The 55710-nt window shown below is 70.9% G+C and carries 52 protein-coding genes and 5 tRNA genes (1 of these 57 cut by a window edge); 23 read left to right on the top strand and 34 right to left on the bottom strand.

Annotation, left to right across the window (positions count from 1 at the left end):
• Window positions 1-98 carry the 5' portion of a DAK2 domain-containing protein gene (locus ACIRPU_RS23640; RefSeq protein ID WP_403870430.1) on the bottom strand. The gene continues 1624 nt to the left of window position 1, outside the view, so the window shows 98 of its 1722 coding nt (coding positions 1-98); the start codon lies at window positions 96-98; its stop codon lies off the left edge, out of view.
• 279 nt (window positions 99-377) lie between these two features.
• Between ACIRPU_RS23640 and rpmB the strand changes: the two genes are divergently transcribed.
• The 4 genes from rpmB to ACIRPU_RS23620 all read left to right on the top strand — a co-directional run bounded on the left by rpmB (window position 378) and on the right by ACIRPU_RS23620 (window position 3944).
• Window positions 378-563 (top strand): 50S ribosomal protein L28, encoded by a 186-nt coding sequence (rpmB, locus tag ACIRPU_RS23635; protein WP_328678677.1) that lies wholly within the window; start codon window positions 378-380, stop codon window positions 561-563.
• Between the two features lie 148 nt (window positions 564-711).
• A complete protein-coding gene (locus ACIRPU_RS23630; protein ID WP_403870427.1) occupies window positions 712-1326 on the top strand; it encodes a BTAD domain-containing putative transcriptional regulator in 615 nt (204 codons plus the stop codon).
• Window positions 1241-2692, top strand: coding sequence for a tetratricopeptide repeat protein (locus tag ACIRPU_RS23625; protein ID WP_403870424.1), 1452 nt, complete (start codon window positions 1241-1243; stop codon window positions 2690-2692). Before ACIRPU_RS23630 ends, ACIRPU_RS23625 begins: the two co-directional genes overlap by 86 nt.
• Window positions 2693-2738: 46 nt before the next feature.
• A complete protein-coding gene (locus ACIRPU_RS23620; protein ID WP_403870421.1) occupies window positions 2739-3944 on the top strand; it encodes an FAD-dependent monooxygenase in 1206 nt (401 codons plus the stop codon).
• Here ACIRPU_RS23620 and thiD read toward each other — a convergent pair.
• Together thiD and ACIRPU_RS23610 are read right to left on the bottom strand one after the other, a co-directional pair.
• Complete coding sequence (gene thiD / locus ACIRPU_RS23615) at window positions 3919-4734, bottom strand: bifunctional hydroxymethylpyrimidine kinase/phosphomethylpyrimidine kinase (RefSeq protein WP_403870418.1); 816 nt, start codon at window positions 4732-4734, stop codon at window positions 3919-3921. The genes ACIRPU_RS23620 and thiD overlap by 26 nt on opposite strands.
• Window positions 4731-5696 carry a thiamine-phosphate kinase gene (locus tag ACIRPU_RS23610; protein ID WP_327318098.1) on the bottom strand — a complete coding sequence of 322 codons (966 nt, stop codon included), beginning with the start codon at window positions 5694-5696 and terminating at the stop codon, window positions 4731-4733. The genes thiD and ACIRPU_RS23610 overlap by 4 nt, the downstream gene beginning before the upstream one ends.
• A 206-nt stretch (window positions 5697-5902) precedes the next feature.
• On the opposite strand from ACIRPU_RS23610, the gene ACIRPU_RS23605 reads away from it, so the two are divergent.
• Both ACIRPU_RS23605 and ACIRPU_RS23600 read left to right on the top strand, forming a co-directional pair.
• A complete protein-coding gene (locus tag ACIRPU_RS23605; protein WP_020128743.1) occupies window positions 5903-6136 on the top strand; it encodes an Lrp/AsnC family transcriptional regulator in 234 nt (77 codons plus the stop codon).
• A gap of 20 nt (window positions 6137-6156) precedes the next feature.
• Window positions 6157-6666, top strand: coding sequence for a DUF3515 domain-containing protein (locus ACIRPU_RS23600; protein WP_403870414.1), 510 nt, complete (start codon window positions 6157-6159; stop codon window positions 6664-6666).
• Between the two features lie 74 nt (window positions 6667-6740).
• Here the strand turns inward: ACIRPU_RS23600 and ACIRPU_RS23595 are convergent, their stop codons facing one another.
• Genes ACIRPU_RS23595 through ACIRPU_RS23585 form a run of 3 tightly spaced genes read right to left on the bottom strand, consistent with a single transcriptional unit; the run spans window position 6741 to window position 9926 of the window.
• Window positions 6741-7898 carry a D-alanine--D-alanine ligase family protein gene (locus ACIRPU_RS23595; protein ID WP_403870411.1) on the bottom strand — a complete coding sequence of 386 codons (1158 nt, stop codon included), beginning with the start codon at window positions 7896-7898 and terminating at the stop codon, window positions 6741-6743.
• A 58-nt stretch (window positions 7899-7956) separates the two neighbouring features.
• The gene (locus ACIRPU_RS23590; protein ID WP_355705203.1) at window positions 7957-8967 is read right to left on the bottom strand and encodes an NAD(P)H-dependent glycerol-3-phosphate dehydrogenase; all 1011 of its coding nucleotides are present in this window, start codon (window positions 8965-8967) and stop codon (window positions 7957-7959) included.
• Window positions 8964-9926 carry a lysophospholipid acyltransferase family protein gene (locus ACIRPU_RS23585; protein ID WP_403870407.1) on the bottom strand — a complete coding sequence of 321 codons (963 nt, stop codon included), beginning with the start codon at window positions 9924-9926 and terminating at the stop codon, window positions 8964-8966. The genes ACIRPU_RS23590 and ACIRPU_RS23585 overlap by 4 nt, the downstream gene beginning before the upstream one ends.
• Window positions 9927-10090: 164 nt before the next feature.
• Here ACIRPU_RS23585 and cofC point away from each other — a divergent pair, with 164 nt between their 5' ends.
• Window positions 10091-10729 carry a 2-phospho-L-lactate guanylyltransferase gene (gene cofC / locus ACIRPU_RS23580; RefSeq protein WP_403870404.1) on the top strand — a complete coding sequence of 213 codons (639 nt, stop codon included), beginning with the start codon at window positions 10091-10093 and terminating at the stop codon, window positions 10727-10729.
• Window positions 10730-10738: 9 nt separating this feature from the next.
• Window positions 10739-10942 carry a hypothetical protein gene (locus tag ACIRPU_RS23575; RefSeq protein WP_055634327.1) on the top strand — a complete coding sequence of 68 codons (204 nt, stop codon included), beginning with the start codon at window positions 10739-10741 and terminating at the stop codon, window positions 10940-10942.
• 123 nt (window positions 10943-11065) lie between these two features.
• Here the strand turns inward: ACIRPU_RS23575 and ACIRPU_RS23570 are convergent, their stop codons facing one another.
• The 4 genes from ACIRPU_RS23570 to leuC form a co-directional block, all read right to left on the bottom strand.
• Window positions 11066-11737: an HU family DNA-binding protein gene (locus tag ACIRPU_RS23570; RefSeq protein WP_384117601.1), complete on the bottom strand. Its 672-nt coding sequence runs from the start codon at window positions 11735-11737 to the stop codon at window positions 11066-11068.
• 138 nt (window positions 11738-11875) lie between these two features.
• Complete coding sequence (locus ACIRPU_RS23565; protein WP_355705207.1) at window positions 11876-12106, bottom strand: hypothetical protein; 231 nt, start codon at window positions 12104-12106, stop codon at window positions 11876-11878.
• A 286-nt stretch (window positions 12107-12392) separates the two neighbouring features.
• Window positions 12393-12986: a 3-isopropylmalate dehydratase small subunit gene (gene leuD / locus ACIRPU_RS23560; RefSeq protein ID WP_355705208.1), complete on the bottom strand. Its 594-nt coding sequence runs from the start codon at window positions 12984-12986 to the stop codon at window positions 12393-12395.
• Between the two features lie 6 nt (window positions 12987-12992).
• Window positions 12993-14423 (bottom strand): 3-isopropylmalate dehydratase large subunit, encoded by a 1431-nt coding sequence (gene leuC, locus ACIRPU_RS23555; protein WP_351763556.1) that lies wholly within the window; start codon window positions 14421-14423, stop codon window positions 12993-12995.
• A gap of 189 nt (window positions 14424-14612) precedes the next feature.
• On the opposite strand from leuC, the gene ndgR reads away from it, so the two are divergent.
• A complete protein-coding gene (gene ndgR, locus ACIRPU_RS23550; protein WP_031034192.1) occupies window positions 14613-15329 on the top strand; it encodes an IclR family transcriptional regulator NdgR in 717 nt (238 codons plus the stop codon).
• 166 nt (window positions 15330-15495) lie between these two features.
• On the opposite strand, the gene ACIRPU_RS23545 is transcribed toward ndgR, so the two are convergent.
• The gene (locus tag ACIRPU_RS23545) at window positions 15496-15990 is read right to left on the bottom strand and encodes a DUF4188 domain-containing protein (protein ID WP_403870398.1); all 495 of its coding nucleotides are present in this window, start codon (window positions 15988-15990) and stop codon (window positions 15496-15498) included.
• Between the two features lie 38 nt (window positions 15991-16028).
• On the opposite strand from ACIRPU_RS23545, the gene ACIRPU_RS23540 reads away from it, so the two are divergent.
• Window positions 16029-16673 carry a MerR family transcriptional regulator gene (locus tag ACIRPU_RS23540; protein ID WP_403870395.1) on the top strand — a complete coding sequence of 215 codons (645 nt, stop codon included), beginning with the start codon at window positions 16029-16031 and terminating at the stop codon, window positions 16671-16673.
• 66 nt (window positions 16674-16739) lie between these two features.
• Here ACIRPU_RS23540 and ACIRPU_RS23535 read toward each other — a convergent pair.
• The 9 genes from ACIRPU_RS23535 to ACIRPU_RS23495 form a co-directional block, all read right to left on the bottom strand.
• Window positions 16740-16812 (bottom strand) — tRNA-Glu (locus ACIRPU_RS23535).
• Between the two features lie 28 nt (window positions 16813-16840).
• Window positions 16841-16912, bottom strand: a tRNA-Gln gene (locus ACIRPU_RS23530).
• A gap of 20 nt (window positions 16913-16932) precedes the next feature.
• A tRNA-Glu gene (locus tag ACIRPU_RS23525) sits at window positions 16933-17005 on the bottom strand.
• A gap of 62 nt (window positions 17006-17067) precedes the next feature.
• Window positions 17068-17140 (bottom strand) — tRNA-Glu (locus ACIRPU_RS23520).
• Window positions 17141-17183: 43 nt separating this feature from the next.
• Window positions 17184-17255 (bottom strand) — tRNA-Gln (locus ACIRPU_RS23515).
• Between the two features lie 90 nt (window positions 17256-17345).
• Window positions 17346-18074: an HAD family hydrolase gene (locus ACIRPU_RS23510; RefSeq protein WP_384117613.1), complete on the bottom strand. Its 729-nt coding sequence runs from the start codon at window positions 18072-18074 to the stop codon at window positions 17346-17348.
• Window positions 18075-18171: 97 nt separating this feature from the next.
• Window positions 18172-19656, bottom strand: a complete 1485-nt coding sequence (gltX, locus tag ACIRPU_RS23505; RefSeq protein ID WP_403870391.1) for a glutamate--tRNA ligase — start codon at window positions 19654-19656, stop codon at window positions 18172-18174.
• On the bottom strand, window positions 19649-20434 hold the full coding sequence (locus tag ACIRPU_RS23500) for a fumarylacetoacetate hydrolase family protein (protein WP_355705211.1): 786 nt from the start codon (window positions 20432-20434) through the stop codon (window positions 19649-19651). The genes gltX and ACIRPU_RS23500 overlap by 8 nt, the downstream gene beginning before the upstream one ends.
• 147 nt (window positions 20435-20581) lie before the next feature.
• Window positions 20582-20770 (bottom strand): hypothetical protein, encoded by a 189-nt coding sequence (locus tag ACIRPU_RS23495; RefSeq protein WP_355705212.1) that lies wholly within the window; start codon window positions 20768-20770, stop codon window positions 20582-20584.
• A gap of 602 nt (window positions 20771-21372) precedes the next feature.
• On the opposite strand from ACIRPU_RS23495, the gene ACIRPU_RS23490 reads away from it, so the two are divergent.
• The 8 genes from ACIRPU_RS23490 to ACIRPU_RS23455 all read left to right on the top strand — a co-directional run bounded on the left by ACIRPU_RS23490 (window position 21373) and on the right by ACIRPU_RS23455 (window position 31939).
• Entirely contained in the window at window positions 21373-25104 is a 3732-nt protein-coding gene (locus ACIRPU_RS23490; RefSeq protein WP_403870387.1) for a nitrate- and nitrite sensing domain-containing protein, read from the top strand.
• Between the two features lie 9 nt (window positions 25105-25113).
• A complete protein-coding gene (locus tag ACIRPU_RS23485; protein WP_020128762.1) occupies window positions 25114-25527 on the top strand; it encodes a roadblock/LC7 domain-containing protein in 414 nt (137 codons plus the stop codon).
• A 112-nt stretch (window positions 25528-25639) separates the two neighbouring features.
• The gene (locus tag ACIRPU_RS23480) at window positions 25640-26038 is read left to right on the top strand and encodes a DUF742 domain-containing protein (RefSeq protein ID WP_009190816.1); all 399 of its coding nucleotides are present in this window, start codon (window positions 25640-25642) and stop codon (window positions 26036-26038) included.
• Entirely contained in the window at window positions 26019-26594 is a 576-nt protein-coding gene (locus ACIRPU_RS23475) for an ATP/GTP-binding protein (RefSeq protein WP_054239771.1), read from the top strand. The genes ACIRPU_RS23480 and ACIRPU_RS23475 overlap by 20 nt, the downstream gene beginning before the upstream one ends.
• A 376-nt stretch (window positions 26595-26970) precedes the next feature.
• Window positions 26971-30270 (top strand): nitrate- and nitrite sensing domain-containing protein, encoded by a 3300-nt coding sequence (locus tag ACIRPU_RS23470; RefSeq protein ID WP_403870383.1) that lies wholly within the window; start codon window positions 26971-26973, stop codon window positions 30268-30270.
• Window positions 30271-30280: 10 nt separating this feature from the next.
• A complete protein-coding gene (locus ACIRPU_RS23465) occupies window positions 30281-30694 on the top strand; it encodes a roadblock/LC7 domain-containing protein (protein ID WP_037737006.1) in 414 nt (137 codons plus the stop codon).
• Window positions 30695-30789: 95 nt separating this feature from the next.
• Complete coding sequence (locus ACIRPU_RS23460) at window positions 30790-31377, top strand: DUF742 domain-containing protein (protein WP_355705215.1); 588 nt, start codon at window positions 30790-30792, stop codon at window positions 31375-31377.
• The gene (locus ACIRPU_RS23455) at window positions 31358-31939 is read left to right on the top strand and encodes an ATP/GTP-binding protein (protein ID WP_054239772.1); all 582 of its coding nucleotides are present in this window, start codon (window positions 31358-31360) and stop codon (window positions 31937-31939) included. The genes ACIRPU_RS23460 and ACIRPU_RS23455 overlap by 20 nt, the downstream gene beginning before the upstream one ends.
• A gap of 135 nt (window positions 31940-32074) precedes the next feature.
• Here the strand turns inward: ACIRPU_RS23455 and ACIRPU_RS23450 are convergent, their stop codons facing one another.
• Window positions 32075-32266 carry an acyl-CoA carboxylase subunit epsilon gene (locus ACIRPU_RS23450; RefSeq protein WP_020131456.1) on the bottom strand — a complete coding sequence of 64 codons (192 nt, stop codon included), beginning with the start codon at window positions 32264-32266 and terminating at the stop codon, window positions 32075-32077.
• Between the two features lie 67 nt (window positions 32267-32333).
• On the bottom strand, window positions 32334-33938 hold the full coding sequence (locus tag ACIRPU_RS23445; protein WP_403870378.1) for an acyl-CoA carboxylase subunit beta: 1605 nt from the start codon (window positions 33936-33938) through the stop codon (window positions 32334-32336).
• A gap of 367 nt (window positions 33939-34305) precedes the next feature.
• Here ACIRPU_RS23445 and ACIRPU_RS23440 point away from each other — a divergent pair, with 367 nt between their 5' ends.
• From ACIRPU_RS23440 to ACIRPU_RS23430, 3 genes are all read left to right on the top strand, one after another.
• The gene (locus ACIRPU_RS23440) at window positions 34306-34911 is read left to right on the top strand and encodes a YceI family protein (RefSeq protein ID WP_403870375.1); all 606 of its coding nucleotides are present in this window, start codon (window positions 34306-34308) and stop codon (window positions 34909-34911) included.
• A 93-nt stretch (window positions 34912-35004) separates the two neighbouring features.
• The gene (locus tag ACIRPU_RS23435) at window positions 35005-35643 is read left to right on the top strand and encodes a hypothetical protein (protein ID WP_355705218.1); all 639 of its coding nucleotides are present in this window, start codon (window positions 35005-35007) and stop codon (window positions 35641-35643) included.
• Between the two features lie 280 nt (window positions 35644-35923).
• The gene (locus tag ACIRPU_RS23430; protein ID WP_403870372.1) at window positions 35924-36709 is read left to right on the top strand and encodes a S1 family peptidase; all 786 of its coding nucleotides are present in this window, start codon (window positions 35924-35926) and stop codon (window positions 36707-36709) included.
• Window positions 36710-36845: 136 nt separating this feature from the next.
• Here ACIRPU_RS23430 and ACIRPU_RS23425 read toward each other — a convergent pair whose 3' ends face one another.
• From ACIRPU_RS23425 to ACIRPU_RS23375, 11 genes are all read right to left on the bottom strand, one after another.
• Entirely contained in the window at window positions 36846-38213 is a 1368-nt protein-coding gene (locus ACIRPU_RS23425; protein WP_403870369.1) for a hypothetical protein, read from the bottom strand.
• Window positions 38214-38247: 34 nt separating this feature from the next.
• A complete protein-coding gene (locus ACIRPU_RS23420; RefSeq protein WP_403870366.1) occupies window positions 38248-41298 on the bottom strand; it encodes a glycoside hydrolase family 3 protein in 3051 nt (1016 codons plus the stop codon).
• 282 nt (window positions 41299-41580) lie between these two features.
• A complete protein-coding gene (gene cimA / locus ACIRPU_RS23415; RefSeq protein WP_403870363.1) occupies window positions 41581-43185 on the bottom strand; it encodes a citramalate synthase in 1605 nt (534 codons plus the stop codon).
• Window positions 43186-43492: 307 nt separating this feature from the next.
• On the bottom strand, window positions 43493-44107 hold the full coding sequence (locus ACIRPU_RS23410; RefSeq protein ID WP_355705223.1) for a TetR/AcrR family transcriptional regulator: 615 nt from the start codon (window positions 44105-44107) through the stop codon (window positions 43493-43495).
• A 62-nt stretch (window positions 44108-44169) separates the two neighbouring features.
• Window positions 44170-45207: an agmatine/peptidylarginine deiminase gene (locus ACIRPU_RS23405; protein ID WP_403870359.1), complete on the bottom strand. Its 1038-nt coding sequence runs from the start codon at window positions 45205-45207 to the stop codon at window positions 44170-44172.
• Between the two features lie 9 nt (window positions 45208-45216).
• A complete protein-coding gene (locus ACIRPU_RS23400; protein ID WP_403870356.1) occupies window positions 45217-46890 on the bottom strand; it encodes an urease subunit alpha in 1674 nt (557 codons plus the stop codon).
• Window positions 46887-47582 carry an urease subunit gamma gene (gene ureA / locus ACIRPU_RS23395; protein WP_403870353.1) on the bottom strand — a complete coding sequence of 232 codons (696 nt, stop codon included), beginning with the start codon at window positions 47580-47582 and terminating at the stop codon, window positions 46887-46889. The genes ACIRPU_RS23400 and ureA overlap by 4 nt, the downstream gene beginning before the upstream one ends.
• A gap of 181 nt (window positions 47583-47763) precedes the next feature.
• Complete coding sequence (locus ACIRPU_RS23390; RefSeq protein ID WP_403870350.1) at window positions 47764-48852, bottom strand: branched-chain amino acid aminotransferase; 1089 nt, start codon at window positions 48850-48852, stop codon at window positions 47764-47766.
• 250 nt (window positions 48853-49102) lie between these two features.
• Window positions 49103-50146 (bottom strand): 3-isopropylmalate dehydrogenase, encoded by a 1044-nt coding sequence (locus tag ACIRPU_RS23385; RefSeq protein WP_385569310.1) that lies wholly within the window; start codon window positions 50144-50146, stop codon window positions 49103-49105.
• A gap of 208 nt (window positions 50147-50354) precedes the next feature.
• A complete protein-coding gene (locus tag ACIRPU_RS23380; RefSeq protein ID WP_256362880.1) occupies window positions 50355-50486 on the bottom strand; it encodes a hypothetical protein in 132 nt (43 codons plus the stop codon).
• A gap of 248 nt (window positions 50487-50734) precedes the next feature.
• Entirely contained in the window at window positions 50735-51643 is a 909-nt protein-coding gene (locus tag ACIRPU_RS23375; RefSeq protein WP_403870345.1) for a LysR family transcriptional regulator, read from the bottom strand.
• 103 nt (window positions 51644-51746) lie between these two features.
• On the opposite strand from ACIRPU_RS23375, the gene ACIRPU_RS23370 reads away from it, so the two are divergent.
• Window positions 51747-52751 carry an NADP-dependent oxidoreductase gene (locus ACIRPU_RS23370; RefSeq protein ID WP_403870342.1) on the top strand — a complete coding sequence of 335 codons (1005 nt, stop codon included), beginning with the start codon at window positions 51747-51749 and terminating at the stop codon, window positions 52749-52751.
• A 43-nt stretch (window positions 52752-52794) separates the two neighbouring features.
• A complete protein-coding gene (locus ACIRPU_RS23365) occupies window positions 52795-53679 on the top strand; it encodes an alpha/beta fold hydrolase (protein ID WP_403870339.1) in 885 nt (294 codons plus the stop codon).
• A gap of 84 nt (window positions 53680-53763) precedes the next feature.
• Here the strand turns inward: ACIRPU_RS23365 and pruA are convergent, their stop codons facing one another.
• Window positions 53764-55404: an L-glutamate gamma-semialdehyde dehydrogenase gene (gene pruA, locus ACIRPU_RS23360; protein ID WP_403870336.1), complete on the bottom strand. Its 1641-nt coding sequence runs from the start codon at window positions 55402-55404 to the stop codon at window positions 53764-53766.
• Window positions 55405-55710: the final 306 nt, after the last annotated feature.

The following is a 55710-nucleotide window of genomic DNA, read 5'->3' as shown; positions in this document are numbered from 1 at the left end:
TCGATCTCCTCGCGGGCCCGGCCCAAGGCCGTGAGCGCCAGGCCGCACCAGGTGCGTACCGCGAGAGCATCGAAGAATGTCTGCGGCGCCTGCGCCACCTGCGCCTCCTTGGGCTGCTGGACTGGACGCAGCGTAGACCCCGGGCCGGTGTCCGCCGGAAAGCGGGCCGGGCAGGAGCGGGCGGGGGCCGACCGGGGCGGGGGACAGGTCGCTGAGCAGCCATGGTAGTTTCGTTGCACTGGCGCAGTCGTTGTATGCTGCTCCGGTTGCCCGATCCGCATCGGGCCATCCCCCTGGCAGCGCCACTCAGATCCTAGATCCTGATCCCGGCATGCCGGGATCATCCGTAAGTGCATCTGAAGTCTTTGGAGTGACCCGTGGCTGCCAACTGCGACGTCTGTGGCAAGGGGCCGAGCTTCGGCAACAACATCTCGCACTCGCACCGCCGTACGTCCCGTCGCTGGAACCCGAACATCCAGCGCGTCCGTACCGTGGTGAGCGGGACGCCGAAGCGCGTGAACGCTTGCACCTCGTGCATCAAGGCCGGCAAGGTCTCGCGCTGACGCACATCCCCCCACTCTCGACTCCGCTCGAGCCGGGGGGAACCCCAACGCGCGCGGCCACTGCTGGTTCGCTGCATAGAGCCGGTCCACCCAGGTGGGCCGGCTTTCTGCTGTGTCCGGGATCCCGCCGCCTGTCAGACTCCGGGGAATGCGCTTCGGCATCCTGGGCACCCTCGACCTCCGCACCGTCGACGGCACCCCCGTCGACCCCGGCGGCCCCCGTCCTCGCGCCCTGCTCAGCCTCCTGCTGCTCGAGGCCGGCCGCGGCGTCCGCGTGGAGCGCCTGACCGACGGCCTGTACGGCGCCGAGCCGCCCGCCGGAGCGGGCAACGCGCTCCAGTCCCAGGTCTCCCGGCTGCGCCGCCGCCTGGCCCCGCACGCGGAGATCGAGGCCACTCCCGCCGGCTGCCGGCTGGCCGTCCCGCCCGACGCCGTGGACCTCCACCGCTTCGAGCGGCTGGCCGGGCAGGGGCGGGCCGCTCTCGCCGCCGGGGACCCCGCCCGGGCGGCCGCCCTGCTGCGCGAGGCCCTCGCCCTCTGGCGCGGCCCGGCCCTGCCCGACCTCCCCGACGCGCACGCCGAGCGGGCCCGGCTCGACGCACTGCGGCTGAGCGGTGTGCGGGCTGCCGTACCCGGAGGACCTGCTGGCCTCACTGGTGGAGAAGTCCTTCCTGGAGGTGACCCAGAGCCCCACGGCGGCCGAGGCCCGGTACCGCATGCTGGAGACGATCCGGGTCTTCGCCGCGGAGGGATGCGCCGGTGAGCCGGCCCTGCGGGACGCGCACGCCCGGTACTTCCTGCGGCTGGCCGAGCGGGCGGAACCGTATCTGCGCGGCCGGGACCAGCTCCCCTGGCTGGCCCGGCTGGACGCCGATCGCGACGACCTGGACGCGGCCATGGGCCTCCTGACCGCCACCGATCCCGCCGCCGCGCTGCGGCTCATGGCGACGCTCACCTGGTTCCGGCGGCTGCGCGGGCTGCACGGCGAGCAGCTGCCGCAGGCCCGCGCGCTGCTCGCGGCCGTGGGCGACGAGCCGCCCGGCGGGCCGACCGAGGAGTACGCGCTCTGCCTGATGAACTCCGTCGCCGGGCGCGGCGACGACCCCGGCGAGGCGGCGCGCGTCGCACGCGCGGTGGCCTTGATGCGCTCCCTGGACCGGCCGCTGCGGCTGCCGTTCACCGTGGTCGTGTGGTCGCTCACCGGCGGTCCCCTGCTCGCCGCGGACGAGCAGGTCCGCGTCCAGGTCGGTGAGGAGCCGTGGGGTCACGCGCTGCTGGACCTCGGCCTGGCCTACCAGGAGCTCTACGCCGGCCGCGCGACCGCCGCGGAGGCTTCCTTCGCCCGTTCGCTGGAGGGCTTCCGGGCCACCGGCGACCGCTGGGGCATGGCGAACTGCCTCGATCCGCTGGCCCTGTTCGCCGACGGGCGCGGCGACCACGCGCGCGCCATTGAGCTGCTCGACGAGGGACTGGCGTATGTGCGGGAGCTGGAGGCCCCGGAGGAGATCGCGGACCTGCTGCGCTCCCGCGCGACCGTGCTGCTGCACCGGGGCGACGCCGAGGAGGCGGCCGCGCACTTCACCCGTTCCGCGGCCCTGGCCCGCACGGCGGGTGTGCCCGACAAGGTGGCCGGCGCGCGGCGGGGCCTCGGTGACGTGGCCCGGCTGTCCGGCGACACCACCCACGCGCGCGTGCACTACGAGAGCGGTCTGGAGCTGTGCACCGCCACCTGGTTCAGCACGAGCGAGACGGTGCGGCTCCTCGTCGGGCTCGGACTCACGGCCGCGACGGAAGGGCAGGTCGAGACGGCCCGCGAGTGGTTCGAGCAGGCCCGTACACCGGCGCTGGAGTCGTTCGACGTGCTGGCGCTGGCCGATCTGGCCGACGCCCTGGCCTCCGTCGCCCCGCGACCCGAGCGCGCGGCCGAGCTGCTGGGCGCCGCCGCGGGCCTGCGGGGCACGGTCCTCCTCGGTGACCCCGATGTCGTTCGCACCCTGAACGACGTCCGCGCGAGGCTGTCCGCGCAGGCGTACGACACGGCCTTCGAGCGGGGCCGCAGCCGCCGGTCGGCTGCGGTCGGCGAACCGCCGGCGGTCGGCGAGCCGCGGGGGTCGGTAGGCGGGCGGTAGGCGGCCGGTAAGGGGACGGTCAGCGGTCGCCGCGAGGCTCCTGCCCATGACGAAGACCCACAACAGCCTCGGTCACCTGTCCGTCCTGATCTCCGGCGCGAGCGTCGCCGGTCCGGCGCTCGGGCTCCACCTGGTCCGGTACGGCGCCCGCGTCACCGTCGTCGAGCGGTCCACGGATCTGCGCGCGGGCGGCTTCGCCGTCGACTTCCGGGGGCACGTCCACCGCCGGATCCTCACCTCCATGGGCATCTGGGACGAGATCCACGCCCGCCAGACCCATATGGGCCGCCAGTTCGTGGTCGCCGAGGACGGCTCGCCGCGGGTGGACCTGCCGGCCGAGATGATGAGCGGTGACGTCGAGATCCTTCGCGGCGAGCTCGCCCAGATCATGTACGAGCGCACCCGGGACCACGTCGAGTACGTCTTCGGCGACTCGATCGTCACCCTCACGGACACCGCCGCGGGCGTCGACGTGACCTTCGAGGAGAATGCCCCGCGCCGCTTCGACCTCGTGATCGGCGCCGACGGCCTGCACTCGAACACCCGCCGGCTGGTCTTCGGCGACGAGTCCCGCTACCTGCGCTTCCTCGATCACTACGTCGCCGCCTTCGAGGTCCCCAACGACCTGGGCCTGGACCGTACCGGCCGGCTGTACAGCGAGCCCGGCCGCGCGATCGCCCTGGGCAACTACGACGGCGACCCCGATCGCGCCGGTGCGCTGCTGGTCTTCCGGTCGGAGCGACTCGCCTACGACCGGCGGGACACGGCCGCGCAGAAACGGATCCTCGCCGAGCGGTTCACGGGGATGGGCTGGGAGGCGCCGAAGGTGATCCGGGCGCTCGCGGACGCCGACCAGCTGTACTTCGACGCGATCGCGCAGATCCACGTCGACCGTCTCGCCGAGGGCCGGGTGGCCCTGCTGGGGGACGCCGGGTACGGCGCGACCATGGGCGGCATGGGGACGGGCGCGGCGATCGTCGGCGCCCATGTCCTGGCCGGTGAGCTGGCCCTGGCCGGCGGCGACCACCGGACCGCGTTCGCCGAGTACGAGAGTCGGATCCGGTCCTTCGCCAGGGGCTGCCAGAAGATCTCCGGCAACGCGGGCCCGTTCTTCGCCCCGCCGACCGAGCGGCGCATCCGCAACCGGGACCGGATGTACCGGCTGCTCGGCTCACGCCCGATGGCCGGCGTCTTCAGGCGGCTCACCGAGAAGGCGGCGACCGACATCAGGCTCCGGCCGTACCCCGGGTGAGATCCCATCCGTGGTCCACGGGACCGATGCCGGCGCCGAGGGCGAACCCGGCGGCGATCGCCCCGGTGACGTAACGCTTGGCCGCCGCCACCGCCTCCGGCACGGAGCTCCCCTTCGCCAGCTGTGCCGCTATCGCGGACGCGAGGGTGCAGCCCGTGCCGTGCGTGTGCCGGTTGTCGTACCTCGGCGCCCGCAGCCAGTGCTCCTCGCGGCCGTCCGTCAGCAGGTCGACGGCGGCACCGGGGAGGTGGCCGCCCTTGATGAGCGCCCAGCGCGGCCCGTACCCCAGCACGGCGGCGGCCGCGTCCCTCAGCTGCTCCTCCGACTCGACCCGCACACCGGTCAGTTGGGCCACCTCGTCGAGGTTCGGGGTGGCGACGGTGGCGACCGGCAGCAGTTTCGTGCGCACGGAGTCCAGCGCGGAGGCGGCCAGCAGCGGATCCCCGTGCTTGGAGACGCCGACCGGGTCGACGACGACGGGAGCGCCGGTGTCCGCGAGCAACTCGGCGACTGTCTCGACGAGTTCGGCGGAGGCGAGCATGCCCGTCTTCACCGCCTGGACGCCGATGTCGTCGACGACGCTGCGGTACTGGGCGCGTACCGCCTCCACCGGCAGCTCCCAAGCTCCCTGCACGCCGCGGGAGTTCTGCGCGGTGACCGCCGTGATCACGCTCATGCCGTGCACGCCGAGCGCGAGCATCGTCTTCAGGTCGGCCTGGATCCCGGCCCCGCCGCCGGAGTCGGAGCCGGCGACGGTCAGCACCCGGGGCGGGGGCCCTGGCGCGCTCACGACTCCATGTCCCCGAAGTGGTCCCAGCCGCCCTTGCTGGTCCAGGGCGCGCCGTCGACCGTCACCTGTGGCAGGGCGGACGGGTTGAGGACCTCGCCGATCACCTTCCAGCGGGCGGGCAGCTTCACGTCCGGCGGGAAGGTCGCCACGATCGCGTGGTCCTCTCCCCCGGTGAGCACCCACTGGATCGGGTCGACGCCGACGGCCTGCCCGATGTCGTTCATCTGGGTGGGGATGTCGATGGCGCCGGAGCGGATGTCGATACGGACCTTGCTGGCCTCGGCGATGTGCCCGAGGTCGGCGATCAGCCCGTCGCTGACGTCGCACATCGCCGTCGCGCCGAGCGAGGCCGCGGCCGGACCCGCGTGGTACGGCGGTTCGGGGCGGCGGTGGGCCTCGACGAAGGCGCGGGGCGAACGGAAGCCGCGCGACAGGACCGCGTACCCGGCGGCGGACCAGCCCAGCCAGCCGGTCACCGCGACGAGGTCGCCGGGCTGGGCGCCGCCCCGGGTGACCGGCTCCTGGTTGCGCAGGTCGCCGAGCGCGGTGATCGACACCATGATCGTGTCGCCCCGTACGACGTCGCCGCCGACCACGGAGGCGCCGGCGACCTGGCACTCGTCGCGCAGGCCGTCCATCATCTCGGACGGCCAGGTGACCGGCAGTTCGGCGGGCACGACGAGGCCGAGCAGCAGGGCCGTCGGCACCGCGCCCATGGCGGCGATGTCGGCGAGGTTCTGCGCGGCGGCCTTGCGGCCGACGTCGTAGGCCGTGGACCAGTCGCGGCGGAAGTGCCGGCCCTCCAGCAGGATGTCGGTGCTGGCCACGACCCGGCGGTCGGGCGCGGCGACCACCGCGGCGTCGTCGCCGGGGCCGACCCGGACCGCGGGGGTGGTGGTGAGACGGGAGGTGAGCTCCCTGATGAGCCCGAACTCCCCGAGCTCACCAACAGTGCCCTTCATTGCCCTTTCGCCCCTTCTATACCTGTCTGTTCCCGGTCGCGCGTAACCAGTGTCCTCGATACGGTCGAGTCAGCCGTCAACTTCTGTCCTGCCCGCACCCCGGCGCGCGAGCCGTGGTTCCCGCAGGTCTCCCCGCGGCGAGCGGCGACGCGATACCGTGGCGTTCCTTTTCCCCACATGATCCTCGTGGCCGCCCTGGAGGTTCCGTGGTACAGGCGTACATCCTGATCCAGACGGAGGTCGGCAAAGCGTCGACCGTCGCCGAAGAGATCGGCAAAATCCCTGGCGTCGTCCAGGCCGAGGACGTGACGGGACCTTATGACGTGATCGTGCGGGCCCAGGCCGACACGGTGGACGACCTCGGCCGCATGGTGGTCGCCAAGGTCCAGCAGGTGGACGGGATCACCCGCACACTGACCTGCCCGGTCGTGCATCTGTAGCCCCCGTCTAACCTTGGCCGGTGAACCTTTTCCGGTACCGGCACCGCACTGTCCTCGGGCTGCCCGCTCTCGTTCTGCTGTTCGCGACCGCGGGCTGCTCCTCAGCAGACGACAGCGCGTCGACGGTGGTTCCCAGCCCCGGCGCGAACGCAACGAAGCTGTGCCGGAACCTGGACAAGGTACTGCCGTCGAAGGTGGACGGTGAGAGCCGCCACGATCCCGAGCCCGCCTCCGCGCTGACCGCGAGTTGGGGAGGCCCGGCGATCATACTGCGCTGCGGTGTCACGCGGCCGCCGAAGATGATCGACCCGAAGGTCGCCGAGGGCACCGACCCGGACGCGGTGGCCGGCGGGGTGAACGGCGTCGACTGGCTGATGGAGAAGCGGGACGGTGGGGGCAGCCGCTTCACCACGGCCAATCGGGGCGCGTATGTCGAGGTGACGGTGCCCGAGAGCGCGGACAGCTCCGGGGCTCTGGTCGATCTGGCTCCGGCCATCAAGAAGGCGATCCCCGTGGGGATCGCCGACTAGATCATCCGACCGGACCGGACCCGGATCGGTCCGGGTCCGGACCCGGACCCGGACCCGGACCGGTCAATCGTGGATCAGCGCAGGCCCGTCGACCTGCGCAGGGCCGCCTGCACCAGGCGGTCCACCAGCTCGGGGTAGTCGATGCCGGTCGCCTGCCACATCTGCGGGTACATCGAGATCGGGGTGAAGCCGGGCATCGTGTTGATCTCGTTGATGACGAACTCGCCCCCGTCCGTGAGGAAGAAGTCCGCCCTGACCAGGCCCTCGCAGGACGCCGCCTCGAAGGCGTCCACCGCGAGCCTGCGGACCTCGGCCGTCTCCTCGTCCGTCAGCGGCGCCGGGACGATCCCCGGGGTCGAGTCGAGGTACTTGGCGTCGAAGTCGTAGTACGCGTGCGCGTCCGGCGGCGGGATCTCGGCCGGGACGGAGGCGCGGGGGCCGTCCTCGAACTCCAGGACGCCGCACTCGATCTCGCGGCCCCGCAGCGCCGCCTCGACCAGGATCTTCGGGTCGTGGCGCTGGGCCTCGGCGATCGCCTCGTCGAGCCCGGACAGGTCGTCGACCTTGGTGATGCCGATGGACGAACCCGCGCGCGCGGGCTTCACGAAGAGCGGCCAGCCGTGCTCGCCGGCGAAGTCGACGATCTTCTTGCGGGCGGCCGCCTCGTTCTGCGCCCACTCGCGCGGCCGGATCACCACGTACGGGCCGACCTTGAGCCCGAAGGAGGTGAACACCCGCTTCATGTACTCCTTGTCCTGGCCGACGGCCGAGGCGAGCACACCCGCACCCACGTACGGGACGCCGGAGAGCTCCAGCAGACCCTGAAGGGTGCCGTCCTCGCCGTACGGGCCGTGCAGGACCGGGAAGACGACGTCGACCTCGCCGAGCGCCTTCGGCACCGATCCCGGCTCGTAGTAGACGACTTCGCGGTTGGCGGGATCGACGGGGAGCACCACGCCGCCGTCCCGCGACTCGGCGAGTTCGTCCACGTCGGGCGTCCGGCGCTCGGTGATCGCCATGCGCTCGGGTGCGTCGGCGGTGAGGAACCAGCGGCCCTCGCGCGTGATGCCGATCGGCAGGACCTCGTACTTGGTCCGGTCGATGGCCCGCAGGACCGCGCCGGCCGTGACCACGGAGATCCCGTGCTCGGAGCTGCGACCGCCGAAGACAACGGCCACCCGCGGCTTGCGGACGGGCTGCTGAGGGCTCTGGGGGAGGTTCTCGGTGCTCATATCGGCTTGAGAGTACCCGGTGGTAGGGCCGGGAGTCAGCGTCCGCCCACCGGGTCGCTCAGCGTCGCTCGGGCTTCGCGCTGCGCGACATCAGCTCCTTGAGAGCGACCACCGGCGGCTTGCCCTCGTGGACGATGCCGACGACCGTCTCGGTGATGGGCATGTCGACGCCGTGCCGACGGGCCAGATCCAGCACCGACTCACAGGACTTGACGCCCTCGGCGGTCTGCCGGGTGACCGCGATGGTCTCCTGGAGCGTCATGCCCTTGCCGAGGTTGGTGCCGAAGGTGTGGTTGCGGGAGAGCGGCGAGGAGCAGGTCGCCACCAGGTCACCGAGCCCGGCGAGTCCGGCGAAGGTCAGCGGGTCCGCGCCCATCGCGAGGCCGAGCCGGGTGGTCTCGGCGAGGCCGCGCGTGATCAGCGAGCCCTTGGCGTTGTCGCCGAGGCCCATGCCGTCCGCGATGCCGACCGCGAGGCCGATCACGTTCTTGACCGCGCCGCCCAGCTCGCAGCCCACCACGTCGGTGTTGGTGTACGGGCGGAAGTACGGCGTGTGGGAGGCGGCCTGGAGCTTCTGGGCGACGGCCTCGTCGGTGCAGGCGACCACGGCCGCGGCGGGCATCCGGGAGGCGATCTCCTTGGCGAGGTTGGGCCCGGTGACGACGGCGATCCGGCCCGGCCCCACCTTGGCGACGTCGTCGATGACCTCGCTCATCCGCATGGTCGTGCCGAGCTCGACGCCCTTCATCAGCGACACCAGGACGGTGTGGGGGGCGAGCAGCGGCGTCCAGTCGGCGAGGTTGGCGCGCAGAGTCTGCGAGGGGACCGCGAGGACGGTGAAGTCGGCGTCCCGGGCGGCCTCGGCCGCGTCGGCGGTGGCGCGCAGGTTGCGCGGGAGTTCGACGCCGGGGAGGTAGTCGGGGTTGGTGCGCGTGGAGTTGACCGCGTCGACGAGCTCGGGGCGGCGGGCCCACAGCGTCACCTCGCAGCCCGCGTCGGCCAGGACGCTGCCGAAGGCGGTTCCCCATGATCCCGTACCGAAGACGGCCGCCTTCACGGACTTGCTCACTTGCTGTTCTCCCCCTCGTGACTGGTCTGCGCGTGACCGGTCTGTGCGTGACTGGTCTGCGCGTGACCGGTCTGTGCGTGACTGGTCTGCGCGTGACTGGTCTGTGCGTTGCTCGTTTGCGCGTGTCCGGTCTGCGCACGGCCGGTCTGCGCGTGTCCGGACGCCGTGCCGTTGATCTCCGCCCGGGTGTCGGCACCGGCTTCCGCGGCGGTTTCGGCGCCGACCTCCGCCTGTGTGCGGCGGCGCTGCTCGATCCGCTCGCGGCGCGGGTCGTAGGGCGTCTCGGGCGCCTTCTCGCCGCGGATCTCCTCCAGCTGGGCGGTGATGGCCGCCATGATGACCTCCGTCGCCTCCTTGAGGAGCTCCGGGGTCATCTCGTGGCCGTAGAACCGGGTGAGGTCCACGGGCGGGCCCGCGAGGACGCGGTGGGTCTTGCGCGGAAGGATGTCGGGCTTCCTGGCGTACGGCGGCAGCAGTTCGTTGGCGCCCCACTGGGCGACGGGGATCACCGGGCACCTGGTTTGCAGGGCGACGCGCGCCGCACCGGTCTTGGCGGTCATGGGCCAGCCGTCGGGGTCGCGGGTGAGGGTGCCCTCGGGGTAGAACGCGACGCACTCGCCGCGCTCCACGGCGTCGATCGCGGCCCGGAAGGCGCTCAGCGCGTCCGTGCTCTCGCGGTAGACGGGGATCTGCCCGGTGCCGCGCATCGCGGCGCCGACGAACCCCTCCTTGAAAAGACCGCTCTTCGCGAGGAATCGCGGCACGCGTCCGCTGTTGTACTGGAAGTGCGCGTATGCGAAGGGATCGACATGCGAATTGTGGTTCACCGCGGTGATAAAGCCGCCCTCGGCCGGAATATGCTCCATTCCGTGCCAGTCCCGCTTGATCAGAACCACCAGCCAGGGTTTGCAGAGGACCGCAGCGAAGCGGTACCAGAAGCCGATTCTGCGGCGGGGCACGCGGACACCTTCCTCTAGGACTTCCCATGGCCTGCTCCGGGGCCTGGGGGCCGCACAAGTGTCGCCCCGGGCCGCCCGTCTGTCGAGAACACGGTACGCCCGCGCGTCCTCCCGGCGGATGGGCCGGGTGACAATGGCCGCGACACGAGAGGGACGGTACGCCGGTGCAGTGGACCTTGGTCATACCCCTGAAGCCCTTGGCGCTGGCCAAGAGCAGGCTCGCGGACACCGCCACCGACGGGCTGCGCCCGGGTCTCGCCCTCGCGTTCGCCGAGGACACCGTGGCCGCGGCTCTGGCCTCACCTGCGGTGCGGGATGTGGCAGTAGTCACGGACGACGCCCTGGCCGGCCGGGTCCTGGCGGCCCTGGGCGCCCGGATCGTCGCCGACGAGCCGCGCGGGGGCCTCAACGCCGCCCTGGCCCACGGGGCCGCCGCCGTCCGCGCTTTCCGTCCCGATTCCCCGCTCGCGGCCCTCAACGCCGATCTGCCGGCCCTGCGCCCCTCGGAATTGGCCCGGGTACTGGACGCGGCCGGGGAATTCCCCCGCTCTTTCCTCCCGGACGCGGCCGCGATCGGGACCACCCTTCTCGCCGTCGCCGCGGGCCGTGAATTGCTTCCCGCATTCGGCACGGATTCCCGTGCCCGGCACCGCGCCTCCGGGGCCGAGGAACTCCGTCTGCCGGGGGTGGATTCCGTTCGCCAGGACGTCGACACCGGCGAGGATCTGCGCGCGGCGCTGTCCCTGGGAGTGGGCCCCCGGACGGCCGCGGCGGCTGCGCGTCTGCTGATTCCGGGGCAGTAGGCTGCCGCCATGCAGGCGACCGCATACACGTACGACCCCGACACGCGCAGCGGACAGGTGCTCCTGGACGACGGCACACCGCTGCCCTTCGACGCGCCGGCGTTCGACGCGGGCGGGCTGCGGCTGCTGCGGCCCGGACAGCGCGTGCGCATCGAGGTGGAGGGGCCCAAGGACGGCCCCCGGATCACCCTGGTGACGCTACAGACGTTCTGAGGGGCCCGCGCTCTTCGCCGACGGCCCTCCCGGCATCCTCCGGACACGCGGGATCCTCCGGACACGCCGCGGGCCGGACTTCCGAGAGGGAGTCCGGCCCGGCGCGTGAGTGCCCCTGCTGTCCTACGCCTTGCGGGCGGTGGTCTTCTTGGCGGTGGTCTTGCGCGCGGTCGACTTCTTGGCGGGGGCCTTGGTCGCCGTCGCCTTCTTCGCGGCCGGGGCCTTCTTGGCCGTCGTCTTCTTGGCGGTGGCGGACTTCGCGGTGGTCGTCTTCTTGGCGGCCGCGGTCGTCTTCGTGGCGGTGGCCTTCTTCGCGGTGGTCTTCTTGGCGGTGGCCGTGGTCTTCTTCGCGGCCGCCGTCGTCTTCTTCGCGGGAGCGGCCTTCTTCGCGGCGGCCGACGCCCTCTTCGCCGGGGCGGCCTTCTTCGCGGCGGCCTTCTTGACCGTGGCGGAAGCGCCGCCGGTCAGGCTGCCCTTGGGGGCCTTCTTCACGGCGACCTCGCCACCGCGCGGGAGCTTCTTCGAGCCGCTCACCAGGTCCTTGAAGCCCTGTCCTGCGCGGAAGCGCGGAACGGACGTCTTCTTGACCCGAACCCGCTCGCCCGTCTGGGGGTTGCGAGCGTAGCGGGCCGGTCGGTCGACCTTCTCGAACGAACCGAAGCCGGTGACCGAGACCCGGTCGCCCGCGACCGTCGCGCGGACGATGGCGTCCAGGACCGCGTCGACCGCCTCGGCGGCCTGCTGGCGGCCGCCCACCTTGTCGGCAATCGCTTCTACGAGCTGCGCCTTGTTCACGTCTTCCCCTTCGGAGACATTAGCCGGAACGAAACTGTTCAAGCTTTTTCGCACGTTAGGCAGATATATACCGCAAATCAAACACGAAACGGGCTAATCACCCTTGTGCCGCAACGAAATCGGCCGCTCCGGAGACGATCAACGCTCCCCTTCGGGCATTCGCCCCTCGTCGAGGTCCGTCATGAACCGCTCCAGACGCCTTGTCGCATCGGCGAGATCGTGCTTGGCCGCGGCCGTAATGACCAGCAGCTTCCGGGTCAGCGCCATCCGTACGCCCTCCGGGACTTGCAGTGCGCGCACTCTTGTGTGCGCTTCCTTGAGCTGGTTCGCGACCGCCGTATAGAGCTCGAGTTGGCCGTCGTGTTCCATGCACAGATTGTGCCATCTGGGGCGAGTTGTCGCCCGCCCAGGGGGCAACTGCCGCCTCGAACGGCCGCCCCGGCACTTCCGGCGGTCGTGTCCACACAGGGCGCGTACCCCGGCAACAACCCCTCTAACGTGGGAAGTTGGGAGGGAGGGCGAAGATTCACGGGGCCGAACGGGTACAGACACAGCTGTACCCCCGATCGGACCGATCGGGGGTACGGCGGGGGTGTCGCGGTGGCCGAAACTCGACCTGCTCAGGGCCTTCTCGGGCCCCGCGCCCAGGTCGGGGTCAGACCGGGAGCGTCTTCGGCTTGTACGTCGGGCGCTTGGCCTCGTAGGTGGCGATGTCGGCCTCGTTCTGGAGGGTGATGGAGATGTCGTCCAGCCCGTTCAGCAGCCGCCAGCGGGAGTTCTCGTCCAGCTCGAAGGAGGCGGTGATGCCCTCGGCCCGCACCTCACGCGCCTCGAGGTCCACCGTGATCTCGGCCTGCGGGTCCTTCTCGGTGAGCTCCCACAGCGCGTCCACGATCTTCTGCTCCAGAACCACCGTGAGCAGGCCGTTCTTCAGCGAGTTGCCCCGGAAGATGTCGGCGAAGCGGGACGAGATCACGGCTTTGAAGCCGTAGTTCTGGAGTGCCCAGACGGCGTGCTCACGGGAGGAACCGGTGCCGAAGTCGGGACCGGCGACCAGAACGCTCGCGCCCTGCCGCTCGGGGCGGTTGAGGACGAAGGCCCCGTCCTTGCGCCAGGCCTCGAACAGACCGTCCTCGAACCCGTCCCGCGTGACCTTCTTGAGCCAGTGAGCAGGGATGATCTGGTCGGTGTCGACGTTGGAGCGACGCAGCGGGACGGCCCGGCCGGTGTGCGAGATGAATGCTTCCATGACTGATCAGACTCCAGCGGGCGTACGGGTCTCGGCGTCGGACAGGTCGGCCGGGGAGGCCAGGTGGCCCAGGACGGCCGTGGCGGCCGCGACCTGCGGCGACACCAGGTGCGTACGACCGCCCTTGCCCTGCCGGCCCTCGAAGTTGCGGTTGGACGTGGACGCCGAGCGCTCACCCGGGGCCAGCTGGTCGGGGTTCATGCCGAGGCACATCGAGCAGCCCGCGTGCCGCCACTCGGCGCCGGCCTCCTTGAAGACGACGTCCAGACCCTCGGAGACGGCCTGGAGACCGACCCGCACCGAGCCGGGGACGACCAGCATCCGTACGCCGTCGGCGACTTTGCGGCCCTCGACGATGGCGGCGGCGGCCCGCAGGTCCTCGATCCGACCGTTGGTGCACGAACCTACGAAGACTGTGTCCACGTTGATGGAGCGCAGCGGCTGACCGGCCTCCAACCCCATGTATTCCAGGGCCTTTTCGGCGGCGTGGCGCTCCGAAGCGTCTTCGTACGAAGCCGGGTCGGGGACGGCGGCCGAAAGCGGCGCGCCCTGACCGGGGTTGGTGCCCCAGGTGACGAACGGCGACAGCGCGGCGCCGTCGATGACGACCTCGGCGTCGAACTCGGCGTCCGCGTCCGTCTTCAGCGTCTTCCAGTACTCGACCGCCGCGTCCCAGTCCGCGCCCTCGGGGGCGTGGTCGCGGCCCTTGATGTACGCGAAGGTGGTCTCGTCGGGGGCGATCATGCCCGCGCGGGCGCCGGCCTCGATCGACATGTTGCAGATGGTCATCCGGGCTTCCATCGAGAGCTTCTCGATGGCGGCGCCCCGGTACTCCAGGATGTAGCCCTGGCCGCCGCCGGTACCGATCTTGGCGATGATCGCCAGGATCAGGTCCTTGGCCGTCACGGCGTCGGGCAGCTCGCCCTCGACCGTGATCGCCATGGTCTTGGGGCGGGCCAGCGGCAGCGTCTGGGTGGCCAGCACATGCTCGACCTGCGAGGTGCCGATGCCGAACGCCAGCGCGCCGAAGGCGCCGTGCGTGGAGGTGTGCGAGTCGCCGCAGACGACGGTGGTGCCGGGCTGGGTCAGACCCAGCTGCGGGCCGACGACGTGCACGACGCCCTGCTCGACGTCGCCGAGCGGATGCAGCCGCACGCCGAACTCGGCGCAGTTCTTGCGCAGCGTCTCCAGCTGGACGCGCGAGACCGGGTCGGCGATCGGCTTGTCGATGTCGAGGGTCGGGGTGTTGTGGTCCTCGGTCGCGATGGTGAGGTCGAGACGGCGCACCGGGCGGCCGTTCTGCCGCAGCCCGTCGAAGGCCTGCGGGCTGGTCACCTCGTGCAGGAGATGCAGATCGATGAAGAGGAGGTCGGGCTCGCCCTCGGCGCGCCGGACGACGTGGTCGTCCCAGACCTTCTCCGCGAGTGTCCTACCCATCGCTTTCCCTCCGGCCGGCAATGACGCACCGGCCCAACTAGAGATCTTGTGGAGGCGACGCCCGTTGCCCCTGTTCCCGGGCACCCGCCGCCAGGCCCGTTGGTCCGCGGGCCACCATGTGTCCAAGGGTTGCGCGTCTCACGGAAAAATGAACTTGCGTTTCACAGAGTGAGACGGGAGTATCGTTGCATGGACAACAGTAGCGGCGTCGGCGTTCTGGACAAGGCAGCCCTTGTCCTGAGCGCCCTGGAGTCCGGTCCGGCCACCCTCGCAGGCTTGGTCGCTGCCACCGGACTCGCACGACCCACGGCTCACCGGCTGGCCGTGGCCTTGGAACACCACCGTATGGTGGCGCGCGACATGCAGGGCCGGTTCATCCTCGGCCCCCGGCTGGCCGAGCTGGCCGCGGCCGCCGGCGAGGACCGTCTCCTCGCCACCGCCGGCCCGGTGCTGACGCATCTGCGTGACATCACGGGCGAGAGCGCGCAGCTCTACCGCCGCCAGGGCGACATGCGCATCTGCGTGGCCGCGGCGGAGCGTCTGTCCGGCCTTCGGGACACGGTCCCGGTCGGTTCCACGCTCACGATGAAGGCCGGTTCCTCGGCCCAGATCCTGATGGCCTGGGAGGAGCCCGAGCGTCTGCACCGCGGCCTCCAGGGCGCCCGCTTCACGGCGACGGCCCTGTCGGGCGTACGGCGCCGCGGCTGGGCCCAGTCCATCGGGGAGCGCGAGCCGGGCGTCGCCTCCGTGTCGGCGCCCGTCCGCGGCCCGTCCAACCGCGTGGTGGCCGCCGTCTCCGTCTCGGGCCCCATCGAGCGCCTGACCCGCCACCCCGGCCGGATGCACGCCCAGGCGATCATCGACGCTGCGGGCCGCCTCTCGGAGGCCCTGCGCAGGACCGGCTGACGCCGACCGGGGAAGGGGCCGCCTCAACGCCGCGGCAGCCCCTGAACCGACGGCAGCACCGACCTACGCCGGGGCGCGGGCTCGTCCGTGCCGACGCGCGACTCCGCCCGCGTGGGCGCGACCAGCCACCGCACACCCGCACCCGCACCCGCGAGACGACAGACCCCTACGACGCGGAACGGTGGGCGAATCGGTCCTTCGCGGACCGCCCCCGCTCCCCCAGCGGAACCTGCCCGTGCGCGGCCGCGAGACCGAACGCCGGCATGTCCCCGTAGATCGCCTCGTACGACCCCTCCGGCACGACGTACGTCTCGTGCCAGATCCCCACGTGCCCCCGCACCTTGCCGCCCCGCTCCATGCGGTTGATCTTCGCCCACGCCTCGTGGTGGAACGCGTCGGGCGCGCTCGCGTAGGCGTAGAGCTTCTCCTTGGACTCCCAGTACTGGACGACGTAGTACGTCCGTGGCGAGGCCGTCAGGAGCACCCGGGAGAGCAGGCCGCGGTCCGGCTCCTTCTTCAGCTCCGCCAGCATGCGGAACATGGCCCGCATGACCGGCACCCACTGGTGCACGGCCCAGAAGTGGTTGACGCGCATCCCGATCAGCAGGACGACCACGTCTCCCCGGGCGTCCGCGGTGGTACGGCTGACTGTGGAGGACATGCTTGGATAGTGCCGCTGACCAATGGAAGGCGCAAGGCATGCGGCTGGCCGAACTGAGCGAACGCAGCGGTGTGTCCACCGCCACGATCAAGTACTACCTGCGCGAGGGGCTCGTGCCGCCCGGCCGTCAGGTCAACGCCACGACCGCCGAGTACGACGAGGAGCATCTGCGCCGGCTGCGTCTGGTGCGGGCGATGATCCAGGTGGGCGGGCTGCCGGTGGCCACGGTCCGCGCGGTCCTCGGTCATGTCGACGACGACTCCCTGGGCCGCACGATGCGGCTCGGCTCGGCCCTGTGGGCGCTGCCGCAGGTCCCCGAGCCGGACGCGGAGGACGAGTACGTGCGCGCCGCCCACCGCGAGGCGGACGAACTGCTGCACGCCCTGGGCTGGTCGAACGCCCGGCTGCTGACGACCATCTCCCCCGCCTACCGCTCGCTGGTGGTGGCGGTGGCCGCGCTGCGCCGGCTCGGCTACGACTGGAACGCCGAACTTCTCGTGTCCTACGCCCGGTTGATGCACCGGGCGGCCGTGCTGGACCTGGACTTCGTGGAGACCCGGGAGTCGGAGCCGGAGCGGATCGAGGCGGCGGTGCTGGGCGCGATCCTCGTCGAGCCGATGATGCAGGCGCTGCACCGGCTGGCGCAGGAGGAGGAGTCGGCGCGGCGGTACGGCTTCGCCTGAGCCGGATGTCCGTACCTGCGGATAGGCAAAAAGCCCCCCGCCGAAACGAGGGGCTTTCCGATCATGTACCCCCGACCGGATTCGAACCGGCGCTACCGCCTTGAGAGGGCGGCGTGCTAGGCCGCTACACAACGGGGGCCTGGACTCTGCGTTTCCGCAGGTCCGAGCTGGTCTACCTGGACTCGAACCAAGAATGACGGTACCAGAAACCGTAGTGTTGCCAATTACACCATAGACCAAGGTGATTCAAGGAAAAGCGTACCCCCGACCGGATTCGAACCGGCGCTACCGCCTTGAGAGGGCGGCGTGCTAGGCCGCTACACAACGGGGGCCCTAGCGATCCTGCATCGAGGTGAGAGGGAGCTACCCGAGCTCTCCTCGCGGGAAGGATCTGTACCCCCGACCGGATTCGAACCGGCGCTACTGCCTTGAGAGGGCAGCGTGCTAGGCCGCTACACAACGGGGGCTTCGTGGAGTAGATCTCCACATGGTGCAGATGAGCTCTGCGAGCTGGCCTACCTGGACTCGAACCAAGACTAACTGAACCAGAATCAGTCGTGCTGCCAATTACACCATAGGCCACTGGAACGCAATCCCCGTAAGGGTTCTTGTTCTAGCGTTGCTCCTCCGGACCGGCCTTTCGGCCCGCTCCCCGGCGGCGCAGGAAGAACATTACCCGAAGGTGGACCGGGCTCCAAAACGGGTATCGGGGCCGAGGATCGCAGGCAGTTCGGCGAGCGAGACGATCCGGTGCCGTCCGGAGGGGAGCTCGACGGTGGCCGCACCGTAGCGGTCGATCCACACGGAGAGCAGTCCGGCGTCGGCGGCGCCCCGTCCGTCGATCTCCGGATGGTCACCGACGTAGGCCACCTGGTGCGGGGGCAGCGACAGGGCCTCGCAGGCCGCGAGGAAGGCACCGGCCTCCGGCTTGGAGACACCCAGTTCCGCCGCGCACAGGATGGCCTCGAAGCGGTCGTGGACGCCGAGGACGCGCAGCTTGTGGTCCTGGACGTGGATGCTGGAGTTGGAGAGCACCGCGTGGCGGTGGCTGGCGGCGAGGGCGTCCAGCACGGGCAGGACGTCCGGGAAGAGCGACCAGGCGGCCTCGTAGTGCGAGCGGTACCGCGTCAGCCAGTCGTCGGCCTCCGCGTCGGTCATCTCGCGGCCCAGGAACGCTCGTACCCGGTCCCGGCGCTGGTCCTCGAAGGTGATCCCGCCCGCCGAGAACCGGGCCCACTGCTGTTCGGTGACCTCCCGCCACCGCGCGAGGCCCTGCTCCGCGGTGCCGAACCGGTCGAGCAGCCCCTCGGCCGTCAGATAGGACCGCATGCCCTCGCGGTCGGCGGTCGTGTAGTCGAAGAGGGTGTCGTCCACGTCCCAGACCACGGCGAGGATGCTCATGATCCGACGGTAACGCGGAGGCGGCCGCCCTGTCCGGGAGATGCCGAAGGGGCGGCGCCCGGGTCGCCGGGCGCCGCCCCTTCGGGCACGGGTGGGGCTACGCGGCGAGCTTCGCCAGGGCCGCGTCGACGCGGGCCAGCGTCTTCTCCTTGCCCAGGATCTCCAGGGACTCGAAGAGCGGCAGGCCGACCGTGCGACCGGTGACGGCGACGCGGACCGGGGCCTGGGCCTTGCCGAGCTTGAGGCCGTGCGCCTCGCCGGCGGCCAGGACGGCCTCCTTCAGGGACTCGGCCGAGGTCCAGTCGGCCGCCGCCAGCTTCTCGCGGGCCGTCGCGAGCAGCGCGTCGCTGCCTTCCTTCATCGCCTTCGTCCAGCTGGCCTCGTCGACGGCCGGCTCCGGGAGGAAGAGGAAGTCGACGTTGTCGGTGATCTCCGACAGCACCTTCAGACGGGTCTGGGCGTGCGGGGCGATCGCCTCCCACTTGGCCTCGTCGAAGTCCTCGGGGGCCCAGGGGGCGTAGGGGGCCTTCAGCCAGGGCGCGCAGCGCTCCGTGAAGTCCTTCACGTCCAGCAGGCGGATGTGGTCGGCGTTGATCGCCTCGCACTTCTTCAGGTCGAAGCGCGCCGGGTTGGGGTTGACGTCCGCGATGTCGAAGGCCGCGGTCATCTCGTCCATCGTGAAGATGTCCTGGTCGGCCGAGAGCGACCAGCCGAGCAGCGAGAGGTAGTTGAGCAGGCCCTCGGGGAGGAAGCCGCGCTCGCGGTAGAGGTTGAGCGAGGACTCCGGGTCCCGCTTCGACAGCTTCTTGTTGCCCTCGCCCATCACGTACGGCAGGTGACCGAAGTGCGGGGTCCCCTGGGCGATGCCCAGGTCGGTCAGCGCCTTGTAGAGGGCGATCTGGCGGGGGGTCGAGGAGAGCAGGTCCTCGCCCCGCAGGACGTGCGTGATCTCCATCAGCGCGTCGTCGACCGGGTTGACCAGCGTGTACAGCGGGGCGCCGTTCGCGCGGACGATGCCGTAGTCGGGCACGTTCTCCGGGGTGAACGTCAGCTCGCCGCGGACCAGGTCCGTGAAGGTGATCGTCTCGTCGGGCATGCGGAAGCGGACGATCGGGGTGCGGCCCTGGGCCTTGTACTCCGCCACCTGCGTCTCGGTGAGGTCGCGGCAGTGGCCGTCGTAGCCGGAGGGCCGGCCGGCGGCGCGGGCGGCGTCGCGGCGGGTGTCCAGCTCCTCCTGGGAGCAGTAGCAGTGGTAGGCGTGGCCGGCGTCGAGGAGCTTGCGGGCGACGTCGGCGTAGAGGTCCATGCGCTGCGACTGGCGGTACGGCGCGTGCGGGCCGCCGACCTCGGGGCCCTCGTCCCAGTCGAAGCCCAGCCAGCGCAGCGAGTCCAGGAGCTGGTCGTAGGACTCCTCGGAGTCACGGGCCGCGTCGGTGTCCTCGATGCGGAAGACCAGCGTGCCCTGGTGGTGCTTGGCGAACGCCCAGTTGAACAGGGCGGTGCGGACCAGGCCCACGTGGGGGTTACCGGTGGGCGAGGGACAGAAACGGACGCGTACGGGGGAGCCGGGTGCGCTAGCCACGCTTGACAACCTTGTTGGTGAGAGTGCCGATGCCTTCGATGGTGACGGCGACCTCGTCGCCGACGACCAGGGGGCCTACCCCTGCCGGGGTGCCCGTGAGGATCACGTCGCCGGGGAGCAGCGTCATGGCCTCGGAGATGTTGACGATCAGATCCTCGATCGAGTGGATCATCTCGCTGGTGCGGCCGAGCTGCCGTTGCTCCCCGTTGACCGTCAGCTGGACGGTGAGGTCGCTCGCGGTCTCGAGGTCCAGACCGGTCTCCACCCAGGGGCCCAGCGGGCACGAGGTGTCGAAGCCCTTGGCCCGGGCCCACTGCTTCTCGCGCTTCTGGACGTCGCGGGCGGTGACGTCGTTCGCGCAGGTGTAGCCGAAGATCACGTCCTTGACGCGCTCGCGCGGCACCTCGCGGCAGAGCCGGCCGATGACCACGGCGAGTTCGGCCTCGTGATGGACCTCCTCGGAGAAGGCCGGGTACTGGATGGCGTCGCCGGGGCCGATCACCGAGGTGGACGGCTTGAAGAAGGCGAACGGGGCGTCCGGCACCTCGTTGCCCAGCTCGCGCGCGTGCTCGGCGTAGTTGCGGCCGAAGGCCACGACCTTGTTGGGCAGGACGGGCGGGAGCAGCCGGACCTTGCTCAACGGCACCTTGGTGCCGGAGAGCTCGAAGTCCGTGAACGGGATGCCCTTGATGATGTCGAGGACGAGCTCGTCCGGCTTGTCGCCCTCGACCGCGCCGAAGGCGACGTTCCCGTCGATGGAGAACCTGGCGATGCGCACGGGTTGGTTGGCCCCTTGACTGAGCTGACTGGAGTGTGACGCTCCAGGCTAACGCGGAAGGGCGTCCCCGGCCGGGGACGCCCTTGACATCCGTGGGTGGCCGCCTTGAGCATTCGGCGGCCGGTGCCCGTATCTCCGCGTGAAGATCTACTCGGCGACGGAGGCCGCGACCGGCATCTCCATGAGGATGGTGCGCTTGGGATTCGCAGTCTGGGCGGGAAGCTCGACGGAGTGCTCCTGCTGCTCCGGGAGCTGGAGTTCGTCGGCGTCCTTGAGGTGCGCCAGGGTCGTACGCCGGGGGTTGGCGATCTTGTGGAACATCGTCGTCGTCTTCACTGTTGTACGTGACCCTGTCGTGTCCGGGCGTCCGGGATGCCCTCAAGGGCCTCCGCACAGACGCGGTTTGTCGGATGTGCCATCCCTGTAAAGCGTCAGGCTAAACACGCGATTCCCGGTGAAGACGTGAAGGTCGCATGATCAGCGTGTGAGTTTGCTCACGAATCAATGGGCAAACCGGTCATTTCCGACTGACGGGTGACCGTCATGAAACGGACATACGCCACCTGAAGCGCTCATTCCGCTCCTGATCATGGCGACTGGGACACCACTCGACCGCCACCCCTTCGCACCCTTATGTCTGCCTTATACGGGATCGGTTTCTACATCCCGTAACTTGACCCTCACGTCGTGTCACGGATGTCACAGCCTGGCCAACGGGCCTTGTTGGAGATCCTGCACTGTGCTGGAATTCCTCGGACCGCCGCGGGATCGAGCCGGCGCACAGAGGGCGCTCAGCGCGCCCGGTGGCGGCGAGACAGGGGGAGCCAGCGCCGGTTACTCACGACCAATTGGGGGGCGTATTCAGGACGCCCCTCAACACGCCGACACCGTCCTTCCGTTCACGCGGAGGGGCGCCTGGTCCAGAGGTTGCGACGCTAGTGCAGGGACGTTTCAAGAGGGATGGCAGCGCTTCGGCCGAGCCGGAGCCGCACGGCGGGACTGGCCCGATGGCAGTCGGCTCCTCGCCCCAGCACGCCCAGAACCCGGGCCCCAATCCGTCCGGCGACGGCGGTGAGCGCTCCGGGCGTCCCGGTGCGTCCGCGTCGCCGAGTTCTCCTCCCCCGGCTCCGACGAAGCCGCCGAGTGGTCCCAGCGGCCCCGGCCCGCGGGTGGCGCTGCGCAACTGGCGCATCTCCACGCGTCTGGTGGCGCTGCTGACCCTGCCCGTGGTCGCGGCCACCTCGCTGGGCGCGCTGCGCATCAACCAGTCGATGGACGACATCCAGCAGCTCGACAACATGAAGCTGCTGACGGACATGACCAAGCAGGCCACCGACCTGGCCGACGCGCTCCAGGACGAGCGCGACCGCTCGGCCGGCCCGCTGGCGCACAACGGCAAGGCGACCGACCCCGGGATCAAGGGCTACCGCGAGAAGACGGACCGCGCGCTGAGCGCCTTCCAGGACTCGTCGGAGGAGATCGACGGCGCCACCGCCGACGGCAACCTCCAGGGCGTCCGGGACAGCCTCGTCGGTCTGCTGAGCGACCTCGGCAACCTCGCCAAGGTCCGGACGACGGCCTACGCGGAGAAGGACAACTCCACCCAGACGGTGGAGGCCTACCACCGCCTCATCACCAGCCTGCTCGACCTCTCGCAGGACATGGCGCAGGCCACGAGCAACCCGGAGATGATCCAGCGCACGCGTGCGCTGGCCGCCTTCTCCTCCGCCAAGGAGTACGCCTCCGTCCAGCGCGCCGTGCTCGCGGCGGCGCTGCCGGTGGGCAACACCGTCTACGGCGACCTCTCCGAGAACGACCGGCAGTACGCCGAGGCCGCTCTCGAGAACCAGGAGTCCGAGCTCGCGAGTTTCCGCAGCATCTACGGCGACAGCGGCGCGGAGGAGCTGCTGAAGCCGATCGAGCTGGGCAACCCGGTCATCGAGGACGCGGACACCTACGCCAACCGGGCGCTCAGCTCCTCCAGCGGCCTGGAGTCGCTGGACAAGCAGTCGTACCAGGACTGGATCGACGCCAGCTCCACCAAGATCAAGCAGATGACCAACATCGAGCTCACGCTGCTCGAGGACATGGAGCAGAAGGCGCGTGAGCTGCGCGCCGCGTCGGAGCGCGAAGCGATCATCTCCGGTGCGCTCATCCTGCTCGTGCTCGGTGTCTCGCTGGTCGGCGCGTTCGTCGTCGCCCGGTCCATGATCCGTTCGCTGCGCCGCCTCCAGGAGACCGCCACCAAGGTCGCCCAGGACCGGCTGCCCGAGCTGGTCAAGCAGCTGTCCGAGTCCGACCCGCAGGACGTCGACACGTCCGTGGAGTCGGTCGGTGTGCACTCCCGGGACGAGATCGGCCAGGTGGCCGCGGCCTTCGACGACGTGCACCGCGAGGCGGTCCGCCTCGCCGCCGAGCAGGCCCTGCTGCGGGGCAACGTCAACGCGATGTTCACCAACCTCTCGCGTCGCTCCCAGGGTCTGATCCAGCGCCAGCTGTCGCTGATCTCCGAACTGGAGTCCCGCGAGGCCGACCCGGACCAGCTGTCCTCGCTCTTCAAGCTCGACCACCTCGCGACCCGCATGCGCCGTAACGGTGAGAACCTCCTCGTCCTCGCGGGTGAGGAGCCCGGCCGTCGCTGGACCCGTCCGGTCCCGCTGGTCGACGTGCTGCGTGCCGCCGCGTCCGAGGTGGAGCAGTACGAGCGCATCGAGCTGTCCTCCGTGCCGACCACCGAAGTGGCCGGCCGGGTCGTCAACGACCTCGTGCACCTCCTCGCCGAGCTGCTCGAGAACGCCACCTCGTTCTCGTCCCCGCAGACCAAGGTCAAGGTCACCGGTCACGCGCTGCCCGACGGCCGCGTCCTGATCGAGATCCACGACACCGGCATCGGCCTCTCCCCCGAGGACCTCGCCGCGATCAACGAGCGACTCGCGTCGCCGCCCACCGTGGACGTGTCGGTCTCCCGACGCATGGGTCTGTTCGTGGTCGGCCGGCTGTCGCAGCGGCACGGCATCCGCATCCAGCTGCGTCCCTCGGACTCCGGTGGCACGACCGCGCTGGTCATGCTCCCCGTGGACGTCGCCCAGGGCGGCAAGAAGCCTCAGCCCAAGCCCGGTCAGAGCAGCGTCGCGGGTGGTCCCGCCGCCGCGCAGGCCGCCGCGGGCGTCGCCGCCGCGCGTCGCCAGAACGGCTCGCAGAACGGCTCGCAGGGCGGCGCCCTCGGCTCCGCTCCCGGCGCCGGCGGCCGGCTCGCCCCGGGTCAGGGTCCCCGGGCCGCGCTGCCCGGCCGTGACGGCGGTGGCCGTCCCGGTGGTCAGCCGCCGCGCGGACCGCAGCAGCCTCCGGCCTCCCCCCAGCAGGGCCGACCGGCTCCGGCCGGTGCGGGTTCCGGCTTCGGCGGCCAGACGCCGGGCGCGCCGCAGGGTCTCCAGGCGGCCGGTACCACCCCCCAGGGTGTGGACATGTTCGGCGGACGTCCGACGCAGCAGCGGGGCAACAAGGCGGATCAGGGCGGCCGCGGCCGCCAGCCGCAGCTGCCGCCGCGCGGTGGTCCGCGCGCCGAGCTGCCCGGCGGCAACCCGCAGCCGCGGGTGACCAGCTGGGGCGACGAGAACGCCCAGCCGCCGGTGTCGCGCAGCCCGCTGGACGCCCCGCGCGGTCACGAGGAGCCGGACGTCGCCCAGACGTCGCGCATGCCGCGCTTCGACGACCGGCAGGGTCCCGGCGCCACCGCCGAGATACCGGCGATCCCGCGCACCGACGACCGCCAGGCCCCGGCGGGTCCCGCCGACTTCGGCCGTCCCGTCGCGAACGGTCTCCACAGCACGGGCCAGTTCCCGGTCGTGGCCAACCCCCAGACGGGTCCGGGCGGACGGCAGGACACCAGCCAGTTCCAGCGTCCCGGCACCAGCGGCCAGCAGGACGAGAACGGCTTCACCCGGTCCGACGTCTTCGGCGCACCGGGCGGCCAGAACGCCTCGGCGGCCCCGAACCAGTTCGCCCCGCAGGCGTACGACAACGGCTCCACCGGCCAGTTCCCCGCACCCGGCTACGACGGCTCCTCGACCGGTCAGCACTCGCTGCCCGGCCGCCAGGACCCCTCGTCCACCGGCCAGTTCGCCGCTCCGCAGTCGGGTGGCTACGGCAACCCCGCGCAGCCGACCGGTCCGGTGCGTCACGTCGGGCGTCCGGAGCCGGAGGCGCTGCCCCCGGCCTCGGGTCCCGGTGACGGGCGTACCCCGCTCTACGACACGCTGGAGACCAACTGGTTCCACGGTCAGCAGGCGGGCGGTGCGGCCCAGGCTCCGCAGCAACAGCAGCAGCACCAGGAGCCGCAGGCTCCGGCTGCCCCCCAGCGTCCCGCCGCCGCCAATGCCTCCTGGCGCACCTCGCCGAACGACGAACTCGTCCGGCAGGCCGAGCGGGTCAGGCAGCCGGCCGCGGGCGGCGTCACCACTTCCGGCCTGCCGCGCCGGGTGCCCAGGGCGAACCTCGTCCCGGGCACGGCTCAGCAGCAACAGCACCAACCCGGTCCGCAGGTCTCGCGTGCGCCTGACGACGTACGCGGACGGCTGACCAATCTCCGTCGGGGCATCGCGCAGGGTCGTCAGGCCGGCAACGGTCAGACCGGCAGTTTCCCGAGCCCCACTCACCAGCAGGAGCGTTAGTTGAGTCAGATGAGCCAGGCGGCACAGAACCTGAACTGGTTGATCACCAACTTCGTGGACAACACCCCTGGGGTGTCCCACACCGTTGTCGTGTCCGCCGACGGGCTCCTGCTCGCGATGTCCGAGGGCTTCCCGCGCGACCGTGCCGACCAGTTGGCGGCCGTCGCGTCGGGGCTGACCTCGCTGACGGCCGGCGCCTCCCGGATCTTCGAGGGCGGCAGCGTCGCGCAGACCGTCGTCGAGATGGAACGAGGGTTCCTCTTCCTCATGTCCGTCTCGGACGGCTCGTCGCTCGCCGTCCTCGCACACCCCGAGTGCGACATCGGCCTCGTCGGCTACGAGATGACACTGCTTGTCGACCGCGCGGGCGCGGTCCTCACGCCCGACCTGCGCGCCGAACTCCAGGGCAGTCTGCTCCACTGACCCGCCCCAGCACTACCCGCCTCACGAAATCACCGTCCGGCCGACACAATCCCCCCACCGGCCTCGACGGACGGCACGACTGACCGCGAATGCTGTCCCGCCCGGAGGATCCATGACCCCGCCCACCGCCCATCATGATCCGTACGCGGAGCCGTACGGGGATGAGGGCGACCAGCCGCTGGTGCGTCCGTACGCGATGACCGGCGGCCGGACGCGGCCGCGCTATCAGCTGGCCATCGAGGCACTGATCAGCACGACGGCCGACCCGGCAGCGCTCATGGGGCTGCTCCCGGAGCACCAGCGCATCTGCCATCTGTGCCGCGAGGTGAAGTCGGTCGCGGAGGTCTCCGCTCTCCTGGCCATGCCGCTGGGGGTGGCGCGGATCCTGGTCGCGGACCTCGCCGAGGCCGGACTGGTGGCCATCCACCAGCCGGGCGGCGACGAGAACAACGGCGGCGCTCCGGACGTGACGCTGCTCGAAAGGGTGCTCAGTGGACTTCGCAAGCTCTGACGGGGGGCGGGCCACCACCTCCGCGAAGATCGTGGTGGCGGGGGGCTTCGGCGTGGGCAAGACCACGTTCGTGGGCGCCGTCTCCGAGATCAACCCGCTGCGCACGGAGGCCGTGATGACGTCCGCGAGCGCGGGCATCGACGACCTCACCCACACGGGAGACAAGACCACCACCACGGTGGCCATGGACTTCGGACGTATCACGCTCGACCAGGACCTGATCCTCTACCTGTTCGGTACGCCGGGTCAGGACCGGTTCTGGTTCATGTGGGACGACCTGGTGCGCGGTGCGATCGGCGCGATCGTCCTGGTGGACACCCGCCGTCTCGCCGACTGCTTCCCGGCGGTCGACTACTTCGAGAACAGCGGCCTGCCGTTCGTCGTCGCGCTCAACGGCTTCGACGGCTCGCAGCCGTACCAGCCCGAGGAAGTGCGCGAGGCGCTGCAGATCGGACCGGACACCCCGATCATCACGACGGACGCCCGGCACCGCTCGGACGCCAAGAGCGCGCTGATCACGCTGGTCGAGCACGCGCTCATGGCGCGACTGCGGTAATTTTCAAGCACCTGGTGACGTACGGCAGTTGTCGTAGACGCTCTGGAGCCGACTGTGGCCTTTGACACGGTCGGCTCCGGTGTTCATAACGTTTCGGCAGTGGAATCCACAGGTATCGACACGCGTCGCGGTCGCGTGGTCTCGCTGCGCACACGAAAGCCCCGCCTTTTGGCGGGGCTCGTTCTTTTTGACCGTTTTATCTGGGGCTTACATCACATCGAACCAGCGCTTTCTCATGTTTGGAAGAGCGCTGGTCGCCGTGCTGGAATGCCTGAACTGCCCAATAGTCAATGACGTACTCATGGTCGATGGCTGACCGGGCTCTGAGACACTGCGGCACGACGAAGGTGCCGACCGCCGAGAGGTTGTTGGTCGAGTGAGGCGAAGCAAGCAAAGTCCCGAGCCGGCGGCCCGGGGCAACTTCACCCCGCCGCCGCGCGGAGCGGCGCCCGCCCCTGTGCCCGGTTCGGAGCCGGCGTCCGCACCCGCGAAGAGCGGCGGCCGCCTCTCCCCGCGGAACTGGCGGGTGCCCACCCGGCTGAACGCGATCCTGCTCATACCCGTGATGGTCGGCCTGGTCATGGGCGGCTTCCAGGTGAAGAACTCGATCGACACCTGGCAGGAGGCCCGCGACGCCGAGAAGACGGCGAAGATCGTGGCCGCCGCCGGCGAGTACGCCGAGGCCCTGCTCAACGAGCGGGACATCAGCGCGCAGCCGCTGCTCCAGTCCAAGAAGGACGACTCGGACGTCAAGGCGGCCCGCGCCACCACCGACGCCAAGGCCACCGCCTTCCACGACGAGGTCGTCGGGATGCCGGACAAGGAAGGCCTCCAGCGCCGTCTGAAGCTGGTGGAGGCGGCCGAGCCGACCCTGGCCAAGATTCGCGCCGCCGCCTACACCAAGGCCCTGGACCCGGTGAAGACCGAAGAGGGCTACGTCGCGGTCGAGCACCTGCTGATGGAGTTCTCCAACGAACTCGGCCTCGGCACCGGCAACATCACCGCCTACGGCCGCACCGTCTACGCGGTCGCCCTGGCCAAGGGCGCCGAGTCCCTCCAGCGCGCCATCGGCATGCACCTGCTGGTCCGGCCCAGCCCCGACGAGACGATCTTCCGGCAGCAGCTCACCGCCTTCACCTCGTACGCCTACCTCGAGGGCATCGCCCAGCAGGAGTACGTCTCCGGTGGCACCACCGAGGACGCCGCGCGGCTCACCGAGGTCATGAAGGAGAAGACCGAGGAGGGCGCGCAGCAGGCCGCCGACGCGAAGGCCAAGGCCGACGCCGCGGGTGAGGACTTCACCGCCCCGCCGACCATGACCAAGATGATCCAGGCGATCAGCAGTGGTCAGTCTCCGGCACAGCTCGCCGAGAAGGGCGTCACCGCCGATGCCTGGATGGCGGCCTCGACGCTGAAGTTCGAGGGCTACAGCCAGGTCGAGAGCGAGCTCATCGACCGTGCGGTGACCGACGCCGGAGAGATCGCCTCCGACGCGCAGCAGGACGCCATCATCAACGGCGCCATCGTCATCATCGCCCTGCTCGCCGCGTTCATCGTCGCCAGTCTCATGGCCCGCCAGATGAGCCAGGCCATGCGCCAGCTGCGCAACGCCGCCTTCGGCATCGCCGAGCAGCGGCTGCCGATGCTGGTCGACCAGCTCTCGCGCACCGACCCGGGCCGGGTGGACACCCGCGTCCAGCCGATCCCCATCAACACCAGGGACGAGATCGGCGAAGTCGCCCGCGCCTTCGACCAGGTCCACCGCGAGGCCGTCCGACTGGCCGCCGAGCAGGCTCTGCTCCGGGGCAACATCAACGCGATCTTCACCAACCTCTCGCGCCGCAACCAGTCCCTGATCGAGGGCCAGCTGACCCTGATCACCGACCTGGAGAACAACGAGGCCGACCCGGACCAGCTGGAGCACCTCTTCCGCCTGGACCACCTCGCGACCCGTATGCGCCGCAACGGCGAGAACCTCCTGGTGCTCGCCGGCGAGGAGCCCGGCCGTCGCTGGGACCAGCCGGTCCCGCTGGTCGACGTGCTGCGCGCCGCCTCCTCCGAGGTGGAGCAGTACGAGCGCATCGAGCTGTCCGGCGTACCGGAGGCCGAGATCCACGGCCGTGCCGTGACCGACCTCGTGCACCTGCTCGCCGAGCTCCTGGAGAACGCCACGACGTTCTCCTCCCCGCAGACCAAGGTCCGCGTCACCGCGACCCGTCTCCCCGACGGCCGCGTGATGATCGAGATCCACGACAAGGGCATCGGCCTCACCGCCGAGGACTTCGCGGACATCAACCACAAGCTGGCCAACCCGCCGACGGTGGACGCCGCGATCTCGCAGCGCATGGGCCTGTTCGTGGTCGGCCGGCTGTCCGACCGGCACGGCATCCGCGTCCAGCTGCGCCCCTCGGGCGAGCAGGCCGGCACCACCTCGCTGGTCATGCTGCCGGACGCCATCACCCACGGTGGTGGCGGCGAGCAGCAGCAGCCGCGCGACGAGTTCACCGTCTCGCAGATCATCCCGGAGCAGAACTACGGCGGTGGCGGCGAGGACTTCAGCAACGGTCTGCCGATGCGCACCGCCGCGGAGCTGGGCTTCGACGACAGCCAGTACGAGGTCCCCGACGACATCCGCGACCTGGACCCGGTGGGCCGCTCGCTGATGCGCGAGGAGCGTCGTGCGGCCCTGGAGTCCCAGCCGGGCCAGCCGGGCCAGCAGCAGCCCGCCGAAGGCTTCGACGCGCCCCGTCAGCAGCAGCCGTACGGCGCCGGGCAGAACGGCTACGACCCCGCCCAGCAGGGTGCCGGGGCCGGCTACGACAGCGGTGCGACCGGGTACGCCGAGCAGCCGGCGGCGTTCGACCAGCAGACGTCGTACGAGGAGCAGCAGCGCCCGGCGTACGACGACCAGTACTTCGCGCCGAACGGCGGCGTGCCGCAGGGCGAGTCGTTCTCCGGCAACGGCGGCCTGCCGCAGAACGACGGCTTCGCGTCGAACGGCGGCTACCCGGACCCCGCGTATGCGGAGCCGGGCCAGGAGGACCGGACGGCCGCCCCCGCCGCCGCGTCCGAGGGCTTCCAGCCGTACCAGGAACAGCAGTCCTACCAGGACGACTGGCCCCAGCAGAACGGCCACACGAACGGTTACCAGAACAGCTACCCGGACCAGTACGCTCCGGAAGCGGAATCCGCGCAGGCCGCTGACGCGGGTGAGCAGAACCGCGTAGGCTTCGACCGTCCGGGACCGACCTCTTCCGCCTCCCACGCGCTGACCGACGCCGGTCTCCCCCGCCGCGGCTCCCCCGCGAGCGGTGCGAACGGCGCCCGGCCCGCGAAGCAGGAGCCGGCGGCCTCCCCCGCGGAGAGCAACGGCGGCGGCGACTCCTGGCGCTCGGCCAACGACGAGCGCTGGCAGCAGGCCTCCTCCCTGAAGAAGCCCAAGGCGGGCGGGGTCACCTCCTCCGGCCTGCCGCGGCGGGTGCCCAAGGCCAATCTGATCGAGGGCGCCGCCGAGAGCACCCCCCAGGGAGGCCCTCAGGTCTCCCGCGCCCCGGAGGACGTCCGAGGCAGGTTGAGCAACCTGCGTCGGGGCGTCCAGCGCGGACGCAGCGCAGGCAGCAGTGAAACGAACGGCCAGGGCCTCGGTCCTGACAGCACCTACAACCAGGAGCGTTAGTGTGAGCCCGATGAGCCAGGCGGCACAGAACCTGAACTGGGTGATCACCAACTTCGTGGACAACACCCCGGGGGTGTCCCACACCGTGGTGGTCTCCGCCGACGGACTCCTTCTGGCGATGTCCGAAGGCTTCCCCCGCGACCGGGCCGATCAGCTCGCGGCCGTGGCCTCCGGCCTGACGTCCCTGACGGCAGGCGCCTCCCGGATCTTCGAGGGCGGCAGCGTGAACCAGACGGTTGTGGAGATGGAGCGGGGATTCCTCTTCCTCATGTCCATCTCCGACGGTTCCTCCCTCGCGGTTCTCGCCCACCCCGAGGCGGACATCGGCCTCATTGGGTACGAGATGGCCCTTCTGGTGGACCGAGCCGGTTCGGTTCTGACCCCCGACCTTCGTGCGGAGCTCCAAGGGAGCCTCCTCAACTAACAAACGAACGGTGCGTTTTGGCGTCCCGAGGCCGTAGGGTTTCGGGACGCGGCTTCCACGTGATGGGTGCCAGGCACATCGGAGGAGGAGAGAGAGTGGCAACACCCCCAGGCGGATCGAATTCGGGCAACTGGTCGTACGGCCCTGCCCAGGGCCAAGGCGACGGTTCCCAGAACCCGAACCGTTACAACTTCCCCTCCGCGCCCAGCCAGCAGAGGCCGTACACGCCCCAGGGTCCGCAGGGTCCCGGGCCGTCCCCGTACGACCAGCCGTCGGCGCCGCGCATCCAGCCCGTACAGCCGCATCGCCGCACCCCGGAGCCGGCGCCCGCAGGGGCGTCGAACAACCCGCTGGTGCGTCCGTACGCCATGACCGGTGGCCGGACCCGCCCGCGTTACCAGCTCGCCATCGAGGCGCTGGTGCACACCACTGCGCAGCCGCACCAGATGCAGGGCCAACTGCCCGAGCATCAGCGGATCTGCAACCTCTGCCGAGAGATCAAGTCGGTCGCCGAGATCTCGGCGCTGCTGACCATCCCTCTCGGCGTGGCCAGGATCCTCGTCGCCGACTTGGCGGAGGCGGGACTGGTCGCCATCCATCAGCCCGGCGGCGACGAGAGCGCCGGCGGCCAGCCAGCCGTGACATTGCTCGAAAGGGTGCTCAGTGGACTTCGCAAGCTCTAGCGGAGGGCCTTCCCGCTCCACCACGTCCGCGAAGATCGTGGTGGCGGGCGGCTTCGGCGTGGGCAAGACCACGTTCGTCGGGGCCGTCTCGGAGATCAACCCGCTGCGCACCGAGGCCGTCATGACGTCCGCGTCCGCGGGGATCGACGACCTCACCCACACCGGGGACAAGACGACCACCACGGTCGCCATGGACTTCGGACGTATCACCCTGGACCAGGACCTGATCCTGTACCTCTTCGGTACGCCGGGCCAGGACCGCTTCTGGTTCATGTGGGACGACCTGGTGCGCGGCGCGATCGGCGCGATCGTGCTCGTGGACACCCGCCGTCTCGCCGACTGCTTCCCGGCCGTCGACTACTTCGAGAACAGCGGCCTGCCGTTCGTCGTCGCCCTCAACGGCTTCGACGGCTCGCAGCCCTACCAGCCGGACGAGGTCCGCGAGGCACTGCAGATCGGCCCCGACACCCCGATCATCACGACCGACGCCCGCCACCGCGCGGACGCCAAGTCGGCGCTGATCACGCTCGTGGAGCACGCGTTGATGGCTCGACTCCGGTAGCACCGGCAGCAGACAGCCGAAAGGCCCCCTCCGCCCGGAGGGGGCCTTCGCCGTTGTCGCGCCGACCGGGTGAGCGACCGCATACGGAAGGGCCCCTCTCGGACGAGAGGGGCCCTTCCGCGACGTGCGCGGGTCTCAGTGCCAACTGTGCGGGGCGCGGAAGCCGCCCTCGCGCTCCAGGCGGCGCCAGCCGGCCTTGGGGCGGCCTCGGTGGGTCTCGGTCGGGGACGACTGGGCGGCCGCGCGGGCCAGGAGGATCGCCGTGATGGCGGCGACTTCCTCGGGCTCGGCGTGGCCCTTCTCGACGCGGATGTCGGGAGCGTTCATGGGTGCAAGTCTCCGTGGATGAGGTTTCCGCAGGGGATCCGGTGGGTTACCCGTGGGGGTTGCCGGGTTACTGCGGGGGGTTGCCGTGCTTGCGCGAGGGCAGGTCCGCGTGCTTCGACTGGAGCATGGCCAGCGACTTGATGAGGACCTCACGGGTCTCGGCGGGGTCGATGACGTCGTCGACCAGGCCGCGTTCCGCCGCGTAGTACGGGTGCATCAGCTCGGACTTGTACTCCTTGACCATGCGGGCCCGCATGGCCTCGGGGTCCTCGGCCTCGGCGATCTGACGCCGGAAGATGACGTTGGCGGCACCTTCGGCGCCCATCACGGCGATCTCGTTCGTCGGCCAGGCGTAGGTGAGGTCGGCGCCGATGGACTGGCTGTCCATGACGATGTAGGCACCTCCGTAGGCCTTGCGCAGGATCAGGGAGATCCGCGGCACGGTCGCGTTGCAGTAGGCGTAGAGCAGCTTCGCTCCGTGCCTGATGATTCCGCCGTGCTCCTGGTCGACGCCCGGGAGGAATCCGGGGACGTCCAGGAAAGTGACGATCGGGATATTGAAAGCGTCACACATCTGGACAAAGCGCGCAGCTTTTTCGGATGCCTCGATGTCGAGGACACCGGCGAGGGCCTGCGGCTGGTTGGCCACGATGCCGACGACCTGGCCGTCGAGCCGGGCCAGCGCGCAGATGATGTTGCGGGCCCAGCGCTCGTGGATCTCCACGTACTCGCCGTCGTCGACGATCTCCTCGATGACCTTGGTCATGTCGTACGGACGGTTGCCGTCCGCCGGGACCAGGTCGAGCAGGACGTCGCCGCGGCGGTCGGCCGGGTCGGTGGACTCGGTGCGCGGGGGGTTCTCGCGGTTGTTCTGCGGGAGCAGCGAGAGGAGGTAGCGGACCTCCGCGATGCAGGTCTCCTCGTCGTCGTACGCGAAGTGGCAGACGCCGGAGGTCTCGGCGTGCACGTCCGCGCCGCCGAGGCCGTTCTGGCTGATCTCCTCGCCGGTGACGGCCTTGACCACGTCCGGCCCGGTGATGAACATCTGCGAGGTCTCGCGGACCATGAAGACGAAGTCGGTGAGGGCGGGGCTGTAGGCCGCGCCGCCCGCGCAGGGGCCCAGCATGACCGAGATCTGCGGGATCACCCCGCTCGCCCTGGTGTTGCGCTGGAAGATGCCGCCGTAGCCGGCGAGGGCGGAGACGCCCTCCTGGATACGGGCGCCGGCGCCGTCGTTGAGCGAGACCAGCGGGGCGCCGGCCGCGATGGCCATGTCCATGATCTTGTGGATCTTCGTGGCGTGGGCCTCGCCCAGCGCGCCGCCGAAGATGCGGAAGTCATGGGCGTAGACGAAGACCGTACGGCCCTCCACCGTGCCCCAGCCGGTGATCACACCGTCGGTGAACGGCTTCTTGGCCTCCAGGCCGAACCCGGTCGCCCGGTGCCGGCGCAGCTGCTCGACCTCCTGGAAGGACCCCGGGTCAAGGAGCAGCTCGATCCGCTCCCGGGCGGTCAGCTTGCCCTTGGCGTGCTGCGCCTGGGTCGCCTTCTCGCTCGGGCCGGCCAGCGCCTGGGCACGGATCTCGTGCAGCTCGGCCACGCGGCCGCGCGCATCCGTGGGTTCCGAAGGCACCGCGGTCGGCTCGCCCGTCGTCTCTTCCAAAACGGTCATGTAGTGACCTTACGAAGCCCACCAAGGAAAGAGGGACGTCGACTCCGTACAGTCTCCGGCGCGTTTTCCTGGTAGCCCTGAACAGAACCGGGCGGACATGCAGCCGTTCCGACTGCTCAGAGGGGCTGGGGCTTGTAGGGGTCGCACAAAGTCCGGGACTGAGACCCGCCTCACATTCCCGGCGTGCACATGCCCTCGCCGGAGTGAAACGGAGCGTCCGGACGGCGGTCCACGTCCGCCGGATTCCGGCGGCGGACACCCATGCGGCGAAGATGTTGAACATTGAACGGAATAGGTCTACGGTCGTTCCTGTTGACCTCGTTGAAGATTAAACATAATCGATCTTCCCGTCCCCAAGGAGCACGTCATGGGCATCTTCGGCCGCAAGAACACCGACGAGACCGCCACCGCCGTCACCACGGTGAACCCCGAGCTCGCCGCCCTGACCGGCGACTACACGATCGACCCCGCCCACTCGACGTTCGGCTTCGTCGCCCGCCACGCGATGGTCACGAACGTCAAGGGCAAGTTCAACGACTTCACCGGCTCGCTGCACCTGGACGGCGCCGACCCGTCGAAGTCCACCGCCTCCATCGACGTCACGATGGACAGCATCGACACCGGGTCCGCCGACCGCGACGGCCACCTGAAGAGCGCCGACTTCTTCAAGACCGACGAGTTCCCGACCATGACCTTCCGCTCCACCTCGACGGAGGCCCTGGGCGGCGAGGACTACCGGATCACCGGGGACCTGACCATCCTCGGCGTCACCAAGCCGCTCACCATCGACCTGGAGTTCAACGGCGCCGCCAAGGACCCGTTCGGCAACGAGCGCGTCGGCTTCGAGGGCAAGGCCGAGATCCTCCGCTCGGACTGGGGCCTGACCTGGAACGCGGCACTGGAGACGGGCGGCGTCCTGGTCTCGGACAAGATCAAGCTGAACTTCGACATCTCGGCGATCAAGAACGCGTAAGCGCTCGGCCGAATACGGTGGAAAACGTCGAATAGGGGTCGGAAGCGAAGAGCTCCCGACCCCTTCGCGTGTTCCATGTCACAGTCGCGAGGCATGAGCACCAGGACCGGACCCCAGCACTACCCCGGCGCGAACCGCGACCACTGGTACCAGGACGACTTCGGCGGCGACCCCATGGAGGTCAACGTCGTCGTCCTGCACACCACCGAGGGGCGTTCACTGCCCGACTACCAGGGCGGCTCGGCCGCGCCCAACCTGACGGCGGTGCCGGACTTCGCCGCCAGGAAACTGAAGTGGTACCAGCACTTCGAGATCGACGTCTCCTCACGCGCGCTGGTCAACAAGCGCGGCGGCGTCGAGACGAACACCCTGAACGTCTGCCAGGCGGAGCTCGTCGGCACCTGCGACCCCGACACGCACGCCAAGTGGAAGGCCCGCGACCAGGCCCACGTCTACTGGCCCAAGGCGCCGGAGTGGGCGCTGCGCGCCCTCGCCGAGTACCTGGCCTGGATGCACATCCACCACCGTGTCCCGCTGCGCGGACCGGCGCTCTGGCCCGCGTACCCGAAGTCCGCCGGGAACGGGGGCGGTCAGCGGATGGGCGCGGAGCGGTGGAACGCGTTCAAGGGGGTGTGCGGGCACATGCACGTACCGGAGAACGCGCACGGGGATCCGGGGGCGATCGACTTCGAGGGGCTGCTCGACTTCGCGAAGGCGGCGGTCCAGGACTGACGTCGCCTCCCCAGGCACTGGCGGCCGGCCGCGCCCCGGCGAGCGGCCGCCAGTCGGACGGGTGGAGCCGCCAAGGGGACGGGTGGGGCCGACGGTGGGCGAGTGGGGCCGGCGGCGGACGGAAGTGGCTGAATCAGCCCCCTTGTGTGAGGGCTTGCGGAGTTCTCATAATCCAGCAACAGATTTGACCTGACCATGCCAGCGCATGGACATCTCTTTGCGGTGCGCAACTTGCGTTGACATGCTCACGTCAAGCCAACCCCCCACGGAAGGCAGCACCTTGAAGAGACTCCTCACCGCGTTCAAGAGATTCGCCGCCGTCGGCGCGGCCGCCCTCGCGATCGCCAGCCTTCAGCCCCTCTCCTCCGCACAGGCCGCCCCCTCCCCCGTCGTCGGCGGAACCCGTGCCGCGCAGGGCGAGTTCCCGTTCATGGTCCGGCTCTCCATGGGCTGCGGCGGAGCGCTCTACACCCAGCAGATCGTGCTCACCGCCGCGCACTGCGTCAGCGGGACCGGCGCCAACACCAGCATCACCGCCACCGCCGGCGTCGTGGACCTCCAGTCCACCACCGGCCGGGTCCAGGTCAAGTCGACCTACGTGTACCGGGCCCCCGGCTACAACGGCAACGGCAAGGACTGGGCGCTCATCAAGCTCGCCTCGCCCATCACCACCCAGTCCACCCTGAAGATCGCCACCACCACGCAGTACAACACCGGCACCTTCACCATCGCCGGCTGGGGCTCGGCCAGCGAGGGCGGCGCCCAGCAGCGCTACCTGCTCAAGGCCACCGTGCCGTTCGTGAGCGACGCGACCTGTCGTGCGTACAGCGGCTACAGCGGCCTCGTCGCCAGTGACGAGATCTGCGCCGGATACGCGGCCGGCGGCACCGACACCTGCCAGGGCGACTCGGGCGGCCCGATGTTCCGCCGGGACTCCGCCAACGCCTGGGTCCAGGTCGGCATCGTGAGCTGGGGCATCGGCTGCGCCCGGGCCAACGCCCCCGGCGTCTACTCCGAGGTCTCCACCTTCGCCTCGGCCATCGCCTCGGCGGCGGCCTCGCTCTGACGCGCACCCATCCCGTGAACTGAACGGGAGTGCCTCGTACGACGTCCACGGGCCCGGCGCCGTCGCGCGCCGGGCCCGTGGCGAGTGAGGCACCGCCCCGAACCCGCGCGGCTGAACCACCGCACCGGGCCGGGCGTCAGAACCCGCCGCCGAAGTCGCCCCCGCCGCCCCCGCCGAAGTCCCCTCCCCCGCCGCCCCCGAAGCCGCCGAAGTCGCCGGGGTCGAAGTCGGCGCCGGAGACGTCGCCGCCCTCGTAACCCCCGCCGAAGTCGCCGTAGCCGGTGCCGTAGTCGGAGGCGTAGGACGGGGCGGCCATGATGCCGCCGAGCATCGTGCCGACGAGGAGGCCGGGCAGGATGCCGCCGCCGAAGTAGCCGCCCGCCCAGGGGCCGTAGGCGGGGCCGGCCTCCCAGTACGGGCGGCGGCCGTAGTCGCTGTCGACCTCGCGGATCACCGGGTCGCGGCCGTCGGCCAGGCGGGTCCCGTCCGCCGCGCAGACCGGGACCTCGCGGGTGGCCCCGCCGGGCGGCGTCCAGGTGGCGTCGGTGACCGAGGGGCCGTGGCGGGGATCGAAGAAGCACGGCGGCCGGCGTTCGGGCAACGGCCGTCCCGTACGGCGGGCGGCCAGCTGGGCGAGGGAGAAACGGCCGTCCTCCAGCGCCTGGGTGACGGCGCGGACGTCCTCGGGTCTCGTCGCGGCCGCCATGACCGACTTCGCCTGCTCGTAGGCGTCCAGGGCGCGTTCGTAGTCGGCGCGCATGGAGTCGTCGGCGCCCGGCTCCGAGGGATGGAAGTCCAGGCGGTCGAGCTCCTCGCCGAAGGCCGTGATGTCCTCGTCGACGACGACCCGCAGCCGCTCGAGGGCGGCCCGCTGCTCCGCCGCGTGCCGTCGGCGGTTGCGCCGTACGAGGGTGTAGGCGCCCGCCCCGCCCGCAACCAGCACCACCCCGGCCGTGATCAGCGCGGTGGACGAGATCCCGTCGCCGCCGCCCGAGGAGCTCCAGCTCTCGGGGGCCGAGCCGCCCATGTTGGCCAGGGCGCGGTCGGTGAAGTCGGTCAGCTGGGTCTTGGCGTCGTCCTCGCCCTGGACACTGGCGACCAGGTTGCGGACGGCCGTGCGGGACAGGACCGAGGAGTCGGCGCGGGCGTCGAAGCGGTCGCCGAGGCGGATCGCGTACAGGCCGGTCACGCCGGTGGCGGTGCGCAGGTCGGTGAAGAGGTCCGCCGTGGGGTAGCCGGCGGGCAGGACGGCGATGAACAGGGGCTTGTCAGCGCCCTCGATCTGCTGCTGGAGCGCGTGCGCGTCCGCCTGGGACAGCTGGGAGCTCGCCTCCGGATCGACGTAGAGGGGGCTCTCGCGCAGGGCCGCGGCGATCGTCGAGACGCCGGTGGCCGCGAAGGCGCGCGGGGCGCCCGCCGTCAGGACCGCCAGAGCGGTCAGGACGGCGAGCGCCAGTGCGATCAGCGGTCCGGCAGAGCTTCGGGCCGATAGAGCGACCTTCATACTTTGAAGCTACCCGAAAGCCACCAAAAGCCGCCTATTCGGACGGCTGGGAATGCGGGGGCGCGGACGCCGCCCGGTACGCCGCCGTCAGCTGCTCCACCGCCTTCGCGTACCGGCCGGTCAGCAACAGGTGATCCGCGTCGGCGAAGGGCTTGGCGACCGCCGCCGTGACGGCCTGGCCCACCTTCTGCTGGACGATGAGCCTGGCCTTCCCGACCAGTGCCCGTCCCGCCTCGTCGGCGCCGGCCCGCTCGGCCACGGCGGCCGCGGCCCTCAGCCCCCGCAGGGTCGCCGCGCCGCCCTCCGGCACGTGGCTCAGGGTCGTCAGACCCCAGCCGTAGGGGAACTGCGGGTCGTACGCCGCGTCGCCGACGTTGATCGGCAGCTGGGCCTGGGACTTCGGCCAGGTCACCGGAAGCTGTCCGGTGAAGGCCCGCCTGCCGTACAGGACGTCGGCCACGCCGTCGCCCTCCGTGCCCGGCAGCCAGGACGCCACCAGCGCGTCGATGTCGCCGAGCCGGTCACCGATCAGCTGGGGCCGCCCGGAGACGATCAGCACCGCGCACCTCATGGCGGCGCACACCGTGTCGACGGCCGCCCGGTCGGCGGCGGTCAGCTCCAGGTCGTTGCCGTTGCCGACGTCGCCGACGCCCTCGGCGTACGGGGTCTCGCCGACGACCACCACACCCACGTCGTACCCGTCCGTCGACGCCGAGGCGTCCTTCGAGTAGGTGACGTCGCCGCCGGCCTTCTTCATCCCCTCCAGGATCGTCGTGCCCTGGGTGATCTCTCCGGAGGCGCCCTGCCAGGTGATGGTCCAGCCGCCGGTCTGGTTGCCGATGTCGTCGGCGTTGGAGCCGGCGACGTACACCTTCTGGCTCTTCTTCAGCGGCAGCACTCCACCGGAGTTCTTCAGCAGCACCTGCGACTCGGCGGCCGCCTCGCGCGCGACGGCCCGGTGCCCGGCGGAGCCGATGGCGGACGCGCCGCCGGTGTCGGCGTACGGCTTCTCGAAGAGGCCCAGCTTGAACTTCTGCGTGAGGATGCGCGAGACGGCGTCGTCGATCCGCCGCTCGCCGATCCGGCCGGCCTCGACCTCGTCGAGCAGCGTGGCGTGGAAGTCCTTGTAGGCGTACGGGACCATGATCATGTCGAGGCCCGCGTTGACCGACGTACGGACGTCGGAGGCGTAGTCGCCCGGGAGTTGGTCGATGGCCGCCCAGTCGCTGATGAGGAACCCGTCGAAGCCCATGCGGTCCTTCAGCACGCCGCTCAGCAGGTCGGCGCGGGCGTGCATCTTGACCGGCCCCCGGCCGTCGCCCGCGATGTCGAGCGAGGAGTAGGACGGCATGACGGTGCCGACCCCGCGGTCGACGGCGGTCCGGAAGGGCGTCAGGTGGACGGCGTCCAGTTCCTGCCGGGTGACCTTGGTGACGCCCTGGTCGACGGTGTACGTGCCGGTCGTGGAGGAGCCGTACGCGGTGCCGCCGTCGCCGACGAAGTGCTTGGCGGTGGCGAGGACCTTGTCGTCGTCCTTCAGGTCCGCGCCGCTCGCCCGGCCCTGGAGACCCTGGATCACCGTCTCCATGGCCTGGACCAGTGCCGGGTCCTCGCCGTACGCCTCGTAGGAGCGGCCCCAGCGTTCGTCGCGGGTGACGCAGAGGCAGGGGGCGAAGTCCCAGGGGATCCCGGTGGCCCGGACCTCGGCCGCGGTCACCGCGCCGGTCCGCTCCGCGAGAGCGGGGTCCCTGGTCGCCCCGATGCCGATGTTGTGCGGCATGACGGTCGCGCCGGCCAGGTTGTTGTGGCCGTGCACGGCGTCGACGCCGTAGATCAGCGGGATCTGGTAGCGCGTGGCCTGCGCCCGGAGCTGGAACGCGTCGATCATCTTCGCCCAGGCCGCGGGGGTGTTGGGCGTCGGGGTCGAGCCGCCGCCGGAGAGCAGCGAGCCGAGGTCGTACGCGGCGATGTCACCGGGAGAGGTGAGCGCGCCGCGCTCCGCCTGGGTCATCTGGCCGGCCTTCTCCGCGAGGCTCATCCGCGACAGGAGATCGGCGACGCGCTTCCTCACCGGCAACTTGGCGTTCAGATAGGGCAGTCCGTGCGCGTCGACCACGACCTGCGGGGTCTCGGCCGGGGGCTTGGCGCCGGTGACGGTCAGCCGGAGCGGGACGGTCTCGGCGGACTCGGCCCGCTTGTCCGCGAGGGTGCGGACGGCGACCGTGCGGGTGGCACCGGAGGGGGTGCCCGCCGGGAAGGTGACGGTGCCGGTGACCGGGGTGTAGTCCTTGCCGGGCTCGGCGGTGCCGGTCGCGGCGGTCTCGTAGGCGACGGTGACGGGTTCGTCGAGGGGGGCGGCGCCGGTGGTGGCGACGGTGAGCCTGACGGCGGCCGTGCCGCCCTCCTCGACCGGGTACACGGCCGCGTCGGTGGTGACGGCGGCGCGCAGCGACTGGTCCGCCCGGCCGTAGAGCTCTACGCCGTCCATGGCGAAGTCGCCCTGGACTCCGACGGGGAGGGTGAGGGCGTATCCCCAGGTCTCGGTGAGGCCGAGGACCTGGTCGATGCCGCCGACGGGCTGGTAGTCCGTGCGGTAGGTGAACTCGGTGAAGGGGATCTCGACCTGTTTCCAGCCGGTCCAGTCGTCGGTGAAGGAGGTCGTCCAGAGCTCGGACGCCTCTCCGTTCGCGCCGCCGTCCTTGAGCTCGAAGGCGATCTTCTTGCCGTTGTCGCGGCCCTCCCACCAGAATCGGATGCCCTGGTGGGCGGACCAGTCGTGGGCGGGCTCCGCGAAGGCGAAGTCGTGGGTGAAGCCGCCGTAACCGCTGATGTCGTAGCTGCCGGTGAGGACCTTCTCGCCCTCGGGGGCGTCCGCACGGGCCGTCAGCCGGAGGGTGGGCGGGTCGTCGCCGTCGCTGCCCCAGGTGAAGACGCCCTCGGCGGGCGGGTTCGCGAACGGGACCTCGCCCTCGAAGCGGTCCACCGGGACGGGGGCGGGGTCGTCGGCGCCGGACGCGCCGGCGGCGGTCATCGGGAGCAGTGCGGTCAACAGGGTGGCGGAGGCGAGCAGGGCGGTTCTTCGCATGGAACGTCCCTCTACTCTCGTGGTCCACTCATGACTTAGATCACGCCGTGAGTTAACTGGCGACCCGTTGCGCCGTCAAGACTTCACACCAGAACTGGTACGGCCGCGACACCCGTCCGGATCAGGGACGTTGTCCGTTCGACAGATGAACGCGCGACCCCTTGACGCGCCCCGGAAGCCGTCACTTGCTCACGCAGCGGTGCGGGGATCCTCGGCGAGTTAGAAGGGCTCGCCGAGGACTCCCGCCGAGGACACCGGCCGAGGACTCCCGCCGGGCGCCGCCTACTCGGCGGGCTCCACCTTGGCCCGCAGCAGCCCGTACGTGTAGGCGTCCTCCAGGGCCTGCCAGGAGGCGGCGATCACGTTCTCCGCGACACCCACCGTGGACCACTCGCCCGTGCCGTCCGTCGTGGAGATCAGCACGCGGGTGGTGGACTGGGTGCCGTGGACGCCCTCCAGGATGCGGACCTTGTAGTCGACCAGGTCGAGCTTGGCCAGCTGGGGGTAGATCTTCTCCAGGGCCACGCGCAGGGCGCGGTCCAGGGCGTTGACCGGGCCGTTGCCCTCCGCCGTCGCGACGATGCGCTCGCCCTTGGCCCACAGCTTGACCGTGGCCTCGTTGGCGTGGGTGCCGTCGGGGCGGTCCTCGACGATGGCGCGCCAGGACTCGACCTCGAAGTACTTGAGCGGCCGGCCCTCGACCTCGGCCCGCAGCAGCAGCTCGAAGGAGGCGTCCGCCGCCTCGTAGGTGTAGCCCTTGAGCTCGCGTTCCTTGACCCGCTCCACGACCCGGCCGACCACTTCACGGTCGCCGCCCAGGTCGACGCCGAGTTCCTTGCCCTTGAGCTCGACGGAGGCCCGTCCGGCCATGTCCGACACCAGCATCCGCATGGTGTTGCCGACCTGCTCGGGGTCGATGTGCTGGTAGAGGTCCGGGTCGACCTTGATGGCCGAGGCGTGCAGGCCGGCCTTGTGGGCGAAGGCGGAGACTCCCACGTACGGCTGGTGCGTGGACGGCGTCAGGTTGACGACCTCGGCGATCGCGTGCGAGATGCGGGTCATCTCCCGCAGCCGGCCCTCGGGCAGTACCTTCTTGCCGTACTTCAGCTCCAGGGCCGCGACCACCGGGAACAGGTTCGCGTTGCCGACCCGCTCGCCGTAGCCGTTCGCCGTGCACTGGACGTGGGTCGCGCCCGCGTCCACCGCGGCCAGGGTGTTCGCCACCGCGCAGCCGGTGTCGTCCTGGGTGTGGATGCCGAGGCGGGCGCCGGTGTCGGCGAGGACGGTGGAGACGACCGCCTGGATCTGCGCCGGGAGCATGCCGCCGTTGGTGTCGCAGAGGATGACCACGTCCGCGCCGGCCTCGGCGGCGGCCCGGACGACCGCCTTCGCGTACTCCGGGTTGGCGCGGTAGCCGTCGAAGAAGTGCTCGCAGTCGACGAAGACGCGGCGGCCCTGCTCCCTCAGGAAGGAGACCGTGTCGCTCACCATCGCCAGGTTCTCGTCGAGCGTCGTGCGCAGGGCCAGCTCGACGTGCCGGTCGTGGGACTTCGCGACCAGGGTGATGACCCCCGCGCCCGACTCCAGCAGCGCCCTGACCTGCGGGTCCTCGGCGGCCTTCGCGCCCGCCCGGCGGGTGGCGCCGAAGGCGACCAGCTGGGCGTGCTTGAAGTCGATCTCCTCCTGGGCGCGGGCGAAGAACTCGGTGTCGCGCGGGTTGGCGCCGGGCCAGCCGCCCTCGATGAAGCCCACTCCGAAGTCGTCCAGGTGCCGGGCGATGGCCAGCTTGTCGGCGACGGTGAGGTTGATGCCCTCACGCTGCGCGCCGTCGCGCAGGGTGGTGTCGAAGACGTGGAACGAGTCGTCGAGTTCGCTGGTTGCGGTCATGGTCTGAAGGCTCCTGTGTTGGATCTCGGTCGTTACCGGAATGACCGGCTCCACCATCCCCCCATGGTCCCTCGCGCTCTCGCTCCCGGCTGCGGGTGGGCCAGAAAAGCGAAAAAACCCCTCGCGGGTGCGAGAGGTCTGCGCGCGGGTCGAGGACACGATGTCCGCTCGTACCTGGTCGTACGGAGCGGTCACTGCGGACCGGCGCGCCTGCTGCCAATAATCGTGGCGAACGAGAGCACGGCGGCAGTCTGGCACATACCGCCCGTTTGCTCACCGGGTGTCTCAGGATGCGAGCAGCGCGTTCTCACGCGGCCGCGAGAAGGCCCTCGGCCAGGAACTCCCGGACGTGCCCGAGGACCTGTTCCCGGCCCGTGCCCCGCAGCCCGATCGCCACATGGATGGAGAAGCCGTCGAGGAGGGCGCGCAGCCGGGCCGCGAACCGGTCGGGGTCCACGCGCCGGAACTCGCCCCGCGACACCCCTTCCGCCAGCAGGGCGACCAGGTCGCGGTGCCAGGCGCCCTCGATGGCCGCCTGGCGGTCCCGGGCGACCGCGTCGACGGCGGCGTTCTGCGAGCGGTTCCAGACCTCCAGCCAGAGCGTCCAGTGCGGGTCGCGGTGGCCGTCGGGGACGTACAGGTCGACGTAGGCGTCGAGGCGCTCGCGGGCGGGGGCGGCACGGGCCAGCAGCCGGGCGCGCTCGGCGCCGAGCCGGCCCTCGCTCCACTCCAGGGTGCGCAGCAGGAGCTCGTCCTTGGAGTGGAAGTAGTAGAGGAGATGGCCGCTGCTCATCCCGACCTCGCGGCCGAGCCCCGCCATGGTGAGCTTCTCCAGACCGCGCTCGGCGATCATCTCCATGGCGGCGGCGAGGACGTCCTCGCGGGGCGGCGCGTTCTTGCGCGCCCGTGCCGCTCCGGCCATTTCCCGGCTCCCCTGTTCTCGGATCTGTCGGATCTCTCGGATGCCCCGGAGTCTCTCGGATCTCAGACCCTCGGCTGCTGCTGGGTGATGCAGTGGATGCCACCGCCGCCGGAGAAGATCGTACGGGCGTCCACCAGCGTGACCGTGCGGTCCGGGAACAGGCGGCAGAAGACGTCCGCCGCGAGCTCGTCGCGCGGGTCGTCGAAACCGCAGAGCACGACGCCGCCGTTGCACAGGTAGTGGTTGATGTACGAGTAGTCGGCCCAGTGGCCGTCGGCCTCCAGGACGGTCGGGGCGGCGACCTCGACGACCTCCAGACGGCGGCCGCGCGCGTCGGTCTGCGCCTTCAGCAGCCCGATGACCTCCTTCGTCACCTCGTGGTCGGGGTGCGCCGGGTCGGGCTGGTGGTGGGCGACGACGACTCCTGGGCGGGCGAAGGCGGCCACGATGTCGACGTGGCCGAGGGTGCCGAAGCCGTGGGGAGGGTAGTCGCCGGTGAGTCCGCGGGGCAGCCAGATCGCCTTGCGGGTGCCGAGCATGGCGTGGATCTCCGCCTCGACCTGCTCCCGCGTCCACCCCGGATTGCGCTGCGGACCGAGTTGGACCGTCTCGGTCAGCAGGACCGTCCCCTCGCCGTCGACATGGATCGCGCCGCCCTCGTTGACCAGCTTCGAGGCGTACGTCCGCGCGCCCGCGAGGTCCGAGACATGGGCGGCGATCTTCGCGTCGTGCTCCCAGCGGGCCCAGCTCTGGGCGCCCCAGCCGTTGAACGTCCAGTCGACGGCGGCGAGTTCACCGTTCGGGCCGGTCAGGAAGGTGGGGCCGATGTCCCGCATCCAGGCGTCGTCGAGTTCGCGCTCGACCGTGTCGACGCCCGGGCCGAGGAGGGCGCGGGCGTCCGCCGACCGTCCGGGGCCGCACACCACCGTCACCGGCTCGAAGCGGTGGATCGCGCGGGCGACCGAGGCCCAGGCGGCGCGGGAGGCGGCCACGTCGTCGGGGTCGTCGAAGGTGGGGTTGGGGCCCGGCCACGCCATCCAGGTGCGCTCGTGCGGGGCCCACTCGGCGGGCATGCGGAAGCCGTCGGCGGCAGCAGACATCAGCGGTCCTCAGAGGAAGTACAGGCGGTTGAGGGAGACGGACTCGGCCGGCTCGGAGCGCAGCGGCTCGCCGTCGAGGGTGACCAGGCCGGTGCGCTGGTCGACGTCGACCGCTCCGGTACGGGAGTTGCGGCGCAGGTCGGCGGGGCCGATGCCGCGGGTGCCGCGGACGGCGACCCGGCGGCGGCGGGTCGGCATCGCGTCGCCGCCCTGGTCGAGGGCGGCCCGGGCGACGAAGGCGACCGAGATGTCGGCGGGCGTGGCCCCGTACGCCCCGAACTGCGGGCCGAGGACCAGGGGTTCGCAGGTGTCGGTGGCCGCGTTCGGGTCGCCGACCACGCCGTACGCCGGGAAGCCCGACTTGAGCACGAGCTGCGGCTTGGCGCCGAAGTACTCGGGGCGCCACAGCACGATGTCGGCGAGCTTGCCGACCTCGAGGGAGCCGACCTCGTGCGCGAGACCGTGGGCGATGGCCGGATTGACGGTCAGCTTGGCGATGTAGCGCAGGACGCGCTCGTTGTCGTGGTCGTCGTCCGGGGCGCCGAACTCGGCCTTCATCTTCCCGGCCATGGCGAACGTACGGCGGACCGTCTCGCCCGCCCGGCCCATGCCCTGGGCGTCGGAGGAGGTGATGCCGATCGCGCCCAGGTCGTGCAGGACGTCCTCGGCGCCCATGGTGCCGGCCCGGATCCGGTCGCGGGCCATGGCGGCGTCGCCCGGCAGATCGGTCTTGAGGTCGTGGACGGAGACGATCATGCCGTAGTGCTCGGCGACGGCGTCCCGGCCGAAGGGGAGGGTGGGGTTGGTGGAGGAGCCGATGACGTTGGCGACGCCCGCCATCTTCAGCACGTTCGGCACATGCCCGCCGCCGCAGCCCTCGATGTGGAAGGCGTGGATGGTCCGGCCCTCCAGCACCCGCAGGGTGTCCTCGACCGACAGGCACTCGTTCAACCCGTCGCTGTGCAGGGCGACCTGGACGTCGTGTTCCTCGGCGACCCGCAACGCCGTGTCCAGCGCCCGGGTGTGGGCGCCCATGTCCTCGTGCACCTTGAAGCCCGAGGCGCCGCCTTCGGCGAGGGCTTCCACCAGGGGCGCGGCGGACGAGGACGAACCCCGGCCGAGGAAGCCGATGTTGACCGGCCAGGCGTCGAACGCGTTGAACGCGTGCCGCAGCGCCCAGGGCGAGTTGACGCCGACGCCCCACACGGGCCCGAACTCCTGCCCGACGACCGTGGTCACCCCGGAGGCCAGCGAGGCCTCCATGATCCGCGGCGACAGCAGGTGGACGTGGGTGTCGACGGCGCCGGCGGTGGCGATCAGCCCCTCGCCGGACACGATGGACGTGCCCGTGCCGACGACGACGTCGACCCCGTCGAGGGTGTCGGGGTTCCCGGCCCGGCCGATCGCGTGGATCCGGCCCTCGCGGATGCCGATCGACACCTTCCGGATCCCCTGCACGGCGTCGATCACGACGACGTTGCTGATCACGACGTCACAGGTCTCGCGGACGGCGGCGGCCTTGAGGTGCAGTCCGTCCCGGGCGGTCTTGCCGAAGCCGGCGAGGAACTCGTCGCCTTGCCGCTGCGCGTCCGACTCGACGCGGATGACCAGCCCCGAGTCACCGAGCCGGACCCGGTCGCCGGCCCGGGGGCCGTGGGTGGCGGCGTACTCGTAGGGGTTCATCGGGTCCCTCCCGCTTCCGCGCCCAGATATCCGCAGGCGGCGGCCCGGCGCAGGGCCTCGTCCTTCGCCCCCAGCGCGTCGAGCGGCCCGTCGACCAGACCGGCGAAGCCGATCGCGACCCGGTCGCCGCCGATCGGCACGAGCCCCACCTCGGCGCTCTCCCCCGGCCCGAAGCGCACGGAGGAGCCGGCGGGGACGGCGAGCCGCATGCCGTAGGCCTTCTCCCGTACGAAGTCGAGCCGGGGGTTGGCCTCGAAGAAGTGGAAGTGGGAGGTGACGGAGACGGGCACGGTCGCCGTGTTCGTGACCGCCAGCCGTACGGCCGCCTCGGGCTCGGCGTGCTCGGGCCCCGGCAGCAGGGCCCCCGGCGCCCGGTCCCCGAGCGTGCCCCCGGCGATCGGGTCGCCGACGACCGCGAGGCGCGAGCCGTCGTCGAAGACGGCCTCGACATGCACCTCGGTGACGATGTCCGCGACGCCCGGCAGCACGTCGTCCGGGCCGAGGACCGACCGGGCGCGCGCGATGGCCTCGGCGAGCCGGGCGCCGTCCCGGGCGGCCTCGCAGACGGTGTCCGCGATGAGCGCGGTGGCTTCCGGCACGTTGAGCCGCAGCCCGCGGGCCCTTCTCGCCCGGGCGAGCTCCGCCGCGCCGAAGAGCAGCAGGCGGTCCCGTTCGGTGGGGGTGAGTCGCACGTTACTCTCCCTTTCTTTGAGCAGTACTCTAAATGTTCTCCTCGGTTATCAGAAGACATGTCGAGTAACTTTTGAGCACTGCTCAAACACGGGCGAGCCCCGAGAACGCCACAGGGCCACCCCGGACGGGGTGGCCCTGACGAGACGGCCCTACGCGGTGACCCTGACGGGGCAGGGGCGACTAGCCCAGCTCGTGCATCCAGCCGTGCTTGTCCTCGGCCGTGCCGCGCTGGATGTCCAGCAGCGCCTGGCGGAGCTTGAGGGTGACCTCGCCCGGCTCGTCGCCGGACTGCTGCCACTCGCCACCGGTGCGCTTGACCGTGCCGACCGGGGTGATCACGGCCGCGGTGCCGCAGGCGAAGACCTCCTTGAGGGCGCCGCTCTCGGAGTCGCGCTGCCACTGTTCGACCGAGACCCGGCCCTCCTCGGCCTCGTAGCCGAGGTCGCGGGCGACGGTGAGGAGGCTGTCACGGGTGACTCCCTCCAGGATGGAGCCCGTCAGCGAGGGCGTGATGATCTTGTCCTCGTACACGAAGTACAGGTTCATGCCGCCGAGTTCCTCGACCCACTTGCGCTCGACCGCGTCGAGGTAGCAGACCTGGGCGCAGCCCTGGGCGGCGGCCTCGGCCTGGGCGAGCAGGGAGGCGGCGTAGTTGCCGCCCGTCTTGGCGTCGCCCATGCCACCGGGGACGGCGCGCACGTGCTCCTCGGAGACCCAGATGGAGACGGGCTTGACGCCACCCGGGAAGTAGGCGCCGGCCGGCGAGGCGATGACGAGGAACAGGTACTCGTTGGCCGGCTTCACACCCAGGCCGACCTCGGTCGCGATCATGAACGGGCGCAGGTAGAGGGACTCCTCGCCGCCGTGCGCGGGCACCCAGTCCTTGTCCTGGCCGACCAGCGCGTCGCACGCCTCGACGAACGTCTCGACCGGCAGCTCGGGCATGGCCAGCCGGCGGGCCGAACGCTGGAAGCGCTTGGCGTTCTGGTCCGGGCGGAAGGTGGCGACCGAGCCGTCGGGACGGCGGTACGCCTTCAGGCCCTCGAAGATCTCCTGCGCGTAGTGCAGGACCATGGTGGCCGGGTCGAGGGGGATCGGCGCGTACGGGACGAGCTGACCGTCGTGCCAGCCGCGGCCCTCGGTCCACTTGATCGTCACCATGTGGTCGGTGAAGTGGCGGCCGAACCCGGGGTTCGCCAGGATCGCCTGCCGCTCGGCGGCGGACGTGGGACTGGCGGAAGGCTTGAGCTCGATCGTGGGCGTCGTCATGAGTGGTTGTCCTTCACCGGTTGTAGTGACGGGGCCGCGCTCACGCCCGTACGGCCAGTGGCCGGTGCCAGGACGTCCGAGCATTCCCTCATACCGCGGCTCCACGTTCGATTATCGCAAGCGGCGGACGAGGGCCAAAAACGGCGTGAATGCGACCCAGGGTTGATGGTGGCACCCGGCGGGGGACATGCGGAAGCCGCCGGGTGCGGATGCGACCCGGCGGCTTCGAGAGGTTTCGCGCAGCGCGGGGTCAGCCGGCTACTCGTACGGAGAGCGCGTCACCGATCTCGGAGGTGCTGCGCGCGGGCAGCGAGCCGCGCTCCTCCAGGTCGACGGAGACGGCGTCCTCGATGCGGACCGCCTCGGCCTCGTAGCCGAGGTGGCGCAGGAGCAGGGCGACGGAGAGGACCGTGGCGGTGGGGTCGGCCTTGCCCTGGCCCGCGATGTCCGGGGCCGAGCCGTGCACCGGCTCGAACATGGACGGGAACTCGCCGGACGGGTTGATGTTCCCGCTCGCGGCGACGCCGATACCGCCCGAGACGGCCGCGGCGAGGTCGGTGATGATGTCGCCGAAGAGGTTGTCGGTGACGATGACGTCGAAGCGCGCGGGGTCCGTGACGAGGTAGATCGTCGCGGCGTCCACGTGGATGTAGTCCGTGGTGACGTCGGGGAACTCCGCGGCCACCCGGTTGAAGACGTTGGTCCAGAGGTGACCGGCGAAGGCCAGCACGTTGTTCTTGTGGACCAGCGTGAGCTTCTTGCGGGGACGGGCCTGGGCGCGGGCGAAGGCGTCCCGGACCACGCGCTCGACGCCGAAGGCCGTGTTCACGGAGACCTCGGTGGCGACCTCGTGCGGGGTGCCCTTGCGGATCGTGCCGCCGTTGCCGGTGTACGGGCCCTCGGTGCCCTCGCGGACCACGATGAAGTCGATCTCCGGCTGGCCGGCCAGCGGGGTGGCGACACCCGGGAGGAGCTTCGACGGACGCAGGTTGACGTGGTGGTCGAAGAGGAACCGCAGCTTGAGCAGGAAGCCCCGCTCCAGGACGCCGGAGGGGACGCTCGGGTCGCCGATCGCGCCGAGCAGGATGGCGTCGTGCCGCTTGAGGGCCTCGGCGTCCGCGTCGGTGAGGGTCTCACCGGTGGCGTGGTAGCGCCGGGCGCCGAAGTCGTACTCCTCGGTCTCCAGCTTCACATCCTGCGGGAGGACGGCGGAGAGGACCTTGAGACCTTCGGCCACGACCTCCTGGCCGATGCCGTCACCGGGAATCACTGCGAGATTGAGGCTGCGAGACATACCGGAACCGTACCCCTCGTCCCATGGGATGACATGGACCGTCCGCCATACGGACACAGAAGTCGCGGTACGGAAGCCTCGATGGAGAGCGGGCGGTGCGCGGTTGAGGTCGTGCGGGGTCGGGGTGCGACGCGGGTCCCGAAGTCCCGTTCGGGGCCCGCGCCGCACCCCGTGCGGGTGCGGCTCCCGGGCTGCGGGGCGGCTCGGCTCAGTGGCCGGTCTCACCGCCGTTGTCACGGCGGTCGAGGGCACGCTGGAGCGCCGCGGCGGCGTTCTTGCGGTCGGACTCGCTCGTACGGGAGAGGTGACGGACTCGGCGGCGGACGGTCGTCTCGGCCATGGGGAATCGACTCCTTCGAATTCCAGGGAGTGCGGAAGGGGGTTTCGAGACTCCCCCTCTGCCTAATGGGCGGGGGGTGCCCCCAGGGGGCGGGGAGCGGGCCGCAGGGATTGCCTGCACGGGGCCCGGCTCACGACCGCCATTCGCTTGGTCGAGCGAGACGTTCGGCTCCTACAAAGCTAAAGGAGGAGCACGCGCCTGTCTCTACAATTACTCGGACTTCCTACTATCTGAGACGGCGCCTCCGGTCACCCCGCACCGACCTGCGGTTTCGCGGTCGCCCTCAACTCCCGGACGAGGGCCCGGACGGCCGCTGTCGTGGCCAGCTCCGGGGTCGTCACATAGCCGACCCGACGGGTGGGCCGCTCCGGGCCGAGGTCGGTGATCTCCGTCCCGAGGGGCGTCCGGGTGAGGGAGAGCGCGGGCATGATCGCCATCCCCAGGCCGCTGCTCACCATCGACAGCACCGCCCCGTCGTCCTCGGCGCGGACGGTCGCGGCGGGGATCCAGTCCTGCGCGGCCCACCACGCGCGCGTGGAGGACGAGCAGTTCTCCGTCCAGTCGACGAGCGGGAGGGAGCGCGGGGCGGGGTGACCCGCCGGGTGCACCAGCGCGTACGGCTCCTCCAGCAGCACGTCCCCGACCAGCTCCGGCGGGATCGGCGCGCTGGTGCCGAAGGTGGCGATCCCGAGGTCGGCCAGCCCCTCGGCCACCGCGCCGGCCGTCCCCGGACCCACCTCCCGTACGACGGTCACGGTCGCCTCGATCCCCGGGTGCCGCGCGGCCAGCCGCTCCAGGACGGGCGGCAGCAGATGCAGGGCCGCACTACGGAAGGCCGCGATGCGCAACGGTCCGTCGACCCGGCCCGTGCCGACGCCCGTCGCCCCGGCCCCCCGCACCTCGGCGACCAGGGCCTGGAGCATCCGCAGCACGCGTCGGGCGTGGACGACCGCGCGGTCGCCGGCCGGGGTGGGCCGGGCGCCGAACCGCCCGCGCTCGAACAGGACGACCCCCACCTTGCCCTCGATGCCCCGCACCGCGTGCGAGACGGCCGACTGGGTGGTCCCGAGCCGGGCGGCGGCGGCCGAGAAACCCCCCTCGTCGGCGACGGCCACCAGAGTCCGCAACTCCTGCGGCGCAAGATCGACTGCGCTCACCCGAGGCTCCCACCTGCTGCTATGAGGGCGACTCATGGATCGGCCCGTTCCATGAACGCAACCCTCTGCCCGCCGCCCGCATTCCTGCCTACGGTCCCCTCCCATGACCAGCACCGCGCTCACCGTGCAGCAGACCGCCCGTCCGACCGGCTTCCCCACCCCCGGCCACTTCCGCTTCGCCGAGTCCCCGGTCCCGGAACCGGCCGCGGGGACGGCCCTGGTGGAGAACCTCTACTGGTCGGTCGACCCCTACCACCGCGAAATGATGGACGGCGACTTCGAGTTGAACGCCCCGCTGGAGGGGCGCTCGCTCGGCCGGATCATCGCCACCCGCGATCCGGCGGCCCTCCCCGAGGGCGAGATCGTCTTCCACCGGCAGGGCTGGCGCACCCACGCGGTGGTCCGCCCGGAGGAGGTCAGACGGCTCCCCCGGTACGAAGGGGTGCCGCTCTCGGCGCACTTGAGCCTCCTCGGCGGCACGGGTCTGACGGCGTACGTCGGCCTGACCCGCATCGCCCGGCTGCGCGAGGGCGAGGACCTGTTCGTCTCCGCGGCGGCGGGCGGGGTCGGCACGGCGACGGGACGCTTCGCGCGGCTGCTCGGCGCCGGCCGGCTGATCGGCAGCGCGGGCACGGCGGAGAAGGTGCGGTACCTGACCCGGCAGGTCGGCTACGACGCGGCCTTCGACTATCACGACGGCCCGGTCGCCGACCTCCTGGCGAAGGCCGCCCCCACCGGCATCGACGCCTTCGTCGACAACGTGGGCGGCGAACATCTCGGGGCGGCGATCGGCGCGCTGCGGGACCGGGGGCGGGTGGTGCGCGTCGGCACGGTCGGGCAGTACAACACGCCCGGCGCCACGCCGGCGGTGTTCGACCACGCCGACGTGGTGGAGAAGAGCCTGCGCATGGAGGGCTTCCTGGTGCGCGATCACCTGGACGTGCAGGAGGAGCTGTACGAGTTCGCCGTACCGCATCTGCTGAGCGGGGCGCTGGCGCTGGACGAGACGGTGGTGGACGGGTTCGAGCGGATCGTGGAGGCGTTCCTGCTGATGCTGCGCGGCGGGAACACGGGGAAGATCCTGGTGCGCCGGTCACCTAACCTTTAAAAGTCACTTGACTGGTTAGAGGCTCGCGTGGTGCACTCGTGCCATGACCCTCCACGCCCACCGCCAGGTCCGTCACCGCACCACCACCGTCCGCGGCCACGAGGTGTACTACCGGGAGGCGGGACCGGCCGACGCGCCGGTCCTGCTGCTCCTGCACGGCTTCCCGAGCAGCTCCCACATGTTCCGCGACCTGATCCCGCTCCTCGCCGACAGCCACCGCGTCATCGCCCCCGACCACCTCGGCTTCGGCCGGTCGGCCGCGCCCGCGGACTTCCGGTACACCTTCGCCGAACTGGCCGCCGTCACCGGGGAGTTCACCGAACAGCTCGGCCTGAAGGAGTTCGCGCTCTACATCCAGGACTACGGCTCCCCCATCGGCCTGCGCCTCGCCCTCGCCCATCCCGACCGGGTGACCGCGATCATCACGCAGAACGGCAACGCCTACGAGGAGGGGCTCGGGGCGGAGGCCTGGGCGCCGGTGCTGGCGCTCATCGCGGAGCGGACCCCGCAGACCGAGGCGCCGGTGCGGGAGATCAGCAGCCCGGAGGGGATCAAGTGGCAGTACCTGCACGGGGTCCCGCCGGAGCGGCAGGAGCTCGTGAGCCCCGACGCCTACGAGCACGACGCGGCCCTCATGGCCCGGCCCGGTCAGCCGGAGATCCAGCTCGACCTGATCTCCGACTACGGCTCCAACTTCGCCCTCTACCCGGCCTTCCAGGAGTACTTCCGCACCAGCCAGGTCCCGCTGCTGGCGGTCTGGGGCGCCGGTGACGAGATCTTCGTCCCGGCCGGCGCGCTCGCGTTCCGCCGCGACCTGCCGCAGGCGGAGGTGCATCTGCTGCCCACCGGGCACTTCGCCCTGGAGACGCACGCGGGCCAGATCGCGGAGCTGATCCGGGACTTCCTCGGACGCGGCCGCACCCGCTGACGCACCCGCCGACGGAGAACGGGAAGGGGCCGGGCAGTAGCCCGGCCCCTTCCTCCATCACGCTTGTGTCGCTACGCCGACGCGTCAGCCCATGTGCGGGTACGGGTAGTCGGTCGGCGCGACCAGCGTCTCCTTGATGGCGCGGGTCAGGGTCCAGCGCATCAGGTTCTGCGGGGCGCCGGCCTTGTCGTTGGTGCCGGAGGCACGACCGCCGCCGAAGGGCTGCTGGCCGACGACGGCGCCGGTCGACTTGTCGTTGATGTAGAAGTTGCCGGCCGCGTAGCGCAGCTTCTCCATCGTGTACGCGGCGGCCGCGCGGTCGCCGGAGATGACCGAGCCGGTCAGCGCGTAGTCCGACACCGACTCCATCTGCGTCAGCATCTCGTCGTACGCCTCGGCGGAGCTGTCGTCGTACACGTGCACGGCGAGGAACGGGCCGAAGTACTCGGTCGTGAAGACCTCGTTCTCCGGGTCGGCGCACTCGACGACGGTCGGGCGGACGAAGTAGCCGACCGAGTCGTCGTAGGAGCCGCCCGCGACGATCGTGCAGGTCGGGTCCGCCTTCGCGCGGTCGATCGCCGCCTTGTTCTTGGCGAAGGAACGCTCGTCGATGACGGCGCCGACGAAGTTGGAGAGGTCGGTGACGTCACCCATCGTGAGGTAGTCGACCTCGGCCGCGAACTCCTCCTTGAAGCCGGAGTTCCAGATCGACGCCGGGATGTAGGCCCGGGAGGTCGCGCTGCACTTCTGGCCCTGGTACTCGAAGGCGCCACGGGTGAGCGCCGTCTTCAGCACCGCGCGGTCCGCGCTCGGGTGGGCGACGACGAAGTCCTTGCCGCCGGTCTCCCCGACCAGGCGCGGGTAGGAGCGGTACTTCTCGATGTTGGCGCCGACCGTCTTCCACAGGTACTGGAAGGTCTTCGTCGAGCCGGTGAAGTGGATGCCCGCGAGATCGCGGTGCTCCAGGGCCACCTTTGAGACCTCGACACCGTCGCCGGTGACCAGGTTGATGACGCCCTTGGGCAGCCCGGCCTCCTCCAGCAGCCGCATGAGCAGCACGGCGGCGTGGGTCTGCGTCGGGGACGGCTTCCACACGACCACGTTGCCCATCAGCGCAGGCGCGGTGGGCAGATTGCCCGCGATGGCGGTGAAGTTGAACGGCGTGATCGCGTAGACGAAGCCCTCGAGCGGCCGGTGGTCGAGACGGTTCCAGACGCCCGGGGAGTTCGCCGGGGGCTGCTCGGCCAGGATCTGGCGGGCGTAGGCGACGTTGAAGCGCCAGAAGTCGACCAGTTCACAGGGGCAGTCGATCTCCGCCTGCTGGGCGGTCTTCGACTGGCCGAGCATGGTGGAGGCGGCGAGCGTCTCGCGCCAGGGGCCGGCGAGCAGTTCGGCGGCGCGCAGGATGATCGCGGCGCGGTCGTCGAAGGACATCGCGCGCCAGGCGGGCGCGGCGGCGAGGGCCGCGTCGACGGCGTCCTGCGCGTCCTGCTGCGTGGCGTCGGCGTAGGTGCCGAGGCGGGCCTTGTGGTTGTGCGGCTGCACGACGTCGAACCGCCGGCCGCCGCCCATCCGCTGCTCGCCGCCGATGGTGCAGGGCAGGTCGATCGGGTTGTCGGCCAGTTCCTTGAGCTTGGCCTCCAGCCGGGCGCGCTCCGGCGAACCGGGGGCGTAGCCGTGCACCGGCTCGTTGACGGGGGTGGGGACCTGGGTTACCGCGTCCATGTCTTCCGTTACTCCTTCTGAGCGGGTGTTTCGATCGGGGGGTGCGGGCTCAGCCCTTGCTGATCATCGAGCGCACGAAGAACCGCAGGTTGGCCGGCTTCTCCGCCAGGCGACGCATGCTGCGCCTTCCCGGGGGACGACCCCCGGACCCCCAGCAGAAAAACCACTGCGCCCGCCACGTCTCTCAGCCCCGGGTGAGCATGCTGCGGGCGAAGAACCGCAGGTTGGCCGGCTTCTCCGCCAGGCGACGCATGCTGCGCCTTCCCGGGGGACGACCCCCGGACCCCCAGCAGAAAAACCACTGCG

It is taken from the genome of Streptomyces sp. NPDC102259, from assembly GCF_044766465.1.
Taxonomy (GTDB): domain Bacteria; phylum Actinomycetota; class Actinomycetes; order Streptomycetales; family Streptomycetaceae; genus Streptomyces.
Note: the sequence above shows the minus strand (reverse complement) of the source record. Positions and strands in the feature narration are given on the sequence as shown.

What these genes read in the sequence shown, in the direction of transcription:
- ACIRPU_RS23405 (WP_403870359.1), bottom strand. Translation starts at nt 45,207, where the DNA reads ATGTCTGCTGCCGCCGACGGCTTCCGCATGCCCGCCGAGTGGGCCCCG.
- ACIRPU_RS23380 (WP_256362880.1), bottom strand. Translation starts at nt 50,486, where the DNA reads ATGGCCGAGACGACCGTCCGCCGCCGAGTCCGTCACCTCTCCCGTACG.
- ACIRPU_RS23450 (WP_020131456.1), bottom strand. Translation starts at nt 32,266, where the DNA reads ATGAACGCTCCCGACATCCGCGTCGAGAAGGGCCACGCCGAGCCCGAG.
- ndgR (WP_031034192.1), top strand. Translation starts at nt 14,613, where the DNA reads ATGGACAACAGTAGCGGCGTCGGCGTTCTGGACAAGGCAGCCCTTGTC.
- leuD (WP_355705208.1), bottom strand. Translation starts at nt 12,986, where the DNA reads ATGGAAGCATTCATCTCGCACACCGGCCGGGCCGTCCCGCTGCGTCGC.
- ACIRPU_RS23445 (WP_403870378.1), bottom strand. Translation starts at nt 33,938, where the DNA reads ATGACCGTTTTGGAAGAGACGACGGGCGAGCCGACCGCGGTGCCTTCG.
- leuC (WP_351763556.1), bottom strand. Translation starts at nt 14,423, where the DNA reads ATGGGTAGGACACTCGCGGAGAAGGTCTGGGACGACCACGTCGTCCGG.
- ACIRPU_RS23595 (WP_403870411.1), bottom strand. Translation starts at nt 7,898, where the DNA reads ATGAGCACCGAGAACCTCCCCCAGAGCCCTCAGCAGCCCGTCCGCAAG.
- ACIRPU_RS23480 (WP_009190816.1), top strand. Translation starts at nt 25,640, where the DNA reads ATGACCCCGCCCACCGCCCATCATGATCCGTACGCGGAGCCGTACGGG.
- ACIRPU_RS23425 (WP_403870369.1), bottom strand. Translation starts at nt 38,213, where the DNA reads ATGAAGGTCGCTCTATCGGCCCGAAGCTCTGCCGGACCGCTGATCGCA.
- ACIRPU_RS23390 (WP_403870350.1), bottom strand. Translation starts at nt 48,852, where the DNA reads ATGACGACGCCCACGATCGAGCTCAAGCCTTCCGCCAGTCCCACGTCC.
- ACIRPU_RS23420 (WP_403870366.1), bottom strand. Translation starts at nt 41,298, where the DNA reads ATGCGAAGAACCGCCCTGCTCGCCTCCGCCACCCTGTTGACCGCACTG.
- ACIRPU_RS23630 (WP_403870427.1), top strand. Translation starts at nt 712, where the DNA reads ATGCGCTTCGGCATCCTGGGCACCCTCGACCTCCGCACCGTCGACGGC.
- ACIRPU_RS23410 (WP_355705223.1), bottom strand. Translation starts at nt 44,107, where the DNA reads ATGGCCGGAGCGGCACGGGCGCGCAAGAACGCGCCGCCCCGCGAGGAC.
- pruA (WP_403870336.1), bottom strand. Translation starts at nt 55,404, where the DNA reads ATGGACGCGGTAACCCAGGTCCCCACCCCCGTCAACGAGCCGGTGCAC.
- ACIRPU_RS23565 (WP_355705207.1), bottom strand. Translation starts at nt 12,106, where the DNA reads ATGGAACACGACGGCCAACTCGAGCTCTATACGGCGGTCGCGAACCAG.
- ACIRPU_RS23575 (WP_055634327.1), top strand. Translation starts at nt 10,739, where the DNA reads ATGCAGGCGACCGCATACACGTACGACCCCGACACGCGCAGCGGACAG.
- ACIRPU_RS23385 (WP_385569310.1), bottom strand. Translation starts at nt 50,146, where the DNA reads ATGTCTCGCAGCCTCAATCTCGCAGTGATTCCCGGTGACGGCATCGGC.
- ACIRPU_RS23485 (WP_020128762.1), top strand. Translation starts at nt 25,114, where the DNA reads ATGAGCCAGGCGGCACAGAACCTGAACTGGTTGATCACCAACTTCGTG.
- ACIRPU_RS23540 (WP_403870395.1), top strand. Translation starts at nt 16,029, where the DNA reads ATGCGGCTGGCCGAACTGAGCGAACGCAGCGGTGTGTCCACCGCCACG.
- ACIRPU_RS23610 (WP_327318098.1), bottom strand. Translation starts at nt 5,696, where the DNA reads ATGAAGGGCACTGTTGGTGAGCTCGGGGAGTTCGGGCTCATCAGGGAG.
- ACIRPU_RS23545 (WP_403870398.1), bottom strand. Translation starts at nt 15,990, where the DNA reads ATGTCCTCCACAGTCAGCCGTACCACCGCGGACGCCCGGGGAGACGTG.
- ACIRPU_RS23620 (WP_403870421.1), top strand. Translation starts at nt 2,739, where the DNA reads ATGACGAAGACCCACAACAGCCTCGGTCACCTGTCCGTCCTGATCTCC.
- ACIRPU_RS23440 (WP_403870375.1), top strand. Translation starts at nt 34,306, where the DNA reads ATGGGCATCTTCGGCCGCAAGAACACCGACGAGACCGCCACCGCCGTC.
- ACIRPU_RS23370 (WP_403870342.1), top strand. Translation starts at nt 51,747, where the DNA reads ATGACCAGCACCGCGCTCACCGTGCAGCAGACCGCCCGTCCGACCGGC.
- ACIRPU_RS23400 (WP_403870356.1), bottom strand. Translation starts at nt 46,890, where the DNA reads ATGAACCCCTACGAGTACGCCGCCACCCACGGCCCCCGGGCCGGCGAC.
- ACIRPU_RS23510 (WP_384117613.1), bottom strand. Translation starts at nt 18,074, where the DNA reads ATGAGCATCCTCGCCGTGGTCTGGGACGTGGACGACACCCTCTTCGAC.
- cimA (WP_403870363.1), bottom strand. Translation starts at nt 43,185, where the DNA reads ATGACCGCAACCAGCGAACTCGACGACTCGTTCCACGTCTTCGACACC.
- ACIRPU_RS23465 (WP_037737006.1), top strand. Translation starts at nt 30,281, where the DNA reads ATGAGCCAGGCGGCACAGAACCTGAACTGGGTGATCACCAACTTCGTG.
- ACIRPU_RS23435 (WP_355705218.1), top strand. Translation starts at nt 35,005, where the DNA reads ATGAGCACCAGGACCGGACCCCAGCACTACCCCGGCGCGAACCGCGAC.
- ACIRPU_RS23365 (WP_403870339.1), top strand. Translation starts at nt 52,795, where the DNA reads ATGACCCTCCACGCCCACCGCCAGGTCCGTCACCGCACCACCACCGTC.